Here is a 56,448-nt window from a genome sequence, read left to right as displayed (position 1 = left end):
GGCGGCGATCGCCGGCCCGCGTACCGAGGAACAGTGGGACAGCTATGCGAAGGCATTGGACTTCAGGCTGAGCGCCGAGGACGAGGCCTTTGTCGACCGCCTCGTCACTGCCGGTCATGCCTCAACGCATGGGTTCAATGATCCGAGCCATCCGGTCGAAGGCCGCGTGCCGCGTTCGGAGCCGGCCGCGCCGATCCCGCTGACACGGCCTCTGCGCGCCGCCTGACGGTCGCCGACGAAATGGCGGGGCCGGCGGCCCCGCCCGCGTTTCCAATTGCTTTGGACAGATGAGAGAGCCCATGAATTTCCACGTCGAACGGCTGCGCCAGAACATCGTCGTGCTTTCGGGCAACACCCACAGGCCGTCGAAGTCGCGGACGCTGGCGCATCATCTCGGCGAGGCGCTGCGCGAAAGATTGTCTGTCACAGTAAATTTCCTCGATCTTGTCGATGCCGGCCGTGGTCTGGGTGCTGCGTTTACGCGAAGGGAATTGACGCCGGAGGCGCTGAATGTGGTAAACGCGGTCGAACAGGCCGACGCGCTGATCGTCACGACGCCGGTCTACAACGGCTCCTATGCTGGCCTGTTCAAGCATCTGTTCGACCTCATCGATCCACTGGCGCTCGTCGACCGGCCGGTCCTGATCGGCGCGACGGGTGGTGGCCAGCGCCACGCGCTGGTAGTCGAACATCAGCTTCGCCCGCTGTTTGGCTTTTACTCCGCCCTGACGGTGCCGAGCGCCGTCTATGGCAGTGACAGCGACTTTGCCGACGGCAAGCTCGTAGATTCGCTGGTTCTGGCGCGGGCCGGGCAGGCCGTGGATCAATTCGTTGCCCTGCTTTCAGCGCGCCAGCCGAAGAGCCAACCGGTCCGGGCGGCTTCGGGCTGACGGATAAAGTGCCAAGGCAAGTGCCTGATAGGCGATATATGGCCAAGGCGCGGCCCGTAAGCACTCCGCATTTTGCGCCTGAATAATCCCGCGGGCGACAGGGTGCCGTCTAAATCCGAATTCTTTTTTAAGCGCGAGCTGATTTTAAGAATTCCATTGCTATCTAAGTCTATAATATCAGTGGACTTTAATCCAACGCTCTTTGAATAGGGCGGTCGAGGGGTTTGCCCTCTGTTCAAAAGGATTAAGGCTCCATGCGAAAACTTATTTCCGCCGCCCTTGTCGGGCTTGCCATAGCGGCCACATCCGCTGCAGCGCATGCCGACGACAAGAAAGTCGTCATCGCCTACCAGACCGGTGCCAATCCCTACAACCTCGGTATTGCCAACGGCGATCTTGCCAAGAAAACCGGCTGGAACATCGAATACCGCCGCTTCAATTCCGGTGCTGACATCTTTGCTGCCATCGCATCCGGCGACGTCCAGATCGGCGATGTCGGATCAAGCCCGTTCGCCGCAGCCGTCAGCAGGGGCATCGACGTGAAGGCCTTCTACATCTCCTCGGTCTCCCGTGACGGAGAAGCCCTGGTGGTGCGGCCCGATATCAAGTCGCCGGCCGACCTGCGGGGCAAGAAGCTCGCGGCCGCGCCAGTATCGACGGACCATTACCAGCTTCTCGCCGTCCTCAAGCAGGAAGGCATTTCGGAGAAAGAAACCCAGGTCATCGCCATTCCGCAGCCCGAAATCGTCGCTGCCTGGAAGCGCGGCGACATTGACGGGGCCTTCGTCTGGGATCCGGCACTCTCTGAACTCAAAAAGGACGGCAAGGTTCTGCTCACAGCCGGCCAGGTCGCCGACCGTGGCGCGCCGACCTTCAGCGCGCTGGTCGTGACCGGCGAGTTCGCCAAGGCCAATCCCGACTTCCTCGGCCAGTATGTCCGGCTGATCGACGGCTACAACACCGCCTACCTGAGCAACCCGGCCGCATGGGGACCGGACTCAGAGAGCGCCAAGCTGATCGCCAAATTGCAGGGCGGCACGGCGGCCGAGAATTCGGAGCAGTTGAAGACGACTGTGGTTCCGCCGCTCGACGAGCAGGTGTCCGACAAATGGCTGGGCGGTGGCGACAAGAGCGCCGTTGCGAAAATCCTCAAGGACACCGCAGGCTTCCTGAAGGACCAGCACAAGATCACCGCCATCAAGGACAGCTACGCCGCGTTCGCCGATCCGGAATACGCAGACGCTGCCAAGGCCTCGAACTAGAAATCACCTGACGAAATTCAGGTTCTGGCTGGCGGAATTCTCGCCAGCCAGACTGCTTGGAGGCCCACCATGCTTCGGATCCGCGATGCCAGCGTGACCTTTCCGGCCTCGGATGGCCAGGACGTACACGCGCTTGATCACGTCTCGCTCGATATCGCTCCAGATTCCATCGTTGTCGCGGTTGGTGCTTCCGGATGCGGCAAGTCGACATTGCTCAACGCGATCGCCGGCTTCCTGCCGCTCACCGAAGGCACGATCACACTGGACGGAAAAGAAATTGTCGCGCCCGGCGGCGATCGTGGCGTCGTCTTCCAGAAAGATACCTTGCTGCCCTGGGCCAATGTGCTGGACAATGTCGCTCTCGGCCTGAAATACCGAGGCGTGCGGCGCGGCGAACGCCATGAGCGATCGAGGCGTCTGCTGGAACTGGTCGGGCTCGCCGATTTCGCCGAAAAGCCGCCCTATGAACTGTCCGGCGGCATGCGCCAGCGAGTCGGCATCGCGCGGGCGCTGGCCACCGATCCGAAGATCCTGCTGATGGACGAGCCGTTCGGCGCCCTCGACAGCCTGACGCGCGAGACGATGCAGCAGCTTCTGGCCTCGGTCTGGGCCAAGACCGGCAAGCAGATCCTGTTCATTACCCATTCGATCGAGGAAGCCCTCACGCTCGGCACCACCATCGTTGTGATGTCGCCTCGACCAGGCCGCATCGTTGCCCGGTTCGACGCCGACTTCGTTCGCGACTTCGCTGAGAGCGGCGACATCGGGCCGATCCAGTCCCACCCGCGTTTCATCGAACTGCGGCAGGAAATCCGCTCGCTCATCCACCAGCCGGAAGGCGCCCGCACAGGAACCTTGCAATGACGCTCGCCGCCAATTCCGGAACCTCTTTTTCGTCTTCGATAGCTCAGCGCGCGCCGTCTCCCAAGACGCGCCGGTCCGCTTCGACAAGCACGCTCGGCATCAGCCTGGTCACCCTGGCGTCGCTCATCGCCTTGTGGTTTTTGGCCACGCGCTTCGGCTGGGCGTCGCCGCTGTTCCTGCCGTCGCCCGCCGAGGTACTGACCCAGTTCAGCGCCGTCTGGGCCGATGGCTATGCCAACGGTACGCTCCTCGAGCACACACTCGCCAGCCTCGGCCGCATCGCCGCGGCGCTCGGTGTCGGCATTTTCCTGGGCATTCCGCTCGGCCTGCTGATGGGACTCAATCGCTGGGTCAAGGGCATTTTCAGCGTTCCGATCGATCTCTACTGGGGTCTGCCGCCTCTGGCCTACCTGCCGCTGCTGATCATCTGGCTGGGCATCGGCGAAACGTCCAAGATCGTGCTCCTGTCGCTGTCGACCTTCGCCCCGATCTGTTTTGCCGCACAGGCCGGCGTCCGGTCGGTGCCGGCCGAACGCATCAATGCCGCGCTGTCGCTCGGTGCGAGCCGGCTGCAACTTTTCACCAGCATCATCCTGCCGTCCGCGTTGCCGGAAATCATGACCGGCCTGAAGATTGCCATCGGCGCCGGATTGTCCACGCTGGTAGCGGCCGAGCTGATCGCGGCCCAGTCGGGCCTCGGCTACATGATCATGTCGGCGGCCAATTTCCTCGCCACCGACGTCGTCTTCGTCGGCCTCATCGTCATCGCCATCCTTGCCTTCGCCTTTACCAGCGGCATGCGCTGGCTGGAGCATCGCCTCATCCCCTGGAAGGGCAAGATCTGACGCTTGCCTAGACATTCCGCAATCGCTGAAGGAAACAATCCGATGTCCAGCAACACCCGTCCGCTCGACCTCTACTGGTATCTGCCGACCCATGGCGATGGACCGTATCTCGGCACGGACGAGCGGCACCGCCCGGCAACCTTCGGCTATCTCAGGGAGATCGCCCAGGCTGCGGACCGGCTTGGCTTCAAGGGCGTGCTCCTGCCGACAGGAACGCGTTGCGAAGACGCCTGGATCGTGGCGGCCGGGCTGATCCCGCTCACCGAACGGCTGAGGTTCCTCGTGGCACTTCGGCCGGGCAGCGGAACACCGGCGCTGTTTGCGCGTCATGCGGCCACTCTGGACCGCATTTCCGGTGGTCGTGTCCTGCTCAATGTCGTCACTGGAGCCGACCCGGCCGATCTCGCCGGCGACGGCAACAAGCTCAGTCATGACGAGCGCTATGCACAGACCGACGAGTTCCTGACGATCTGGCGGCGGATCCTTTCGGGTGAGCCGGCGGATTTCGACGGCAAATATCTTTCCGCCCACGGCATCGACATTTCCTTCCCGCCGGTTCAGCGGCCGCATCCGCCACTCTGGTTCGGAGGCTCTTCGGATGCCGGCATCGCGATCGCCGCCAAGCACGTGGACACCTATCTGAGCTGGGGTGAACCGGTGGACCAGCTTGCCGAAAAGATCGGCCGCGTCAGACAGGCAGCAGCGGCGCAAGGCCGAACGATCCGCTTCGGCCTTCGCATTCACCTGATCGTACGCGAAACGGAGGATGAGGCGTGGGCGGCGGCCGACCGGCTGATCAGCCACGTCACCGACGACCTGATCGCCGAAGCCCAGAAGGGATTTGTCCATATTTCGGAATCCGTCGGCCAAAAGCGCATGTCGGCGCTGCATCAGGGCCGCCGCGACCGGCTGATCGTCGGCCCGAACCTGTGGGCGGGACCGGGGCTGGTGCGTGGCGGTGCGGGAACGGCCCTGGTCGGCAATCCCGACAATGTTGCCGCGCGCATTCGCGAGTATCAGGAGATCGGCATCGAAACCATCATCGCGTCCGGCTATCCGCATCTGGAAGAGGCGTTCAACGTCGCTGAATTGCTTTTCCCCAAACTCGGCCTGAATGGCGAAGCCGCACCCCAGGAGCGCAGCTGGGACGTCGAGTTCGGACGCCCCAAAGTCACCGCGTCCGCTTCGTGACGACCTGCCGACAGCGTTGGCCAGAGCGATGTCCTTTCGCTTCGCGACGGCGATCGGAGCGAGGCTGCGGCCAGGTCCAATGACATGGCTTTCGGGAATCGACCGAGAGCAACGAGCGTCCTGGCTAACCGCCGGATAAAGTTAGGATAGGCCATATCCGGCCGCTCAAGCGAGCTCGGCTGGCGTTATCCCAGGAGCCCTCCTGGGATAACTGCTATTGAGGCCGCGGCCGGTCCCTCCGACAGCCTCAGGCGGTAACGAGGTCGCTCACATCGGCCCCGGCACCATCTTGGTGGGCTGCTCCGGCATCGGGAACGCATAATTGTCGCATTTCACGTCCGGGTTCGTCGGGCTGAACATTCCGAGCGGGTTGTCCTTGAACAGCCAGGCGTGAAGGTCGTAGTGGTGGAACTCCTTCGGGATGAGCGGATAATGCCCCTCCATCGGCCCCTGGAATGTCTGGCCGAAGAGCTTCGGCGGCTCCTTGGTGTCGGGCGTCAAGGGCACGAGCCATTCCGCGCCGACCAGGCGCAATTCGCCGCCGACCGGCTCATAGATCAGCACATTGGGGCGCGTCGGATCCGCGGTCGGGCCGACAGTCGTGACGTTGACGAAATGGATGCCCATCGCGCCCTTCGGGTAGTCCATCGCCCCCTCTACCTTTTCACCGCTGTAGAAGACGCATCCTACCGTCGATAGATAAAGCTCGCGAATGGCAACCTTGTAGTCTTCATACCTGGACAGCGATTTACGCAGGGCATCGATCTCGGCTTTGTCGGGTTCGGCCGCCCGAGGCGTGGCGGCGTTCAGACACGCGCCAACGAGACCTGCCAAGGTGAGGATACCGACACGCCTGAGGTGAGTTGTTTTCATCATGCATTCCTCCCAGATTTTTTTCTTCTGGCCGTGCAGGACCGAGGCGGCAGTGATGCTGGACGCGCGGCCGTAATTGATCGCCTCATCCCGGTTGGGACTGCGTCGATGCTAATCCTTTCCGCTGATCGGGAGAATTAACCCTGACGACCTAGGCCCGAGAGAGCCGACGGTGCGGAGACGGACGGTCGGGCCCACTTTGGACCCCATGCACTAGCGCCGGCGCAGCAGGCTCCTCATCCGGTTGCGCAGCAGGCGCGCCATGTTGCGGGTTTCGCGGTAGAGGTGAAGCTGCGACGCCGCCTGGCGGGCGGGGCGGTCGGCGTCCGGCGTCAGCCCGATCACCAGCGTGCCCATCGGCTTGCGTTCGCTCCACAGCCGGCTCATCACCGGATGGTCGGGCACCGCGCAGGAATCGGTCATCATGATGTTGGGGTCGTCGAGATGCTGCCTGGTCACCTCGATCATCAGCAGCGTGCCCGGCGAATAGGCAGCGAGCGTCTCGTCATAGGCGGTCTTCCAGGTGTAGGCGACGCCGGCCTCGACGAAGACGACCAGGCAGGCGATGGTGCGGCCGTCGAGCGTCAGCGAATGGATGCGGCAAAGATCCTGTTCGGCCAGCCGGTGCACCGCTTCGCGGGCGAAGGCGGCGCGGTAGCGGTCGATGGCCATGGCGGTGCGCTCGCGGCCTTTCCAGCCGGCGGCCTCCAGTGTCAGGAAATTCTCGATGGCATGGCGGATCTCGTCCGGCCCGCGCGCCACGACATGCTCCAGCCGGCCGAGGTCGGCAAGGCGGCGCTTCAGGCGGCGGAACTCGCGATAATGGTGCGCGCGCAGCGAAGCTTTCAGATATTCCTCGCCATTGAGCTCGCTTTCGAGCACCGGGCGCTCGGCCTTGCCGGTGGTGACCAGCGTCAGGCCGCGCGTTTCGGCGACGCTGGCGAGCAGGCTCGCCACCGGGCCATCCAGCCTTATGTCGGGCAGCACGAAGACTTTCGGCAGTTTGAGATGCGGCCTGGACAGCATCGAGAAGAAATCCTCGATCACGCCGATCGGATCGTCGCGGTCGACCAGCGGCGTGCCGATCGGGCCGAACGGGCTCGACCAGGTGCGCATGACGGGAACTCCGAGCGGCACCGCCGGCCGCTCGACCGAGAACGGCACCAGCAGGCGCAGCCGGTTGCGATACTGGTCGCCGTCGCGGATGACGGCCAGCCGCACCTCACGGTCCTCGAGCCTGGGCATGGCCGGCGCCAGGAAGCGCGGATTGAAGAAGACGTTGGGCTCGATCGTGCGGGTACAGAGATAGTCGAGCTCCTCGACCAGGTCGAAGCCGGCGGAGGCCGGATAGATGGCAAGCTTGCGCTCGGGCCGGTTGTTGGCGAGGATCTCGACATGGGCGGGATCGGCTTCGCGGGCAAGCCCGGCAAGGCCGGACACCATGGCGCCGGCCGGGCCGCCGCTGGTTTCCTCGAGCAAGGGGACGGCAGCCATCAGGCGGCTCCTTTGGCGGGAACGAAAATGACCATGGCGATGCCGAGCTTGCGCCAGACCGTAAAGGACAGCGCGCCGGCCTCGAAGATCATGGCGAAGACGGTGGCCATCGCCGCGCCCCACAGGCCGAAGAGCGGGATCAGCACGACGCTAAGCGCGATGTTGAAGGCCAGCGTCATGGCATAGACGGCGGCACAGATATTCTGGTTGCCGCTCATGGTGAGCAGGCTTTCGCAAGGGCCGACGGCGGCCCGCGCGACGACGCCGAACACCAGCAGGAACAGCAGCGGATAACCGGCGGAAAATTCGGGGCCGAACAGGGTCAGCATCGGCTCGCCCAGGGCCAGCACCAGCAGCGCCATGACCAGCGACGGCCAGAAGGTCCACGACACGGTTTCGCGGGCAAAGGCGGCGAGCTTTTGCGGCTCGCCATGGGTGAACTGGGCATAGCGCTGGGCAACGCCGGCCTTGACGGCGAAATAGACGAAATGCACCAGTGCCAGCGTCTTGACCGTGGCGAAATAGACGGCGACGTCGTTGGGATCGAGATAGGCGCCGACCATCAGCACGTCGGCGTTGGTGAGCAGGAAGAAGAAGCTCTCGACCAGGAAGATCGGCAGCGAGACGATGAACCATTGGCCGAAATGCAATTTCATCGGTCCGGCCGGGATCCTTTTGTCGATGCGCGACGTCACGCCGATAAGCTGGCCGAGCGTGGTGGCATAGGTGGCGGTGATCGCGGCGAAGATCGCCGTTCTGGCGTCGGGCGCATAGCCCGCCAGGAGCATCAGCGCCATGAACGCCAGGATCAGCAGCGGCCGCACCAGGAATGTCGGCGACAGCGCAAACAGCGCCCAGGAATTGGCCCGCGCCAGCCCTTGCAGCAGGTCGGACATGGCGATCATCGGCAGGCAGATGATGCCGAGGATGAACGGCACGACATAGTAGTTTTCGATATAGGCCGACAGCAGCCAGACGCCGAGCGCGCCGAGGCCGGCGATCACGGTGGAGGCAATCAGCACGAACAGCCGGCTGGCCCGCACGATGCCGCGCAGTTCGGCCATCATGCCGCGCTCGCGATATTCGGGAATGAAGCGGATGATCGAGGTGTGGAAGCCGAGGCAGGCGAGATTGCCGACGATGACCATCGTCACCCACACGAGGACGAAAATGCCGTATTCGAACGAGCCCATCCAGCGCGCCATCAGGACCTGGCTGACGAAGGCGATGACGGCGCTGACGATGCGGACCGAAAAGGCGATCAGCGACATGCGGCCGGCCTCGCCGCGCGCGCCGGCGCTGAACAGGACGGCATCGATCAGGCCAAGCAGCGGCCTGATGCGCAGCGCAAGGCGCTGCGGCAGGAACCGCCCGGCTGTCGTCGCCGCGGAAAAGCGCACCCCGATCACACTCCGTTTTCCGCCAATTTACAGGGGTTGGGTGTAGCGGAGACACATTAAGAAACGGTTGGGTGGGGAGTTCCCTTCGCCCCGTCTCTATACGGGGAGAAGGTGCCGGCAGGCGGATGAGGGGCGGCGCTGGCTTTCGAAAATTTGCCTTGCCCTACCGTTGTTGCAGACGTTCTCAAAATAAAGCTTACTAACGAAGGTAGGGAGTCGCAAAGGTATAGACAAATTTTGCTTTAGGGGACAAAGTTCATTGCCCAATTTTGGATTGTGCGACGTTTTTCTGAAAAAATCAGTTGAGCTCATCCGCTTAGTTCACCCGACTGCCAGATGTCTAGATCGAACAACATTCGCGAAAAAATATTTGGCGGGGAAATGATTGAATTTACGCCGCAACTGCTCCACCTCCATACCCTAGAGTCTCTGTTGACAGATCTGGTTAGTGATCGGGCGGTTGCTATTGACGGTGACGTATTATTTGCGTTGGCCGATAACCGGGCACGCAGCGCTCTACAATGGTACCGGACGCGAGGCGCGGCAAATTGGATAGCCAACGTAAGTGCTGCGCACGCTGAACAATTGGTGGATGCAATTCTCGCTGAGCCGCCAGAAGTGGCGGCAATTCCGGCGCGCGCGGCTAATACCAACAATAGGCGTCTGACGTTGGTAAAGCTCGAAGCTCATAGGTTTGCGGGGCTTCACAAATTTGGAACTCCTGGCGCGCCTCCGCAAAACTATGTTCATGAATTTACAGCGCCGGTGACCCTGTTCGAGGGCCGCAACGGCTCCGGAAAGACCTCGCTAGCAAATGCCATTATTTGGGGTCTAACAGGTGAGATCCTTCGCCCACAGCGCGAGCCAGAAAGGGCGGATGTAGACTTCGATTGCTGGATAGCAAATGCAGATGGAGAGGACGGTGAAACGGCGCACCGGCTCTCCCCAGTTACCCCCATGCCAGATGTTTCTCAATTTCGGCCTGATCAGGGGTGGGTTCCAGCTGACACATGGGTTGAGTTGACCTTTGCTGACGAAGAAGGGGAAATATTGCCCCCTGTCCGCCGCATTCAGAGGCGAACCGCGCGAGGTGCCCTTGAGGAGATTCCGCCGGAGCTAGCTGGCCTCGCCATTGATCCGATAGCCGTGCGGATCGGGACAGTTATGCCAGGCCTTCTCCCACTCATCAAAGTTGGAAGTGAATCCGAACTAGGCCGGGCCGTCGCCGAGTTAACGGGCCTATCGGCGCTGGTAGACCTCGCCGGGCACGCTCTGCGCGCCAAGAACAAGATAAAGGAGTTTATTAAGGCCAAAACTAAGGAACTGGAGGGAATTGATCGGATTTACAGAACTGCGCGGGACGACTTTACTGCGGAGCTAAAGCCCTATCCGGCGCTCGTGCCGCCAAAGGCGATGCCGGAACCTTCTAGTGATGCGACTGCTGAAGAAACCCTTGACGAAATCACCGGGTATTTTGAAGCCACAAAGGCGACAGCCTATGAGTCCGTTCGCGATATCCTTGGTGAAGGGTTCGATCCCGTTGACCCCAAACGGAGCGCCGATCTTGAGACTTCGATTGCGCCCGCACTCAACGAAGTAGGTCAGCCCCAACGACTTCCCTCGATGGCAAGGTTGCGGGGTTTTCGCGAACTCTCGTCGGAGCAGCTAAGCACCGCCGAGACCAAAATTGCCGAGATAGTACGTGAGGCAAAGTTACTCGACGCTTTGGCGCGAGATCCATCGTCTGCGGCTCGTTCGCGCCTTTACGCTCATGTGGCTACTTGGATCGAAGAACATCCCGACGCTGTTCGCACTGAAGATCAGTGCGTTGTGTGTGGCGGCTCTCTGGTCGAAGCCCAGGACCCCGTCAGTGGCCGGCTTGTAAAGACGCATATTCACGAGGCTAGCCTGGACGCCTCGCTGATTGCCCAAACCCTAAATCGCTGGTCACAGATCGCTCTAGGTGAACTTAACAGCGTTCTACCCGAAGCATTGCAAGCTGAACTCAAACGCGATCTGCCGACTCATCCCATCGACCTCATACGCAAGGCTCTGGTCGATGAACTTTTCGCTCTTGACGCGTTCGGAGGCGAATTGGTCGCTCTCAAAAGTGAGACGGCCAAAGCCTTTGACGAAGTCGTCAAACAGAGCCCCGACCTCCCTGCCGCTACCCCGATCTCGCTTCCTGCGACTTGTGCGGCCCTCACGGAGGGATTGAAGCGTCTCGACTTGGCATTGCGTTTTGCCCGATGGCGACAAGAAAACGAGGTCTTCGCACGTCAAGTCTTTGAAAACGTCGTTGGTCGTAGGCGCAAAACGGGTGAGCTTCCAGAAAAGGTCACACTCATGGGCAAGCTCTTAGAGCTTGATGTCACTGTGAAAGGCGCGGAGCCAATTACCAAGGCCCTAGCAAAGTGCACTCGTTTGAAAGATGAAATCAAACTTCGGCGTGCTGCCGAAAAACGGATCGCCGAGTACGAAACCGCGGGCACCGCGCTCGTAAATCTTTCAAAGTTAGGCGAGTTGGCGGATCGGCAAGTCGATCAACTGCGTAAGACCCTCCGCACCGAAGCAGCGCTATGGCGGTCGCGAATTTATGTCAGCACGTTCCCCAGCACCGCACACGAGTTGGTCGACGCTTCTATGGGACGGAAGGGCAAACTCGATCTTGTTGTTCGTGCAGGTGGTGTGTCTGCGCCTGCACAGCACGTGACAAATGCGTCGGCGCTGCGGGCTAGTTTGGTTGGTTTCTTCTTTGCCTTTTGGGAGCATGTGCTGAAAACCCGTGGGGGTCTTAAGACCCTTTTGCTCGATGATCCGCAGGAATTGCTCGATGATGAAAATCGGCAACAGCTAGCCAACTCCTTTGGAACCCTTATCGAGCTAGGCGCACAGCTAATTGTTACGTCTTACGATAGGCGCTTTGCCGGCGTGGTTGCCCGGCTGCCGGTTCGTCCCGCTGTGGAACACCTTGCCGTTCATCCGGCTACGCTGAACCAACCTGTAGTTAGAACAACACCCCATCAGGCAGAGATCGAGGCTCGCAAGGAATTGTATGATAGAGACCGAAATGCTGAAGAGCCTGCTCGATCTTATGCGGACGGTTGCAGAGTTTTCTTTGAAGCAGCGTTGGGTGATGTGTTCGATGATCCCGCTCATTTGGTTTGGGCAAAAGCAAATCCCGATCCAACATTGAGAACCTTTGCAGATCGCCTGCGATCTTGCATAAAAGCCGGTCCGCAAGGGATGTTTGCGATGCAGGTGTTTTCAGACTTCATCTCGCACCCAGCGTTGGCCGAAGGCTCGCTCGTGCTGCAATTGATGAACAAAGCGCATCATGGGAATCGTCAGGAAATTCGTCCGGGGGAGGTTGCGCAATGTGCCGATGATCTTGGGCAACTCGTTGTGCTTACCGGGCGAATGTACGAGGAATGCGATCGATGGAAGCGCCGCGCGGCCATTTCACCAACCCCCACTGGGGCAGTTGACGTGCCGCCGGCCTTAGATCCGATGACGCCGCCGTCACTTAACCTGATAGTCTACCCTGATCTTGCGGCATTTACCCAACACTCTCCCGCCATGGGTTCGCAAGAGGCCACAGAACCGTTCGATCCTAAGCTATTGGTTGGAAAGGCTGTATTCTATCTACGTCGCCATAATTTTGGCTTTGCGGCTCCCCAAGGATCTCTAGCAATTGTCGAAGCGCAGCCCGGTCCGGTCCTCGACCGCCGTCTCGTCATCGCGCGTCACGGTCAGTCGATCTTCGCGCGCCGGTTCCTTCGCTCGAAGGGCTCGGACTTTATTGGGTTAACAGCGGAAGTTCCGGATCCTAGCGCAAGAAGTCCTTACACAGTATTTTTTCCTGAAGCAGAAGTTTCCGTCCATCAGGTTGCGGGTGTTTTGTTCGATCACGACATCAAAGTAGATCAAGGGCAGGATGAGGCCGTTCTCGTTGATGCATCTAAAGTTCTGGCTCGCGTTGAGGTCGGGTTTCGCGTTGTAGATGAGAGCGCTGTGCCGCTTGCTCTTCCAAAGCAGATAGTGCTCGGAGGGCCTTCAATCAGTCTTGCCGAAATTGGGCACCATGAGGGAACGTTGGTTGCGCTGGCTCTCGATAGCGGAGCCGGTATATTCAAGCGGATAGGGTCCGCTCTCCCCGGAAATCTCGCTCATCTGCGTCAATTCGAGAGCATAGGCGGTCTTGGTTCATCGGAAGTCCTATCTGTAGGAAAGGCGCAACCTGGCGTCCCACAAGTGCAACACGTGCGCCGAATAATCGGTGTGATCTATAACGGTTGAAGCTGGTGCGTGAGATCCGCTTGGCCAAAAAACCCTCCGGCCAGCCGCCCCCCTCAGGTGGGGAGATTGGCCAACGCCGGTGCTGCCCGTCATCCGCCCGTCGGGCACCTTCTCCCCGTAGAACGGGGAGAAGGAAGAGCCCCGCCTACGTCCCCTTCATCGCATCACATGAAACATTCGGGTTCATGTCGGCGAAGGCGCCGGTCGGGTTGCCCTTCCAGGCCCAGACATGCAGCTCGTAGAACGGACCGAGGCCATAGCGATTGGGCGCGCTGTTGAAGTTGAACAGATGTCCATCGAGCGAGGCCGGGCCTTTCGAGGTGATGTATTCGACCGCGATCAGTTTTAGCGTGCCGTCGGCCATCGGCTCGTACATCACCGCTTCCGGCTTGGCGACATCGACAGCGTCGTCCTTGAGGTAGCCGGGATTGACGTAATGGATGCCCATGGCGCCGCCGGTGATGCCGCTGGCGCAGGGGATTGGCGCGTAGCCCTCAGCGGTCGCCGCCGCCACATTCTCGAAGCGGCTGTTGGCGGCGCGTACCTTGTCGGCCAGCGGATTGCCGTCCTTTGCCTGGGCAGCGGTGGCGGCGATCGACAGGATGGCCAGGGCGGCAAGGCGCCCGGTGCAAAGATTGATGTTCATGTTCTCTCCGGTTGTTTGAGGACGCGCACCGATCGGGTCTGCTCAACGCTGCGGCGTCCGTTGGAACTTTGCGAAACAGGTCGCTCGTCCTGTTTTCATGTCGGCCGCAATGATGCGGCCGGTTGCACGGCTTGTCTCAGCCCGTCCAAACGGCGCGGCGTACTAATAGTCCCACCAATAATATTCCCAGTATTCGCGCCGCTGCTCGCGTTCGGGCAGTCCGATGTCCTGCCTCAGATAATCGTCTTGCGGGGGCAGCCGGCGCCGCCTGCCCAGCAGACGCGAAGGCAGCGCCGCCGCGATCCGCCATAGACGGCCAAGCAGGGAACCGCCGGGGTTTCCCACGACAGGCGCCGGTTCGCCGACCGGCATGCCATCAGGCATGTCGCAATTGCCGCGAATGGCAGTTTGATACTCATCCTTTTGTCCGCCACTTGGGGTTTGCCTGCCATCAACGGTAAAAGTAGGGGTCAAGAACCCGCACCTCCGTGATCTTGTCGACAGGCAGCGAATTCTTCTGGGCGGTGCTGCGGATCGCCTCGGGCGAGGGCGCGTCGTAGATGCAGAAGCTGCGCTTCTTGTCCGGCGACACGTAGGACTGCAGCCAGGTAACGCCCTTTTCGGCATTGCGCATGACGACACCGCCCAGCGCGTCGGCGCCGGCTTCGTTCATCGGCACGTTGAGGCCGTCCGGGAATGTGCGTTCAATCAGATAGCGAGGCATGGAAGCCTTCCTTTCTCCAGTGGGTCACGCCCGGTTTGAGCGCGGCTCGACATTGATCACGCCCGGCAAGAGCGCACATCGGAGCCTTTCCCCATTTTTGGCGGGACGATTCCCTATGTTGGCAGCGTTATGAGCGGGGGATATGTTGGCGGGTCCATCGCGGGTCCGCCTTTTCGGCGAACTCGATCTGCGTGAGCGAATGATGCTTCTGGAACGGCAGAAACAGCTGGAGCGACTCGACGGGCTGCTGGCCGATGCCGGGCGCGGCCGTGGCTGCGTCGCGGTGCTTGCTGGCGAGGCCGGGGCCGGCAAGACCGCGCTTGTCGAGGCCTTCATCGACCGGACTGCGCAAGCCACGCGCATATTCCGCAGCGCCTGCGAGGATCTGTCGATACCCGATCCGCTCGGGCCGCTTTACGATCTGGCGCGGGACGCGCAATGGGCGCTGCCGCAGGCGATCGATCATCGGCAGGGACAGAGGCTGCCGCTGTTTTCGGATGCGCTCGACATCTTCGAGACAAAGGCGCAGCCGACCCTGCTGGTGATCGAGGACTTGCACTGGGCCGATGATGCGACGCTCGATTTCGTCCGCTTTCTCGGCCGGCGCATTGCCAACAGGCATCTCTTGCTGCTGCTGACGGCGCGCACCGATCGCAGCGAGGGACAGATGCGGGTGCGCCGCGCGCTCGGCGAGATACCGGCAGGCAGCGTCGCGCGCATCGACGTGCCGCTGCTCAGCGAGTCGGCGGTGCTGTCGCTGGCCGAGGCGGCGGGGCGTGATGGCGACGCCATCTACCGGGCGACGGCGGGCAACGCCTTTTTCGTCACCGAACTGTTGTGCAGCGGATGCGAGGAAAAAACGGCGCTGCCGGCAAGCGTGCGCGACGCGGTTCTGGCGCGGGCCGAGCGCCTGTCGGCCGGCGCCCGCGCGATGCTCGACGCGGTGTCGGTGTTTCCACGGCGGGCCGATGCCTGGGCGTTGCAGGGCCTGTGCAGCGTCGCCAGCGCCGGCCAGCTTGCCGAATGCGTCGCCAACGGCTTGCTGGAGGATCTGGGCGATGGCTATGCGTTCCGGCACGAGATCGCCCGCCGCGCCATCGAGGCCATGTTGACGACGAGCCACCGGCGGCAGTTCAACCAGCGCGCCCTGGCCGCCCTTCTCGAAAACAGTGAGGTTTCCACCGGCCGCCTGGTGCATCACGCGGTGGAGGCGCACAATCTGCAGGCAGTGCGCGAACTGGCCCCGGTTGCGGCGCGCGAGGCCTCCCGCGTCGGCGCCCATCGCGATGCGGCCGGCTTCTATGAAGCCGTGTTGCGGCAGGCCGACAGCCTGCCGGTGGAGGAGCGCACGGCGCTCCATGAGAAATATGCCTTCGAGTGCCACCTCATCGGCAAGATCGACGAGGCCATCGCCGCGCAGAACCAGGCGCGCCGGCTGCATCAGGCCCAGGGGAATACGGCGAAGGAAGGGGATTGCCTCAGATGGCTGTCGCGCTTTGCCTACCTGCTTGGCGACCGCATGGCTGCCGATGCCCTTGGCGAGCAGGCGGTTCAGCTGCTTGAGACCGCGCCGGCCGGGCCGGAGCTCGCCATGGCCTATTCCAACCTCTCGCAACTGGCGATGCTGGCCGAAAGGCTCGACGACACGCTGCGGCTCGGCAACAAGGCGATTGCGCTCGCCGAACAACTGAACCGGCCCGACATCGTCTGCCACGCGCTCAACAATGTCGGCAGCGCCGAGCAGTGGCTGGATCTGGCAAACGGACGGCTGCACCTTGCCCGCAGCCTGGAGATCGCGCTGGAGCAGAATTTTCAGGAACATGCGGCGCGCGCCTTCACCAACAGCGCCTGCAGCGAGATGAACCAGCTCGGCTTCGCTGAGGCGCGGTCGTTCCTCGATCGCGGCATCAACTATTGCGTCGAAAACGATCTCGTCACCTGGCGCGACTATATGCGCGGCGTGCTGGCCCAGTTGCTGCTGCGCCAGGGGCAATGGGAAGAGGCTGCCGGCGAGGCGCTCGAGGTGATCGCCAACGATCAGGCGACGATGCTGGTCCGCTATCCCGCCGTGGTCGCCCTGGCAAAGCTGCGGATACGGCGCGGCGACCCGTCCGCCGAGCCGCTTTTTGCCGAAATGACGCAGTTCCTGGATAAGGGATTGGAATTGCAGCGCCTGGCGCCCTATGCGGCGCTGGTGGCCGAACGGGCGTGGCTCGGCCAGGCTGACAAGGATGAGGCGCTCGGCCTGATCGCACTGGCTGAGAGCTTGTCGACGACGCGGGCGGGTTTCGGCGAGCTGGCGACGTGGCGGCAGAAGCTGGCGCCGGACATGGATCCAGGCGACACCATCGGCATGGCCGCGCCCTACCGGCTGCTGCTCGCCGGCGACTGGCAGGCGGCGGCAGAACTATGGGCCGAGATGAACGCGCCCTACGAACGCGGGCTGGCGTTGGCAGAGGGCGACGAGACCGCGCAGCGCCTGGCGCTGGAGATTTTCGAAAGCCTCGGCGCCAGGCCGGTCGCCGTTTACCTGCGCGATATCATGCGCCGCAACGGCGTCAACGGCATTGCAAGGGGGCCGCGCCGAACCACGCGCGCCAATCGCGCGGGCCTGACCCAGCGCCAGATGGAGGTGCTGCAACTGATCGAGCGCGGCTTTTCCAACAAGCGGATCGCCGAGCACCTGACCATCTCGCCGAAGACGGTCGATCACCACGTCTCGGCGGTTCTGGGCAAGCTGGACGCGGTTTCGCGGGGTGAGGCGACGGCCGCGGCGCGCGATTCGGGGTTGATTTGAGCCTGTCTTCTTCGGGTCGCGATCCTTCGCGCCCCCCTCTGGCCTGCCGGCCATCTCCCCCTCAGGTGGGGAGATTGGCTAATCGCAAACGCTGGCTCTGCCCTTCGGGCACCTACTCCCCGTGAACGGGGCGAAGGAAAGCAGTGCCTTACGCAAACGCCCCATGACAATGCTTGTATTTTTTCCCTGACCCGCACGGGCAAGCCTCGTTGCGGCCGACCTTGCCCCAGGTGGCCGGGTTCTTCGGGTCGCGGTCTTCGGGGGCGACGACGGCGTTGGTCTCCTGGCGGACCAGCACGGCCGTCTCGCCACCTTCGAAATCGTCCTCGCCGGTGAAGCCGTCGATGTGGCTGCCGAACATGTCGGGGGCCTCGGGCGGCGGCGCTTCCGCCGCCTGGCGGACCAGCTCGACGCGCATCAATTGCGCGGTGACGGCCTGGCGCAGATTGCCCAGCATCGCCTGGAACAGCTCGAACGCTTCGCCCTTGTACTCCTGCAGCGGATCGCGCTGCGCATAGCCGCGGAAGCCGACGACCGAGCGCAGATGGTCGAGATTGACGATGTGCTCGCGCCACAGATGATCGAGCGTCTGCAGCACCACGGAGCGTTCGACATAGGTCATCACGTCGGGACCGAAGCGCTCGGCGCGTTCCTTGGCGGCGGCCTCGGCTGCCTGGCTGACGCGCTCGCGGATGTCGTCCTCGGCGATGCCTTCTTCCTTGACCCAGTCCTCGACCGGCAGATCGAGATTGAGGAATTCGGCGATCTCGGCCTTGAGGCCGGCGACGTTCCACTGCTCGGCATAGGCGTTTTCGGGAATGTTCTTGGCGACGATCTCCTCGATGACGCCTTCGCGCATCTCTGTGATGGTCTCGGACAGGCCCTCGCCGTCCATCAGCTCGATGCGCTGCTCGAACACCACCTTGCGCTGGTCGTTCGAGACGTCATCGTATTTCAAGAGGTTCTTGCGGATGTCGAAGTTGCGCGCCTCGACCTTCTTCTGCGCCTTTTCCAGCGCCTTGTTGATCCACGGATGGATGATCGCCTCGTCTTCCTTGAGGCCGAGCTTCTGCAGCATGCCGTCCATGCGCTCGGAACCGAAGATGCGCATCAGGTCGTCCTGCAGCGACAGGAAGAATTTCGACCGGCCGGGATCGCCCTGGCGGCCCGAGCGGCCGCGCAACTGGTTGTCGATGCGGCGCGATTCATGGCGTTCGGTGGCGAGCACGTAGAGGCCGCCGGCGGCGAGCGCCTTTTCCTTCAGCCGGGCGATGTCGTCGCGGATTTCCTTTTCCCTGGCTTCGCGCTCGGGGCCGGCCGGCATGTCGCCAAGCTCCTCGGCAATGCGCATGTCGGCATTGCCGCCGAGCTGGATGTCGGTGCCGCGGCCGGCCATGTTGGTGGCGATGGTGATCGCGCCGGGCTTGCCGGCCTGGGCGACGATCGCCGCCTCGCGCTCGTGGTGGCGGGCGTTCAGCACCTCGAAATCCTTAAAACCTTCCTTGCGCAGGCGTTCGGCCAGCTGCTCGGACTTCTCGATGGAAGTCGTGCCGACCAGCGTCGGCTGGCCCTTGGCGCGGGCTTCCTTGATCTCCTTGACGATCGCCTTGTATTTCTCCTCGACCGTCCGGTAGACCTCGTCGTCTTCGTCAATGCGGATGACCGGCAGGTTGGTCGGGATCTCGGTGACGTCGAGATTGTAGATGTTGGCGAATTCCTCGGCCTCGGTCAGCGCCGTGCCGGTCATGCCGGCGAGCTTCTTGTAGAGGCGGAAATAGTTCTGGAAGGTGACCGAGGCGAGCGTCTGGTTCTCCGGCTGGATCGCCACATGCTCCTTGGCTTCGAGCGCCTGGTGGAGGCCCTCCGAATAACGGCGGCCGGGCATCATGCGGCCGGTGAACTCGTCGATGATGACGATCTCGCCGTTGCGCACGATATAGTCCTTGTCCCGCTGGAACAGCCGGTGCGCCTTCAGCGCGTTGTTGACGTGGTGGACGATGGCGACGTTCTCGACGTCGTAGAGCGACTCGCCCTTGAGCAGACCCGCATCGCGCAGCATGTTCTCCAGCTTCTCGGTGCCTTCCTCGGTGAAGATCGAGGTCTTCTGCTTCTCGTCGATCTCGTAGTCCTGCGGCTGCAGCTGGATGATGAAGGTGTCGATGGTGTTGTACATTTCCGAACGGTCCTCGAGCGGACCGGAAATGATCAGCGGCGTGCGCGCTTCGTCGACCAGGATGGAATCGACCTCGTCGACGATGGCGTAGCTGTGGCCGCGCTGCACCATCTGGGCGCGCTCGTATTTCATGTTGTCGCGCAGATAGTCGAAGCCGAGCTCGTTGTTGGTGGCGTAGGTGACATCGGCGGCGTAGGCGACGCGGCGCTCCTCGTCGGACAGGCCGTGGACGATGACGCCGACCTTGAGGCCGAGGAATTTGTAGACGCGGCCCATCCATTCGGAGTCGCGCGTGGCCAGGTAATCGTTGACGGTGACGACATGGACGCCGTTGCCGGCGAGCGCGTTGAGGTAGACCGGCAACGTCGCCACCAGCGTCTTGCCTTCGCCGGTGCGCATCTCGGCGATGCCGCCATTGTGCAGCACCATGCCGCCGATCAGCTGCACGTCGAACGGCCGCATGCCGAGCACGCGGCGGGCGGCCTCACGCACGGTGGCGAAGGCCGGCACCAGGAGGTCGTCGAGACTGGCGCCGTTGGCGATGTCCTGGCGGAATTTGTCCGTGCGGGCCTGAAGCTCGGCGTCGGAAAGCGCCCGCATCTCGTTTTCCATGGCATTGATCGCCTCGACGCGCGGCCGGGTCGATTTGACCCGACGATCGTTGGAGGAGCCGAAAACCTTACGGGCGAGACCGCCGAGACTGACCATCCAATGGCCCTTTCGATAGCATTCCAAGTCGTTGCGACAGGCGCCGGCTGGCCCCATCAACTCCACGTGAACGCGGACAAACGCAAAAAGCGCCCGGAAAACGGTTCTGGACGCAAAGTCGTTGGACAGATAAGAGGGGGCTCATTCGATGTCAACGCCGCGCTCGCCCTGTCGACCGCGCCAAATTCCGCCACAATCTTGCTGGTCTGGAAGCCATTCCGCTCTAGCTACCCCGCTTTGGAGATAATCGTAATGTCAGTATTGTTCCGCCGCGCGTCGCTCGCCAGCCTTGGTCTGGCATTCGGGCTATCGGCCCTCTCGCTGTCGCCGCTGATGGCACAGGAGGCCGCCCCTGCCCAGCCGGCAGCACCCGCTCCGGCGGCCAAGCCGGTCGATCCGAACGCCGTGGTCGCCACCATCAACGGCCAGACGCTGACCGAGGCAGACCTTGGGCTTGCCGAGGGCGAGCTGTCGCAGCAATTCGCGCAGCTTCCGCCCGAGCAGCGCCGCGCCGCGGCGCTGTCGGCGGCGATCGAAATCCGCGTGATGGCGGCCCAGGCGGTGACCACCGGCCTCGACAAGGATCCCGACTTCCAGCGCCGCATGGCCTTCCTGCAGCAGCGCGCGCTGCATGGCGAAATGGTCGAGAAGGGCGTCGTCGACAAGGTTACCGATGCCGAGGTCCGCGCCCGCTACGACCAGGAAATCGCCAACACGCCGCCCACCAATGAGGTGCACGCCCGTCACATCCTCGTGAAGACGAAGGAAGAGGCAGACGCCATCATCAAGCAGCTCGACGGCGGCGCCGACTTCCAGAAGCTTGCCAACGAGCACACCAGCGATCCGAGCGGCAAGACCAGCGGCGGCGATCTCGGCTGGTTCGGACCTGGCCAGATGGTGCCGGAATTCGACAAGGCCGTGTTTGCGCTGGCGGTCGGCAAATATACCGACCAGCCGGTGCAGTCGCAGTTCGGCTGGCATGTCATCAAGGTCGAGGACAAGCGCACCAAGCAGCCGCCGGCGTTCGACCAGGTCAAGGACCAGGCGCGCCAGGCGGTCATCCGCGACAAGTATTTCGCGCTGGTCAAGTCGCTGCGCGCCAACGCCAAGGTCGACATCCCCGATGCGAACCTGAAGAAGACGGTCGACGCACTGGAAAGCGCCAAATAGGGCTAGACTAGATTGAGCTACGACAGGGCGCGCTGCCGCCCTGTCGCTTCTATTTGGTAGGGCGAGCGATGATGCGTCGACGCCGCCGCCGGACCGCCGTGGCGTCGCCGGCATCGTCAGCGACTATGCCTTTCAAGACATAGCCGACCGCCCTGCGCAGCGTTGCTTCGTCCTCGTCCAGGCGGTTCGTCAGAAGATGCGTCCAGGCGAACGAGGCAATCAGGTCGGCGACGACAGTGGCATCGACGTCGGCTGCCACCTCTCCCCTTGCCTTGGCGCGTTCGACCATCTGGCCGGTGTGGACACGACGCCCTCTTGCGTATTCGGCGAGGGCGGCGGCGGCTTTTTCGTCCGACTGCGCCTCGGCAATCAGCGATCTGAACACGCTACCCGACGACGTGTCGCGCCAATGCGCGAACAAGCTCTTCAGGAAGCCGACGAGATCCTCCGCAAGGTTCCCGGTGTCGGGATTGTCGACGCGCTTTTGCCGTTGATAAACGTCGAGCAGCAGGGCGGCCTTGCTTGGCCACCAGCGATAGATCGTCGGTTTTCCGGCGCGTGCGCGGCGCGCCACCGCCTCGATCGAGAAGCCGGAATAGCCAGCTTCGACCAGTACCGCCTCGGCGGCATCGAGAATGGCATCGGCGCTTTCCGGGCTGCGCCGTGCGCCAGCCGACTTGCGCCCGGGATCGGTGATTTCGCCCATCTTTTCTTCCTTACCCGCGATTTCAGCAGCCATCATATACAACTCTTGACGAAACGGAACGATCCGTTTTATATGTAACGGAACGTTCCGTAACGATAAGGAGAGTTTGATGAACTCGACCGCCGTGACCCGCTTTTCGCGCCTGCGCTTCGCCCTGCTTGTGCTGCTCGGCGTGTATCCGCTGATCACTGCCATTCTGTATGTGGTTTTTCCGCTGACGCAGGAATGGCAAATCTGGCAGCGTACGCTGGTCATCGCGCCGCTGATGGTCTCGATCATGATCTGGGGACTGATTCCGGGCGTGCAGCGGGCGTTTCGCGGGTTCATCAACCCAGCGGTCCGCTGATGTTCATTCCAGCGCTTGCGACGTTTCCGACGCAACGCGCCACGCGCCATCGGCCAGCACGAGTTCCAGCGTCACCCGCGCCTTGCCGGTCAGGCGCTGCGCCGATTTGTCCTTCGGCACATAGTCGTAGCGCATGGCGAAAACCGCATCGGCACGGTCCTTGCCGTGCGGCGTCACCTCAAGGCTGCCGGGCTCGAGACCGAACGACCATGACGCCCATTGCGCGAACCAGTCGGTCTTGACCTTGACGATCGCCTCGCTGTCGTAGCGCGTGCCGTAGATGGTGGCCGACGCACCGTAAAGCCGCTTGACGGTTTCGCGCATTCTCCTGGCATCAGGCGCCAGATAGTTTTCGCGCAAGAATTTTTCGATGGCACCCTCGTCGCCGACGGAGCGTTCGAGCGCAGCCACCTGCGACGCGGGAGCCGGGCTGACGGCCGGTTTCGGTTGCTGGGCAGTGTCTCCGCCCGGAACGAATTCGAAACGCTCGAGCAGCGAACCCTGCTCCCAGGGACGCTGCGCCTCGCGCGTTGCCGAAACGACGTCGCGGCGCACCGCAATCATCATGTCGTTGATGCTCTGTCCGGGTTCCGCCATATGCCGCAAAAGTGCCGCCGCAAACGGCGAGTTGCGTCCCGTCCCGTCCATTGCGACGGCGCCGGGCGCAGTCGAGAAGGCGATGAATGAGCCGCGTGTCGACTCGAACTGGGCAAGACCGGCGAGAGCCGTCGCCGAGCGCGTCGTGGCGCTGCGGCTGAGACTTCGGGCAAACGGGTTGTTGCGGCAGGCATCGAGGAAGACCAGGCTGACCTTGGTCTGCTGCTCCATGATGTCGAGAACCTCGTCGATCGGCACCGCCTCGAGCTGCAGCTTGACCGGCATGTCCAGCCGGGCGTCGACCGGCACGATGAAGTTGCGCCCGTCGACCTGCAGGCCGTGGCCGGCATAGTAGAACAGCCCGGCACCGGCACCCTGCAGCGCATCGGAGAATTCGCCGATCTTGCGTTCGAGCTCGCGCTTGCCGAGATCGTTGCCTTCGATCACCTCGAAACCGATGGCGCGCAGCTTGTCGGCGATGTCGAGCGCATCGTTGACGGGATTGGCCAGCGTGCCGGCTTCGGCGTAGCTGCCGTTGCCGACCACAAGCGCCACGCGCCGCGCCGTCTGCGCATCGGCGCGCAGCAGCAGAAAGCCCAGAAACGCCAGTGCCAAGACCACAAGCCTGCCCATGGGGCAGGATCATAGCGCTATCGGTCGCAGCGACGCCAACAAATTTGCAACAGCCTGCTTGCTGCATGAGGCGGTGTCAGGCTTCCGGCACCCGTAACGGCTGTGAAACGCCTTGCGCCAGCGCGTGCTATCGGGCAAACCGGCGTTCCTTTCGCGATTTTTCCCGCCCGGGGTCTTCCATGTCCACACAGGTTTCGCCGCTCGCGCCGAAGAAATATCCCAAGATGCCGGTGATCGAGGGCGTGCGCATCGCCACCGCCGAGGCCGGCATAAAATACAAGAACCGCACCGACTTGCTGGCCATGGTGTTCGACGCCGGCACCACCGTCGCCGGCGTGTTCACCAGGTCGAAATGCCCTTCGGCGCCGGTCGATTTCTGCCGGCAGAACCTCGTGGCTGGCAAGGCACGCGTGCTGGTGGTCAATTCCGGCAATGCCAATGCCTTTACCGGCCAGAAGGGCCGCGCCTCGACGGCACTCACGGGCGAGGTGGCGGCGAAAGCGGCCGATTGCACAGCGGGCGAGGTATTCCTGGCCTCGACCGGCGTGATCGGCGAACCGCTCGACGCCGGCAAGTTCAGCCATCTGCTGGCCGGTCTGGTCAAGGACGGCAAGCCGGAATTGTGGACCGAAGCCGCCAAGGCGATCATGACCACCGACACCTATCCCAAACTGGCGACCGCGACGGTCAAGCTCGGCGATGCCGACGTCACCATCAACGGTATCGCCAAGGGGGCCGGGATGATCGCGCCCGACATGGCGACGATGCTTTCCTTCATCGCCACCGATGCGCCGATCGCAGCACCGGTGCTGCAGGACCTCCTGTCGCGCGGCACGGCCAAGACCTTCAACGCGGTTACCGTCGACAGCGACACCTCGACCAGCGACACGCTGCTGATGTTCGCCACGGGTGCTGCCGCCAGGCGCGGCGCGCCGGCAATTTCCGACCCCAAGGATGCGCGCCTCGGCGCGTTCCGCCGTGCCCTCGGCAAGGTGCTGAAATCGCTGGCACTACAGGTGGTGCGCGACGGCGAGGGCGCCCGCAAGCAGGTCGAGGTCACCGTCACCGGAGCCAAATCGGCCCGCTCGGCCAAGCGCATCGCGCTGTCGATCGCCAATTCGCCGCTGGTCAAGACGGCAGTCGCCGGCGAGGACGCCAATTGGGGCCGCGTCGTCATGGCTGTCGGCAAGGCCGGCGAACCGGCCGACCGCGACCTTCTGTCGATCTGGTTCGGCGACAACCGCCTGGCCTATCAGGGCGAGCGCGACGCCGCCTATTCCGAGGAGGCGACTTCGGCGTATATGAAGCGCGACGAGATCCGCATCCGCGCCGACATCGGCATCGGCCGCGGCAAGGCGACGGTGTGGACCTGCGATCTCACCAAGGAATATGTCGCCATAAACGGCGATTATCGGAGCTGATGGCGTTGGCTTCCAGACATCCGGCAAGCGTGTTGGCGATCGTGCGCCGCTATGAGGCGGCCGGCTTTCGCGCCTGGCCGGCGGCCGCCGTCCATTATGACGGCACCTGGGTGGTTCGGCTGACGGCCGGCCACCCGGCCAAGCGGCTGAACTCGGTCAATCCGCTCGATCCGGGCGACATCCAGCACATTGCCGAGCGCATCGGTCGCGCCAGCCGCCGCTTCGACGCGTATGGCAGGCCGCTGACCTTTCGCATCTCACCGCTGTCGGGGCCTGATCTTTCGAAGTACCTCGACAGCGAAGGCTGGAGTACGTTCGCGGAGTCGCTGGTCATGCGGCTGCCGCTGGCGGACGCCGCGCTCGACGATGCCATGGACCAGATTCCGTTGAAGGACATCAGCCGTTTCATCGGCGCGGCGCTCAAGGTGAGCGGCTCGGATGTGTCGCTGCGTCCGGGCCTGTCGGAGATCATCGGCGCCATCCAGCCGGAGGCCGGGCTGTTTGCGCTGGAGGCCGGCAGCGAACCGCTGGCAACGTTGATCTGCGTGCATGACGGCGACCTTGCCGGCCTGTTCGAGATCGCCACTGACAGGTCGGTGCGCAACCAGGGCCATGGCCGCCATCTCATCCGGTCGGCGCTGAAATGGGCGCGGCTGCGCGGGGCGCGGGAAGCCTGGCTGCAGGTCGAGGCGGACAACACGCCGGCGCTGGCGCTCTACCGTTCGCTCGGATTCGACGAAGTCTATCGCTATCGCTATCGCCGGCCACCCGGCGCATGAGCGGCTTGGATACGATCGGCAAACGCCTGCTCCTGGTCGCGGCCTGCGCGCTGGTCGATGCCGACGGGCGCGTGCTTTTGGCGCAGCGGCCCGAAGGCAAGCAACTCGCCGGCCTGTGGGAGTTTCCGGGCGGCAAGGTCGAGCCCGGTGAGACGCCGGAACAATGCCTGATCCGCGAATTGTACGAGGAGATCGGCATCGAAACCGACATCCCTTGCCTGGCGCCACTCACCTTCGCCAGCCATTCCTACGATGATTTTCACCTGCTGATGCCGCTGTTCGTCTGCCGTCGGTTCCGCGGCATTGCCCAGCCGAAGGAAGGCCAGGTGCTGAAATGGGTGCGGCCGCGCCAGATGCGCGATTTTCCAATGCCGCCGGCCGATGCCCCGCTGATCCAGTTCCTCATCGATCTGCTGTAGCGGCCGACCTGCCGTAAATCGGGCAGCGCCGCAACGCGCCGGCAGCAGCGTTAATGAAAGATTTATCTGACCGTGAAAAATTGACGCTAGGCGGTTTCGCCGATTCCACCGCTGGGGAGCGATTTGCATGAGCCTTGAAAAGGACTGGGACTCGCCTTGGCCCGACCGCCTTCCTGGCGCCGCCAATGCCGGCATGGGAATATTGCGCATCGCTCTCTTGTTCGGCTCGGCCGCGGTGGCTCTGGCCTTGATCGCGACGCCCTACCTCGACAGCCGGACCCGCTCGCAGTTTGCCCGCGACGGGCTGGATACGATGAGCACCGGCTCGATCGGCCAGCGCGACAGCTATACGCTACGCAAGAGCGTGCTGCAGCCGCTGCCCAGTTCGGTCTGCGTTATACGGGCCGATGGCAGAAGCAGCGGCGACTGCTGATTCCTCAACAGATCTCCAGGATTCGGCTGTTTCCTAGGGCCAAAGCCCAATCAGCCCCTTGAAGGGAGGGCGCTTTCCTGATTCACCAGCGGGTGTGGATCAGGAGGAGCAGTATGGCTTTGTTTTGGCTATCGGACGAAGCATGGGCAACGATCGAGCCGCACTTGCCCAAGAACCAGCCTGGTGCGCGTCGCGTGGACGATTGTCGGGTGATTTCGGGTATCCTGCACGTGCTGAAGGTGGGTTGCCGCTGGTGTGATTGTCCTGCCGATTATGGTCCCTCGACCACGGTTTACAATCGCTTCAACCGCTGGTCGCGACGAGGCTTCTGGCTGAAGATGCTTGATGCGCTGGTTCAGGCCGGCGCAGTGACGAAAAGCACCGCGATCGACAGCACCTACGTCAAAGCCCAGCGGGCGGCATTCGGCGCAAAAGGGGGCGCCAAGCGCAGGCCATCAGCCGTTCGCGCGGCGGTTGGACAACTAAGGTCCATGCACTCACAGACGTCGTCGGCCGCCCCTACGCGTTGATGTTGACGGCAGGAAACGTCAGCGACGTGAAGGCAGCGCCAGCCCTACTCGAACGCGCTGGCCCGATGCGCTACCTATTGGGCGACAAGGGCCACGATGCGGATCGACTGCGCCGTTCACTGCGCGAGGGAAAGACTACGCCGGTAATCCCGGGACGGCGCAATCGAAAGAGAGCAATCCGTTACGACCAAGAGCGATACCGTGGACGACACTTGATCGAGAACGCCTTCTGCCGCCTAAAGGATTTCCGCCGCATCGCCACCCGCTACGACAAACTCGCCACCAACTTCCTGTCTGGGGTGGCATTGGCTACCATGATCTCGTTCTGGCTTTGAGAGGCGACGAAATGCTCAATCCGGCGATGAACAACACAAAATGGGATGAGCTTCGGCTAGAAATGTACGCGCTCACGCCGCCACCATCTTGGAGCACGCTTTCCACAAACGGCTACCACTCACAGCCCGACCGCGAGTGGTTCTACCACTTCAGCGAGGGCGGATACGAATCCATCCTTCACTTAGACATTCAGGTCGAAACGCCCGCCCAGCGAGAACTTGTCCGCTCGGCTCTCAAGAAGGTGCATGTGCCCGGCGAGGAAATGCCTGACGGCTTTCGCGTGTTCGGTTATCTTCAGGATGGTCAGGCCGCCGAGTTTATATGAGGTCTTCGTTGCTGACCTGATCGAGTCTGGACCCTAGAATGCAGCTGGTTCCTAGAATGCAGCTGGTTCACCGCGCGTTAAGCCTGTCGCATTAACCTTTCTTAACGGGTCGGCGCTAGGTTCGGGCAAGAGGGATAGGCGCCCATGAAAATGTTGCTGCAACGATTTTTAGAAGACGAGAGGGGTGCGACGGCTATCGAATATGGTTTGATCGTCGCCGTTCTGTCGCTTGCCATTGTCGCTGGTATTGGCCAGGCTGCCGGCGCCATCCAGTGGTTGTTCAGCGACAACAGCAGCAAGCTTGCCAACGCTTTTGCACAGTGACCTGCTTAGCTTTTGCGTGGGATACGCTTAGCTTTTGCGCAAGGATGCGCTCAGGGGCCGCCGGGGTTTTCCAGGATTGTCTTCAGCGATATTTTTGCGGAGCCCGGCTTCAGCGGCTTTTGCTGAGAGGCATCGGGCGCCCAGCCTGACATCCAGACCACCGAGAAACTCGCCCTGACGCGGCCATCGGCATCCGAAAACCGCTCCGCATAGATTTCGGCGGCGCGCGCGAACAGCGCTCGCGTGCCCGGCCGCCTGCTGCGGTCGACAAGCGCGCTGGTCTCGCCCATGGCGCGCAGATCGGCGACCAGGCCAAATAGCGAATCGTAGCGCACCGTGATCGTCTCGACGTCGGCAACTGGCAGTGCCAGGCCGGCGCGCTGCAGCAGCGCGCCGGCGTCGCGGACGTCGGTGAACGGGATCACACGCGGGCTGGCGCCGCCATAGAGTTCGGTCTCGGCGGCAAGCAGGCTTTCGCGCAGTTCGGAGAGCGTGCCTGTGCCGGCGAAGGCGCCAAGGAAAAGCCCGTCCGGCTTCAGCGCCCGGCGGACCTGCACCAGCATGCCGGGAATGTCGTTCATCGCCTGCAGCGACAGCAGCGAGACTGCGAGGTCGAGGCTTTCCGGCTCGAATGGCACGGTTTCCAACGGCGCCAACAGTCCTGGCTGGCCACCCAGGAAAGCGGCGTCGGCCTCGACGCGCACGTTTTCCGTCACCTTGCCGCTTTCGGCGAGCACCTCTGCTGCTGCCGGCGTCTGGCAAAACAATGAGGCCGCCTTGCCGAACCTGCGTTCGACGGCGCCGAGCCGGTCGGCAAGATCCTCGGCCGCACGCCGCATGAGGAAATCCGCGCTGGCGATGGGGCGGGCCAGTGCCCGGCGCTTGCGCGCCAGCCAGAGCGAGGTGTCAATTACAGGCTGCAATGGGCAGGTCCTTGTGCTTCGCTCTCTGATATAGTGATGCGGAGGACCAACCACGTGGCCGATCCCATGCCAGAGATCAAGCGTATTGCGATCAAGAGCATTGCCCGCAAGGCATTGGGCTGGCCAGCGCGCCTCTTGTTCCCGCCCGTCTGTGCCGGCTGCCGCCGCCATGTCTCGCAGCCCGGCGTGTTGTGCGGCGCCTGCTGGCCGAAACTCAGGCTGCTGGAACGGCCGTGGTGCCCGGTGATGGGCACGCCGTTCACCCACAATATGGGTGAGGGTTTCCTGTCGGCGGAGGCGATAGCCGACCCGCCGCCGTTCGAGCGCGCGCGGGCGGCGGTCGCCTATTCCGGCGTTGCCCGCCAGATGGTGCAAGGGCTGAAATACCAGGACCGCACCGATCTGGCGCCGTGGATGGCGCGCTGGATGCTTCGCGCCGGTGCCGAGCTCATCGCCGAGGCCGATGTGGTCGTGCCGGTGCCGCTGCACTGGCGGCGTTTCTTCAGGCGGCAGTTCAACCAGTCGGCGGAACTGGCGCGGGCGGTGGCGCAACTCGGCGAGCGGCCTTTCGCGCCATCAGCCATCAGGCGCGTCAAACTCACGCGCCAGCAGGTCGGGCTGGAGCGGCGGGAACGCGAGGAAAATGTTCGCGCCGCATTCAAAGTGCCTGATGAGGCGGAGATCGAAATCACCGGCCGCCGGGTGCTGCTGATCGACGACGTCTACACCACCGGCGCCACCGTCCGCGCGGTCGCCAAGGCGTTGAAGAAGGGCGGCGCCGGCGCGGTCGACGTACTGACCTTTGCGCGTGTGCTGCCGGGGGACTTTCGGGCCGACGAATCGGCGCCTATATAGCCTAGGAACGAGGCAGGATTGCTGACCGATGGTCGATGTGACGATCTACACGCGGATGATGTGCGGCTATTGCACCGCGGCCAAGCGGCTGCTCGATAGGAAGGGTGTGACCTACACCGAGCACGACGCCTCCTTCTCGCCGGAGCTGCGCCGGGAGATGATCTCCCGCGCTCACGGCCGTTCCACCTTTCCGCAGATATTCATCGGCGACACGCATGTCGGCGGCTCTGACGATCTCCACGAATTGGAGGCGGAAGGACGGCTGGACACATTGCTCGCCAACGGCTCGGCCAGATAAGGACATGACTATGGGTGGTTTCAAGGCGGCGGCGATCCAGATGCGTTCGGTAACCAGCCCGGAGCGCAATGCGGTCGATCTGGAACGGCTGGTGCGCGAGGCGGCAGGCCTTGGCGCGACCTATATCCAGACGCCGGAAATGACCGGCGCGCTGATCCGCGACAGCCAGGCACGGGCCGCTTCCTTCACCTCCGAGGACAAGGACATCGTCGTCTCGACGTCGCGGCGGCTGGCCAAGGAGCTCGGCATTTTCCTGCATATCGGCTCGACCGCCATTCTGCGCGCCGACGGCAAGCTTGCCAACCGCGCCCTTCTGTTCGGGCCGGACGGCGCCACGATTGCCACCTACGACAAGATCCACATGTTCGACGTCGATCTCGACAATGGCGAGAGCTGGCGCGAATCCGCCGCCTATGAGCCTGGCACCGAGGCCGTCGTCGCCGAAGTCAATGGCGCGAAGGTCGGCTTTGCCGTCTGCTACGATCTGCGCTTTCCGCAGCTGTTCCGTGCCGAGGCGCTGGCCGGCGCCGATCTGCTTTCGGTGCCCGCCGCCTTCACCCGCCAGACCGGCGAAGCGCATTGGCACGTGCTGCTCAGGGCGCGCGCCATCGAGAACGGCGCCTATGTGGTTGCCGCCGCGCAAGGCGGCGTGCACGAGGACGGCCGCGAAACCTATGGCCATTCGCTGATCGTCGATCCCTGGGGCCGCATCGTCGCCGAAGCTGCGCATGACGAGCCGGCGGTGATCGTCGCCGAGATCGACCCGGCGCAGTCAGTCGCTGCGCGCAAAAAGATACCGAATCTCAAAAACGCACGCGATTTTGCCGTAAACGCCGGTTCGGCGGAGGCAATTCCGCTCAGGGGTGCCGCCTCTTGATCCGCTTTTCCCTGATCTGCGAGCACGAGCACGAGTTCGAGGCCTGGTTCCGCAGCAACGACGATTTCGACACCCAGAAGAGGCGCGGTTTCGTCGATTGCCCGGCCTGCGGCTCGCACAAGGTCGACAAGGCGCTGATGGCGCCTGCCGTCTCGACCGGGCGCAAGCGCGAAAGCATCGCGCTGGCCATGGGCGAGGCGCAGAAGCAGGCGCTGGCGCAGCTCAAGGCCCTGGCCGACAAGGTGCGCGAGAATGCCGACTATGTCGGCGACAAATTTGCCGAGGAAGCGCGCAAGATCCATTTCGGCGAAAGCGATCCGCGCGGCATCTATGGCGAGGCGACGCTGGACGAGGCCAAGAGCCTCGCCGAAGACGGCGTCGAGTTCATGCCTATTCCAAGCTTCCCCGACGACCGCAACTGAGGAAAGTCTTGCCCCATCCGGAGAAGACTGAAAAGCGGCGTGGTTCAGAGGTAGTGATCCGTGTTTTCAGCTGGTTGGCTATAAAGTCGATCGATAAGAGGACGATCGATGGGTTGCCAGTTTTCTATAATGGCGAGAGCGGTGGGAAAGATGCAGATAAGGTTGCCGCCGCGCTGCGGTTGATTCAAGAATTTGACCCTATTCGATACAGCCGTCTGGTCCGCGATCTCAAACGGATCTGGATTACAATCAATCTAGGTGCCGCTGCGCAATTTGTGAAATCGACTTCGACTTGCGAGCTTGATCGGCGATTTGTTCTAGGCGAGCACACGCTGACCGACCAGATCGCCAGCGCGATAGTGCATGAGGCGACGCATGCGCGTCTCCATCAGCGAGGCATTGGCTATGAGGAGGAATTGCGCCACCGGGTGGAGTGGGTTTGCATGAGACGTGAACTGGCTTTTGCGGCGAAACTGCCGGACGGGGCGAGTATTCGTCAATGGGTCGAAGCTCGACAAACGGAACCCTCGGATTTTTCCAATGTAGCGATGAATGGTCGGCAAATTGATAGCGCGCGTGATGCCTTGCTCCATCTCAATGCTCCAGGTTGGCTGGCAGACTTGATCGTCTTTTTCGCCCGGCGGCGATATCAGAGGCGTATCAGGCGACAAGAAGCTGAAGCGCATTTCGACAAGCGAAAATGATGCTCCGTTTCGCTTGTGGGGATTCGCTTCCGCCCAGAGCGGCGATGCCGCCGCCCCTCGCACAAGCGTCCGCAGTTTCAGGCCGAGCAGCAAGGATGGGGCTCGCGGGCAATCGTTTCGCTGCTTCTTTCATGCCCACTGCCTGACGGGCTTGCTTCACTTGACGGAGTTGCTTCCGCATAGGCTGCAAACTGGCGTTCAAGCGCCTTGACTGCACTGCTGCGCCAGCCCTCCGCCAGGGATTCCGACATGGGATCGGGGAAGATTTCCTCTTCGCCGTTCTCCACGCCGTCCAGGATCGCCCGCGCGACAGACTCCGGAGAGGCTTTCGCGATGTCCAGGCCCCGTGTCATGTCCGTGTCCACCGGGCCGGGAAGGACCCTGTGGACGCTGACACCCCGTCCGGCCAAAAGGGTGCGCAACGACTGCGACAGCGAGAACGAGGCCGCCTTCGAGACCGAGTAGGCCGGACTGAACGGCACGGCGGCAATCGAGGCCAGCGACAGAATGTTGACGATGGCTCCCCGCGACCGGGCGAGCAACGGCAGCAGAGCCTGGGTAACGTCGTACGAGCCGAAGAGGTTTACGGCGAGCTGTTGTTCGAGCACACGACGGTCGCTGAGGTCATCGATGGGCGATACGCCGGCGTTGTTGATGAGGATATCGAGAGCATCGATCTTCTCGACGGCCTCCCGGATCTGCGCAGCGTTGGTCACATCCATGGTCAGGGACGTCACACGCCGGTCCGGATGAGCCATCGGTTGGCGGGTTGCGGCATAGACGCGCTTTACGCCTCTGCTCAGGGCTTCCTCGACCAGTGCCCGACCGATGCCCCGATTCGCTCCAGTCACCAGGATGGTTGTACCTTCGATCTTCATTGCGTCTCTCCTAATGCTTATCGTTGTGTTCGAGTGTTGGCGCGCCGCAACTCAGGTTGGCTACAGTCGCCGTTGTCGATACGACTGGTTGGTGAGATGGACTTAGCGCCGGGCATCGAAGCCATGGGAGTGACAAGTGTGACGGGATTCCGATGGACTCGCTGATCACGGCCGCGGCGCATGCGCTTGCGACGGGCGATCCGCTCGGCGCCTTGAAGCGGGTTGCGCTGCGCGACGATGCGCCGGCGCTGGCGTTGCGCGGTATCGCGATGGCGCAGCTTGGCGACCTGGTTCGGGCGAAGGTTCTTCTCAAGAGGGCGGCGCGCGCATTCAGCCCGAGGGAGGCCGTGGCCCGCGCGCGGTGTATCGTCGCCGAGGCCGAGATCGCGCTCGTCTCGCGCGACCTTACCTGGCCGGCCAAGGCACTCGACGCCGCACGGGCGACGCTCGAAAAGCATGGCGACCGCGTCAACGCCGCGCATGCGCGCAACCTCGACGTTCGGCGCCTGCTGCTGATCGGCCATCTCGACGAAGCCGAGCGCAGGCTGGACGGCTTCGATCCGTCGCCGCTGCCGCCGGCATCGCGGGCCGCCCACGAGCTGGCTGTCGCCGGCATCGCCATCCGCCGCTTGCGGACCGGTCCTGCGCGCGCCGCGCTCGGGCTGGCGGCGCGGGCGGCGCGGGCGGCGGGCATCCCCGCGCTGATCGCGGAGGTGGAGAGCGCATCGCTGGTGCTGGACACGCCGGCCGCGCGCCTTGTCGCGCGTGGCGGGGAACGGCCCCTCCTGCTCGATGAAGTCGAAGCGCTCCTGGCGTCGGGGGCGCTCGTGGTGGATGCATGCCGCAATGTCGTGCGTGTCGCAGACACCGTCGTCTCGCTGGCGACCCGCCCGGTGCTGTTCGCGCTGGCCCGCGCGCTGGCCGAAGCCTGGCCGGGGGACGTGGCAAGAGCGACGCTCATTGCGCGCGCTTTCCGCGGAAAGGACGCGGACGAATCACATCGCGCACGATTGCGCGTCGAAGTCGGGCGGCTTCGCGCGGAGCTTCGGAGCTTGGCGGATGTGAGCGCGACGAAGCGGGGCTTTGCGCTGGCCCCGCGCCGCGCAGGTGAGGTCGTCGTGCTGGCGCCACCCGTCGAAGAAGAGCATGCCGCCGTGCTCGCCTTCCTCGCGGACGGCGAGTCTTGGTCGAGTTCGGCCCTGGCGATTGCGCTTGGAGCCAGTTCGCGTACCGTGCAGCGAGCGCTCGAGCAGCTCGCCCAGGCCGGCAAGGTGCAGTCGTTCGGCCGCGGACGGGCGCGTCGCTGGATGACCCCGCCGCTGACGGGTTTCCCGACAATCTTGTTACTCCCCGGCCCACTGCCGGGCTACTAGGATGGAATTATGGAACGATCCGCAGCCGAAATCCTTCGAGAATATGGACCCTTTCCGGGTGTCGACCACGTGGACGGCGTTACCTTCGACGGTGAGCATGTCTGGTTTGCCTCAGGCGACAGATTGAACGCCTTCGATCCGGCGAGCGGCAAAGTGGTGCGCTCGATCGACGTCGCGGCACACGCCGGAACGGCCTTCGACGGCCAGCACCTCTATCAGATCGCCGAGGATCGCATCCAGAAGATCGATCCGAAGAATGGCCAGGTGCTGGCGACGATCCCGGCGCCCGGCAATGGCGGTGATTCCGGGCTCGCCTGGGCCGAAGGAACACTCTGGGTCGGGCAGCATCGGGGCCGAAAGATTCATCAGGTCGATCCCGAGACAGGGGCAATTCTTCGCACCATCGTTTCCAACCGCGTCGTCACCGGCGTCAGCTGGGTCGACGGCGAGCTGTGGCATGGCACCTGGGAGGGTGAGGAGAGCGATGTCAGACGGATCGATCCTGAAACGGGAAAGGTCCTTGAGAAGCTCGATATGCCGCCGGGAACAGGCGTGTCGGGGCTCGAATCCGATGGCGGCGACCAGTTTTTCTGTGGCGGCGGAAACAGCGGCAAGATCAGAGCTGTTCGCCGGCCCAAACGAGGCTCGGCGACCAGGATCTGAGTTTTTGCCGTCCGTAGCCGTTTGACCATTCGAGCTAACTGGTTTTTGCGGTTTTTAGCCCGGTGGTCCGAACCAGGTGTTCATCGCGTCTTGAAGACCATCCTGCGTCCTGTCGCCTACCCAAGCAACATATCCGTCGGGTCGGATTAAAACTGCGGTTGGAGCGGAGACCAAACCTAGCGCAGGCAACTCCCATGGATCGTCGCATTTGGCGTAAACCAACTTAATGCGGTCTGACCACGGCTTGATGTCGAGGCTGCCCGGCGCGTCGAGATTCAAGAGCACTGGCCGCGCATTTTGGAGGAGCGCAAATACGCGCATGGGACCATCAGGCGTGGCCAGGTCGAGGTCGGGCATGCGGCGGCCGACCAGCGGATGCGCCTGGCCGAGGTCGTAATGGATACCAAGTCCGGACATCTCGGCAGCGATCCGTTTGCGAGGCTCCTCCATCCTAAGGAGCTCTGATACGATTTCACGCAAGGCTTCAGTGCGATCATCAGTACGTTGCAATGCGACCTGTGCCATTGTCGTACGCAACACGCGGGCCGCAACCGGATGCCGCTCGATGTGATAAGTGTCGAGCAAGCGTTCAGGCGATGTTCCTTTCACCACTTGGGCCAACTTCCAACCGAGGTTCACCGCATCCTGCACACCGATATTGAGGCCTTGTCCGCCCACCGGGGAATGCACATGGGCGGCATCGCCCGCTAGGAGAACCCGGCCCTTGCGGTAAGCCGCCGCCTGCCGCGACATGTCCGTGAACCTGGAAATCCAGGTTGGGCTATGGATTCCGTAATCTGTTCCGCATGCGGCGACGAGCGCTTCGCGGAGATCGCGCAGCGTGGGTTCGGTCGTGGCGCCGACATTCTTTTCAGTGACCATGACGCCTATGGGACCTTTACCGGCAAAGACGACCTTGCCGTCACGAATTTCGTACTCTTCCCTGCCGAAGGCATGGATGCCAAGTGCGGTGCGATGAATGCCCAGTGGCGGCTCCTCCGCCATCTCGGCCTCGGCGAGGATGCTGCTGGTCGTCGCATCCCATCCTCGAAACTCAATGCCAGCAGCTTTGCGGACCAGACTGCGGCCTCCATCACACCCGACGAGATAGCTTGCCCGCAGCGACGCACCATCGGACAGTTCGATGGTGACGCCGGCGTCGTCCTGCACGAAACACATCAATTCACGGGCGCGATAGATCGGCACTGCCAGCTCGCTGACCCATCCAGCGAGAATGCGCTCAATGTGTTTCTGTCTCAGCGCCAGCCCGTAGTTGTGGCGGGTCGGAAAATCGCTGATGTCTAAACGCATCGCCGCGAATCCCGTGACTTGGGCTATTTGTCCTTCGGCGAGGAACCGGTCCGCGATGCCGCGCTGATCGAAAACTTCGAGAGTGCGTGAACTCAGACCTCCAGCACGCGAACCGGCAAGCTCCTGGTTCGGGCGGCGTTCGACAATGGCTACGTCGATGCCTGCCAACGCCAACTCGCCTGCCAGGGTCAGGCCCGTCGGACCTCCTCCGGCAATCACGACTGCATGTTCTGTCATCGGCAAACTCCCCTGGCAGTTACGACTCCCAATCAATGATCGCAGAGTCCCAGTGGTTGCCGTTTGGGTTAGTTCAGGCTCGCTATCAATTTTTCGAGCAGGCGTGCGAGCATGATCTGCTCCGGGCGTGCTAACCCAGAAAGTATCTGGTGCTCGTTGGCGACGTGAGCGGTAACCGCCTCGTCAATCAACGCCAGACCCTTTTTAGTCAGTTGCACGACAATGCCGCGGCGATCGTCGGGGTGCGGCCCGCGCTTGATCAGACCGGATTTCTCGAGCCGATCGAGGCGATTGGTCATCGCGCCCGACGTTACCATCGTCGCCTCGTAGAGAGCCGTCGGCGTCAGCGCGTATGGCGGCCCGGAACGACGCAGCGTCGCCAGCACATCGAATTCTCCGGATTGCAGCCCGTAACTTGCAAACAGCGGCGCCAGCCGCTCTCGTGCGATCAGCGAGGCGGCCTCGTTCAACCGTCCGAGCACGGCCATCGGCGAGACATCGAGATCCGGCCGTTCCTTTTTCCATTGCCCGATCGCTTTTGCTGCGCGATCCATGTCTCTCACCGTTATGTATCTTGACGTGAAGAATCTTTACCTTATCTTACCTCAGCTTGCGATATTGGCCAAGTGCCGCGAACGGGCGACGGGACGGTGCGATGAAATTTCTCTGGGACTCGGCGCTTGGCCTTCTGGTCGTCACCGGTGGACTGCTCGGCCTGACGCTGCCGTTCGGCAAGATCGCGACGGCGGCCGGCGTGGCCGCCATGGTCTGGGCCTTCGTCATCTCGCTTGGTGCCGGCGGCGTGCTTTTGTGCGCATTGCTGCTCAACGGGAAGCGCATGCGGCTTACGCCGCACAGGCTGCGCTATTTCTTCGTCACCGCGGCCGTCTCATATGCAATCCCCAATCTGCTGATGTTTTCAGCCATTCCGCATCTGGGCGCCGGCTACAGCGGCATCATGTTCACGCTGTCGCCGGTCGTCACGCTGGTGTTCTCGATGCTGCTCGGCGTCAGGCGCCCGACCATGCTGGGCATCGTCGGCATAGTCGTCGGTTTCGTCGGCGCAGTCATGGTGGCGGTGACGCGCGGCGAAGCGGGCCAGCCGGCCGAATTTTTCTGGGTTGCGATGGGCCTGCTCATCCCGGTCAGCCTCGCCGCCGGCAACATTTACCGCACCGTCGACTGGCCCGAAGGCACCGGCCCGATCGAGCTCGCCGTCGGCAGCCATCTGGCAGCAGCCTTGATGCTGGTTGCCGGCATTCTGGTCCTGCTTGGCGGCAATGCATTCGGCTCGCTCGGCGGCGTGCCGCTGGTCGCTGCGGCACAGGTGGCATCAGCCTCGGCGATGTTTGCCTTCTTCTTCCGCCTGCAAGCGGTCGGCGGCCCGGTCTATCTCAGCCAGATCGGCTATGTCGCGGCGGCGGTCGGGCTGTTTGCCGGGACCCTCTTCCTCGGCGAGCGCTATCAACTGCTGACCTGGGCCGGTGCCGTCATCATCACCGCCGGCGTGTTCATCACCACCAAAGCGCAAAGCCAGAGGCCATAGAGGCCAGAAGGCGTAAGCTTCAGACGGATGCCTTCTCCGCCAGCACCATGTAGTTGACGTCCATGTCCTTCGAGCGCTGCCAGCGGTCGGCGAGCGGGTTGTAGGTGACGCCGGTGCGGTCGATGACGGTCAGGCCGGCGCCGGCAAGCGCCTTTTCCAGTTCCTCGGGGCGCACCAGCTTGCCGAACTGGTGGGTGCCGCGTGGCAGCCAACGCAGCACATATTCGGCGCCGATGATGGCCAGCCCCAGGGCCTTCAGCGTGCGGTTGATGGTGGCGACGAACATGATGCCGCCGGGCTTTACCATCTCGCCGCATTTGGCCAGGAACAGATCGACATCGGCGACATGCTCGACCACTTCCATGTTGAGGATGACGTCGAATTTTTCGCCGGCATCGGCAAGGTCTTCCGCGGTCGTGGCGCGATAATCCACGCTCACGCCGACTTCCGCCGCATGCAGCTTGGCCACTTCGATGTTGGTGGCGGAGGCATCGGCGCCGACCACTTCGGCGCCAAGCCGCGCCATCGGCTCGCACAAGAGCCCGCCGCCGCAGCCGATGTCAAGGAAGCGCAGGCCTTCGAACGGCCGTGCCGCACGCGGATCGCGGCCGAAGCGGGCCGCCACCTGGTCGCGGATATAGGCAAGCCGGATCGGGTTGAACTTGTGCAACGGGCGGAACTTGCCGTTCGGGTTCCACCATTCGGCGGCAAGGGCGGAAAAGCGTTCCACCTCTCCGGCATCGATCGTCGATCGTCGGGGCTCAGGCATGGCGTGGTCTCCTCGGACGCTAGGAAGTCGGGCGCGAGGCTGCGAATGTCAAGGCGCGAAATTCACCGCCGGCGGTGCGATGCGCGCGATGCCTTCCGGCGCCGCCTTTTGCCGGCTGCATTTGTGTCAGCACGTGTCAGTTGATGGTGTGCCGGAAGGAAACGCCTAGGCTTTGGCGGACGAAGCAGAGACATCGGGTTCGGAGGAGTGCGCAATGATGCGAGCGGTTGCTTCCATTCTTTGGCGCCGGCTTGACCAGGAAGGCCACGACGCTTGCCTTCTGTCGGAAGCGAGTTCCGGGTGGAACCTCAGGGGACACGCGCTTTTCGTCCAGGACGGCGAGCCGTGCAGCATCGCCTACGAGGCGGACTGCGACGCCGATTGGCATACACGATCGGCGCGCGCCGACGGCTTTTTCGGCACGCAACAGCTGCATTACAGGATCGACCGGCTGACCGAGCGCCAATGGACGCTGAACGGCGAGCATCAAGCGGAAGTCGACGGTCTCATCGATGTCGATCTCGGCTTCACGCCCGCCACAAACCTTTTGGCGCTTCGCCGCTTTGCCCTCGATGTCGGTATGGCGACGCCCGCGCCGGCAGCCTATCTGACATTTCCCGAACTCAGGCTCGTTCGCCTCGAGCAAACCTATCAGCGCGTCGATGCTGCACATTACGCCTATGCCGCCCCGATGTTCGGCTACCACGAGACACTGGAGGTCTCGCCGCTCGGTTTCGTCCTCGACTATCCGCGCCTGTGGCAGGCCATCGTGCGGACGGGCTGAACCGCCCGCGTTGGGAGTGCAGCTGGCCGGTGTGGCTTAACGGCAAATTTACGATATTGGCGGTTTCTTAACGTTGGGTCAGTGTTTGGCATTTAGATTGCTGTCCGAGTAGGGGCAGCCCGGTGCGCATAAGAACCCAGATAGTCGCGACATTGTTCAGCGCCGTGGCCTTGATCGGCCTGGTCGGCGGCGTTGCGATCGTCTCGCAGATATCGCTGACCAAATCCGTGGCGCTGGCCGAGGCGACAAGCGTCGCACGGCAGCTGGCCGAAACTATTGCCTTCAGGGCGTCGGACGCGCCGCGTTCATTATTCGAGAGACCCGATGGGCTCCGCGAATTCGTGACTTTGCAGCACGGCCGCTCGAAACGCGATCTCGTCATCGTAGACAAAAACAAGGTTATTTTCGCCGACGTTCCGGGAGAAGAGCAAAATATCGGCACGACGTTCGACTACGATCCCGGCAATGAAATCGCCCGGACGATTGACGACGGCGTGCCGCGCAACTTCGTCGAGGCCAGTGCCGACGTGGCCGATCCGATTGACCTGGTTGCGGTGCCGATCGAGGATGCACCCGGCAAGATCGTCGGCGCCGTCCTGTTCGAGTATACGCCGCTGCTGCGTGCCGCGCAGCAGCGCACGAACGATATGCTGTGGCTTGTGGGCCTGTGTACCGCGGCAGCCGTGCTGATCGCGGCGGCCTCCGCCTTCCTGTTGTTGCGAGGCTTCAGTAAAGGCCTTGCTGGTCTCAACCGCGGCATCGAATCGCTGGCGCGCGGCGACGCCGGGGCCCGTATCGGCCGCACCTCCGATGACGAGTTCGGACAGTTGGCGCAAGGGTTCGACACTATGGCCTCCGAAATCGAAGCCTCGCGCGCTCAACTTGTCGATCAGAAGGCCTACATCGAAGACATCGTCCAGACCGTTGCCGAAGGCATCGCCGTCATCGACGGCAAGGGTCAGGTCGTGTCCGTCAATCCGGCGGCAGCCGAGATCATCGGGCGGCGCAGCGACAAGGTCGTGGGGCAGGACTGGCAGTCGGCCCTGGATATCAGGGGGCCGTCGGGAGACAAGCCCGCGTCGGGAACATCTCCGGTCGAACTGGCCATGACCACCGGCCGCCGCCACCAGAATGAGGTGAGGCTGGCAAAGCCGGATGGGACCTCCTTGCCCGTGGTCGTCAGCTGCAATCCGCTCAACCGCGCCGATGGCGGCATCGTGCTGACGCTCAGCGACATCAGCGACCTGCGCAGTGCCGAGCGGGCGGTGCACGATCGTGCCGAAGAACTGGCGAGGCTCAATCGTGAACTGAAAGAGACATCGGAGGCCACGACCCGCCTGGTCAAGCTCGGCGAACTGCTTCAGGCCTGCGTCACTTTTCACGAGGCATTTTCCGTCGTCGGCTCCGCCATGCCTGATTTCTTCGGCGGATTGAGCGGAACCGTTCATCTGACCAGTGCGTCGCGCAACCTGGTGGAGGAGATGGCGCATTGGGGCACCATCCGGTCGAGCGTCGGCCAGTTCGGACCGGAAGATTGTTGGGCGCTGCGGCGCGGCCAGGAGCACGTCGCCGGTCCAGGCATGCTGACGCCGCGCTGCAACCACATCACCGAAAATGGCGGCCGCGGTTATGTCTGTATGCCTCTAGCAGCGCAGGGAGAGACACTTGGCATCCTGCATCTGTGCGAGCCGAATGCCGTTGACAAGCCGGAGTGGCTTGCCGAACGGCAGCAGATACTGCGTGGCGTCGTCGATACGCTGGCGTTGGCGCTTGCCAATCTGCGCCTGCGCGAGACGTTGCGGCAGCAGTCGATCCGGGATCCCAACACCGGGCTCTACAATCGCCGCTACCTTGAGGAGACCAGCAGCCGCGAGCTCAGGCGCCTGGAACGTGCCGAGCAGCCGCTGACGTTGATCATGCTCGACGTCGATCATTTCAAGCAGTTCAACGATACGTTCGGCCATGAAGCTGGGGATCTCGTCCTCAAGCAGGTGGCCGCCACGCTGGTCGACCATGTCAGGGAAAGCGACGTGGTTTCGCGCTACGGCGGCGAGGAATTTGCCTTGATGATGCCCGGAACGTCACTGGCCGATGGCGCCGATCGCGCCGAAGCTCTGCGAAAGGCGATCAAGCAGCTGCATGTCACGCATCGCGGCCGCACGCTCGGCACCATCACCGCGTCGTTCGGGGTCGCCGCCTTCCCGGAGCTCGGCGCCTCATGGGCGGAGATCGTCAATGCCGCGGATCGCGCTTTGTATCAGGCAAAGGCTGAGGGCCGTGACCGCGTCATCGCCGGAGCGGGTCTCGCCCGTGTCGAGCAGCAAAAGCCAAAACTCACCAAGAGCGTGGCTTGAAATCTGGTTGATGGACGGGGCAAGGCGACGGAATCCTCACCGCCTTGCGAAACCGCTATCATTTGGCTAAGGAGGCCGCGCATTGAGCGCCCGGCCACAGCTTGGCGCATTTTTCCGCTTTTCGGCCTCCGGTCCGGCATCCAGTCAAAGGCATTTCGCTTCTATGGCGCGCATCGTGATGAAATTCGGCGGAACCTCCGTCGCCGACATCGCCCGCATCCGCAATGTGGCGCGTCATGTCAAACGCGAGGTCGACGCCGGCCATGAGGTCGCCGTCGTGGTCTCGGCGATGTCCGGCAAGACCAACGAGCTCGTGCAATGGACGCGCGAGGCCTCGCCGATGCACGATGCGCGTGAATATGACGCCGTGGTCGCGTCCGGCGAGCAGGTCACTGCCGGCTTGCTGGCGATCGCGCTGCAGAATATCGGCGTGCATGCCCGCTCCTGGCAAGGCTGGCAGATCCCGATCAAGACCGACAACGCGCATGGCGCGGCGCGCATTCTCGATATCGACGGCGGATTCCTGATCAAGCGCTTCGGCGAAGGCCAGGTGGCGGTGGTCGCCGGTTTCCAAGGCATCGGGCCGGACAACCGGATCGCAACGCTCGGCCGCGGCGGTTCCGATACCAGCGCTGTCGCCATCGCGGCAGCGGTCAAGGCCGACCGCTGCGATATCTACACCGATGTCGACGGGGTCTACACGACCGATCCGCGCATCGAGCCGAAGGCGCGGCGGCTGGCCAAGATTTCGTTCGAGGAAATGCTCGAAATGGCCTCGCTCGGCGCCAAGGTCCTGCAGGTGCGCTCGGTCGAGCTTGCCATGGTGCACAGGGTGCGTACTTTCGTGCGGTCGTCCTTCGACGATCCCGACGCACCAGGAATGGGGGATTTGCTTAATCCGCCGGGAACGCTTATTTGCGACGAGGAAGAGATCGTGGAACAGCAGGTCGTCACCGGAATTGCCTACGCCAAGGACGAGGCGCAGATTTCGTTGCGCCGCGTCGGCGATCGGCCGGGCGTCGCCGCCGGCATTTTCGGGCCGCTGGCCGAGGCCAACATCAATGTCGACATGATCGTCCAGAATATCTCTGAGGACGGCAAGTTCACTGACATGACCTTCACCGTGCCATCCGGCGACGTCGACAAGGCGCTCGCCGTGCTCGAGCGGCTGAAGGCGACGATCGGCTACGACGTGGTGCAGTCGGAAGCCGGCATGTCGAAGGTCTCGGTCATCGGCATCGGCATGCGCAGCCATGCCGGCGTCGCCGCTACCGCCTTCAAGGCGCTTGCCGACCGCGCGATTAACATCCGCGCCATCACGACGTCCGAAATCAAGATTTCGATCCTGATCGACGGTCCCTATACGGAACTAGCAGTTCGCACTTTGCATTCCGTGTACGGTCTGGATAAGCAGTAGCGGACTGCAACGGCCCGAAAATCGGAATCGATTTTCGGAAGGCAGGATGCAGCGGATCGAAAATCTTGGAGCGGTCTTTATGCGTCCAATTGGACGATGGCGCTCTAATTGAGTTGTTGCGTTTGTGCCGCTGTGCAGGGCAACCTGCACCGGTTGAAATGCTATTGGAGGAAGAAGCCGCGATGCGTGATTCGGCCAGTGGCCCGCGCGTTTTGCTGAAACGGCTCCGCGAGCTCATGCAAGAGCCGCTGGAGCCGCAGGAGCGGCTTGACCGAATCGTGCGCGACATCGCCTCCAACATGGTTGCCGAGGTCTGCTCGCTCTATGTGCTGCGCGCCGATTCGGTGCTCGAACTCTACGCCACCGAAGGCCTGAACCCGAACGCCGTCCACCTGGCGCAGCTCAGGCTGGGCCAAGGTCTGGTCGGCACGATCGCGGCCTCGGCGCGGCCGCTCAACCTCTCCAATGCGCAGGAGCATCCTGCCTTCGCCTACCTGCCGGAGACAGGGGAAGAGATATACAATTCCTTCCTCGGCGTGCCGGTGCTGCGGGCAGGGCGGACACTCGGCGTCCTGGTCGTGCAGAACAAGACCATGCGCCATTATCGCGACGACGAGGTCGAGGCGCTGGAAACAACGGCGATGGTGATCGCCGAGATGATCGCCACCGGCGATCTGGAGCGGCTGACAAGGCCCGGCCTCGAGCTCGATCTGCGCCGCCCGGTAAGCTTTACCGGCCTGTCCTTCAACGAAGGCGTCGGTCTCGGCCATGTGGTGCTGCACGAGCCGCGCATCGTCGTCACCAATCTTTTCAACGAGGACAGCGAGGAAGAGGTCAGGCGGCTCGACGCGTCGCTCGGCTCGCTCAGGCTCTCCATCGACGACATGCTGGAGCGCCGCGACGTCGCCTTCGAGGGCGAGCATCGCCAGGTGCTCGAAGCCTATCGCATGTTCGCCAACGATCGCGGCTGGGTGCGCCGGCTCGAGGAGGCGATCCGCAACGGCCTGACGGCCGAAGCGGCGGTCGAAAAGGTGCAGAGCGACATGCGTGCCCGCATGCTGCACATGACCGATCCGTATCTGCGCGAACGGATGAGCGATTTCGACGATCTCGCCAATCGGCTGCTGCGGCAGCTGATGGGGCGCGGACCGGAGGACGTCGCGGCCTCGCTGCCCAAGGACGCCATCATCGTCGCCCGCTCGATGGGTGCTGCGGAGCTGCTCGATTATCCCAGGGACAAGCTGCGCGGGCTGGTGCTGGAGGACGGCGCCGCGACCAGCCATGTCGTCATTGTGGCGCGGGCCATGGGCATACCGGTCGCCGGCCAGATGAAGGGCGCCGTTTCCATGGCGGAAAACGGCGATGCCATCATCGTTGACGGCGAGGAAGGCGCTATCCATCTGCGCCCGCAGCCCGACCTCGAGGCGGCCTATGCCGAGAAAGTGCGCTTCAGGGCGCGGCGGCAGGAGGTCTACCGCGAACTGCGCAAGAAGCCGTCGGTGACCAAGGACGGGGTCCAGGTCGATCTTCTGATGAATGCCGGGCTGGCGGTCGATCTGCCGCAACTGGCCGAAGCGGGTGCGGCCGGCATCGGCCTGTTCCGCACAGAGCTGCAATTCATGGTCGCTTCGACCTTTCCGCGCGCCGAAGCCCAAGAGCGGCTCTATCGTGACGTGCTCGAGGCGGCGCGCGACAAGCCGGTGACGTTCCGCACCATCGATATCGGCGGCGACAAGGTGCTGCCCTATTTCAAGGGCTCGATCCAGGAGGAAAATCCGGCGCTCGGCTGGCGGGCCATCCGCCTGACGCTCGACCGGCCTGGATTGCTGCGCACCCAGATCCGCGCGCTGCTCAAGGCGTGCGGCGGGCGCGAACTGAAGCTGATGCTGCCAATGGTGACGGAACTCGGCGAGATCGCGCAGGCGCGCGAGATCATCGATCGCGAGGTGCGGCATCTGTCGCGCTTTGCCCATCATTTGCCGACCAGCCTGAAGCTTGGGGCGATGCTGGAGGTGCCGTCGTTGCTGTTCCAGCTCGACGAACTGATGAAGGCGGTCGATTTCGTCTCGGTCGGCTCGAACGACCTGTTCCAGTTCGTCATGGCGGTGGATCGCGGCAACACCCAATTGTCCGACCGCTTCGACCCGCTCTCGACGCCGTTCCTGCGCGTCCTGAAGCAGATTGCCGACGCCGGGGCGCGCAACCAGACGCCGGTGACCTTGTGCGGCGAACTTGCCGGCAAGCCGATCTCGGCGATGGCGCTGATCGGCCTTGGCTATCGCTCGATCTCGATGTCTCCGGCATCGATCGGCCCGGTCAAGGCGATGCTGACGGAACTGCCGCTCAGCGAACTGGAAGCGTTCTTCGACGATAATCTGATGGCGCCGGCGCATGGCCTGCCGATGCGGGCGCTGCTGCAAGCCTTTGCCGACGACCGCTCTATACCGCTATAGACTTCGCCATGATCAACCTGCCCCGCGACCGTATGGATCAAGTCGTCAAGCGTTTCGACATGCTCGAAGCGCAGATGTCGGCCGGGCCAGCGCCGGACGCCTATGTCAGGATGGCCTCCGAATATGCCGATATCCAGGAGATGGTGGCAAAGATCAGGGCACTGCGCGCCGCGGAGCACGAACAGGGCGATCTGGAGGCGATGCTCGCCGACAAGGGCACCGACGCCGAGATGCGCGCCTTGGCCGAGGCCGACCTGCCGGAGGTCAAGCATCGCATCGAGGCGCTGCAGAAGGACATCCAGATACTGCTGTTGCCCAAGGATGCCGCCGACGACAAGAACGCCATCCTCGAGATCCGCGCCGGCACCGGCGGCGACGAGGCGGCGCTTTTCGCCGGCGACCTGTTTCGCATGTACGAGCGCTATGCCGCGGCGCATGGCTGGCGTTTCGAGACGGTGTCGGCCAGCGAGGGTGAGGTCGGCGGCTACAAGGAAATCATCGCCACCGTTTCGGGCAAGGGCGTCTTTGCCCATCTGAAGTTCGAATCCGGCGTGCACCGGGTGCAGCGCGTGCCGACGACCGAGGCGGGCGGACGCATTCATACCTCGGCGGCGACGGTCGCGGTGCTGCCGGAAGCCGAAGAAGTCGACATCGACATCAGGGCCGAAGACATCCGCATCGACACGATGCGCGCCTCGGGTTCCGGCGGCCAGCACGTCAACACCACCGATTCGGCCGTGCGCATCACCCATCTTCCGACCGGCATCATGGTGGTGCAGGCGGAAAAGTCGCAGCACCAGAACCGGGCGAAGGCCATGCAGATCCTGCGCGCCAGGCTCTACGACCTCGAGCGCAGCAAGGCGGACGAGGAACGTTCCGAATCGCGCAAGTCGCAGGTCGGCTCGGGCGACCGCTCGGAACGCATCCGCACCTATAATTTTCCGCAGGGTCGCGTCACCGATCATCGTATCAACCTGACGCTCTATAAGCTCGACCGGGTGATGATGGGCGAACTCGACGAGATCATCGACGCGCTGATCGCCGATCACCAGTCGAAGCTGCTCGCCGATATCGGCATCGATGGCTGACAGCCTGCCCGCCACGCTGGCGCCGCTGCTGCGGGAAGCGCGAAACCGGCTCACCGCAGCCGGGATCGCGGATCCGGCGCTCGATGCCAGGCTGATCGTCGAGCATTTTTCCGGCACCAGTCGCACGCAGGCCATCGCCGATCCCGGGCGCGCTGTCGATACGGACGTGACGGCGGTAATCGAAGCCGCCTTGCGGCGGCGCATCGCTGGCGAGCCGGTACACCGAATCCTTGGCTACCGCGAATTCTACGGCTTGCGCCTTTCGCTTTCGCCGCAAACGCTGGAGCCGCGGCCGGATACCGAAACGCTGGTCGAGGCTATACTGCCCTTCGTCAAGGCAGTGGCGGCACGCGAGGGCTGCTGCCGCATCCTCGATCTAGGGACCGGTACCGGTGCCATCGCGCTGGCGCTGCTCAGCGCCGTTCCGGCCGCGACCGCCACCGGCGTTGACATTTCGCAGGAGGCGCTGGCCACAGCCATGCGTAATGCCGGGGAATTGGGGCTCGCCGGCCGGTTCACGCCGCTCAAATCCGACTGGTTTGAAAAAGTTTCTGGCCGGTACCATGTAATTGTCGCAAACCCTCCCTATATACCCTCAGACGACATTGGAAATCTGCAGGACGAGGTCCGCGGTTTCGATCCACGCCAGGCCCTCGATGGCGGTGTGGACGGTCTGAGCCCCTACAGGAAGATCGCCGCGGGAGCGGCAGCGTATTTGGAAGTCCAAGGCAGGATTGCGGTCGAGATCGGCCATACGCAGCACCAACAGGTTACGGAGATATTCTCCGCGGCCGGGTACCGTTCGGTCGGGGTGTTTCGTGATCTCGGCGGAAACGACAGAGTTCTTGTGTTCGAACGGTGAAAGCCGTGATGCAGTGCGAAAAAAGCGCTTGGCAATACCGGGGAATGCGGCTAGGGTCGCCTTAACCGGATGAGACGAAGCAGGCAGTGCTCTTAGCGATTCGGTTTTCCTTGGAAATAGCTGCCTTCTTGCGCAAACGACGCCCAAGCTTCGTGCGGGAATCGTCCGGCAAGTGAAGTAACCGGAACAGGATGGCACGTGGCGCCAACGCAATTGATGCGGGCGAACGCCGGTGAAGGAACGAAACGGCTGGCCGCATGAGCGCCTCCGTTCGTGAAGAGTTTTTCGAAAATTTCAAAGTGAAGAGAGTCTAATGAGGCCACAACAGCAAAACAGGCGCATGCGCGGTCGCAACAACAATGGCGGCGGCGGCAACAACAATAACAACAACAACCGTAAGGGGCCTAATCCCCTGACGCGCAACTACGAGAGCAACGGCCCGGACGTGAAGATCCGCGGATCGGCTCAGCAGATTGCCGAGAAGTACGCAACCCTTGCCCGTGACGCGCAAAGCTCCGGCGACCGGGTGATGGCGGAAAACTATCTCCAGCATGCAGAGCACTATAACCGCATCATCGCAGCCGCTCAGGCGCAGATGCCGATCCAGAACGCGCAGCAGAATCGCGATGATTTCGACGATGACGGCGACGAGGATCGCGACGAGTTCGACAATGCCGGCAACAACAATGCCAACGAGACGTCGGGTTCGGCGGCCAATCACGGTGCCGGCCCGCAGCCGGTCATCGATGGCACGCCGGCCGAGCTGGCTCTGAACCAGGAAAACAGCCGCGACAATCGGGGCGGCCGCGACAACCGTGAAGGCCGCGACAACAATGGCGGACGCCACCGCGACCGTCGCCCCAATGGCGGTTACGGCCAGAACGGCCAGCGCGGCGAGTATGGCGCGCGCGGCGAGCAGGGTGGCCAGCGCGCCGAACAGCCACGGCGCGACGAGACGCCGGCGCAGGCGGAGCCCGTGCCGGCCGCTGGGCCGGTCTTTGTGAGCGAGCCCGCACCGCAATTCGACAACCTTTCGCCGGCGGGTCTCGCCGCCCAGGCCGAGCTCAACGAAGCCGCGGCCGAAAACAGCCCGGCCCGCCGCCCCAGGCGTCCGCGTCGCCCGCGCCTCGATGTCGAACAGGCAAATGGCGGCAACGACAACGCCGGCCCTGACAGTGCCGAGACTGGCAGTGCCGAGACAAGCAGTGCCGAGACAAGCAATGCCGAGACTGGCAATACCGACGCTGGCAATGTCGATGCAGCGCCGGCTGAAGGCCCCGACGGTCAAGCTGTGATCGCAGACGTCGAGAATTGATCGGAAAAACGTTCAGTCGATCTTAGCGCATCCTTTACCCCAGGCGGCGGAGAGAAATCTCCGCCGTTTTTGCTTTGCGCGCTCGGAATATTATGCATTCGCCAGTGTCGAGGCGTCTTGAGGGTCCGTGGTTTGCGTCCCATATCTTGCGTGAACAGGATCCGGCTCGAACGGGCGGGTCCGTCACCGCAATCTGATCCGGTGCCGCGAAGCGGGCCGGTGACGGAAGGAGACAGGCATGAATCTTGAAAAATATTCCGAGCGCGTGCGCGGCTTTATCCAGTCCGCACAAACCATGGCGCTTTCCCGCAATCACCAGCAATTCACCCCCGAGCATATCCTCAAGGTCCTTGTCGATGACGACGAGGGCCTGGCTGCGTCGCTGATCGAGCGCGCCGGCGGCAATGTCCGTGACGTCAAGCTCGGCGTCGAAACGGCACTGGAGGCAATGCCCAAGGTCGAGGGCGGCAATGGCCAGCTCTATCTGGCGCAGCCGCTGGCAAAGGTGTTTTCGACCGCCGAGGAACTGGCCAAGAAGGCCAGTGACAGCTTCGTTACCGTCGAACGGCTATTGCAGGCGCTGGCCATGGAAAAATCGGCCAAGACCGCCGACATCCTGTCCAAGGCGGGTGTCACGCCGCAGGCGCTGAACCAGGTCATCAACGACGTACGCAAAGGTCGCACTGCCGATTCGGCGAGCGCCGAGCAGGGCTACGACGCGCTGAAGAAATACGCGCGCGACCTGACGGCGGACGCCCGCGCGGGCAAGCTCGATCCGGTCATCGGCCGCGACGACGAAATCCGCCGCACCATCCAGGTGCTGTCGCGCCGCACCAAGAACAACCCAGTGCTGATCGGCGAACCCGGCGTCGGCAAGACGGCGATCGCCGAAGGGCTGGCGCTGCGCATCGTCAATGGCGATGTGCCGGAATCGCTCAAGGACAAGCAGCTGATGGCCCTCGACATGGGGTCGCTGATCGCCGGCGCCAAATACCGCGGCGAGTTCGAGGAGCGGCTGAAGGCGGTGCTTTCCGAAGTCACGTCTGCCGCCGGCGGCATCATTCTGTTCATCGACGAGATGCACACGCTTGTCGGTGCCGGCAAGGCGGATGGCGCCATGGACGCGTCGAATCTGCTGAAGCCGGCGCTCGCCCGCGGCGAACTGCATTGTGTCGGCGCAACCACGCTCGACGAATACCGCAAGCATGTCGAGAAGGATGCGGCCCTTGCCCGCCGCTTCCAGCCGGTCTTCGTCAATGAGCCGACGGTCGAAGACACTGTCTCGATCCTGCGCGGCCTGAAAGAGAAATACGAGCAGCACCACAAGGTGCGCATCTCGGATTCGGCACTGGTCGCGGCCGCAACCCTGTCCAACCGCTACATCGCTGACCGCTTCCTGCCGGACAAAGCGATCGACCTGGTCGACGAGGCCGCGTCGCGGCTCCGCATGCAGGTCGATTCGAAGCCCGAGGCGCTGGACGAGATCGACCGCCGCATCATGCAGCTCAAGATCGAGCGCGAGGCGCTGAAGGTCGAGAAGGACGATGCCTCGAAGGACCGGCTCGCGCGGCTCGAGAAGGAACTCTCGAACCTCGAGGAGGAATCGACCGAGCTGACCTCGAAATGGCAGGCCGAGAAGCAGAAGCTCGGGCTTGCCGCCGACCTCAAGAAACAGCTCGACGAGGCGCGCAACGAACTTGCCATCGCCCAGCGCCAAGGTGAATTCCAGCGCGCCGGCGAACTTGCTTACGGCAAGATCCCGGAACTCGAAAAGCAGCTGAAGCAGGCCGAAGCCAGGGATGGCAAGGCCGGCATGGTCGAAGAAGTGGTCGGCCCCGATCACGTCGCCCATATCGTCTCGCGCTGGACGGGGATCCCGGTCGACAAGATGCTGGAAGGCGAGCGCGACAAGCTGTTGCGCATGGAAGACGAGGTCGGCAAGCGCGTCGTCGGCCAAGGCGAGGCGGTGCAGGCAGTGTCGAAAGCGGTGCGCCGGGCCCGCGCGGGTCTGCAGGACCCGAACCGGCCGCTCGGCTCGTTCATGTTCCTCGGGCCGACGGGCGTCGGCAAGACCGAATTGACCAAGGCGCTGGCCAGCTTCCTGTTCGACGACGAGAGCGCCATGGTGCGCATCGACATGTCGGAGTTCATGGAGAAGCACTCGGTCGCCCGGCTGATCGGCGCGCCTCCCGGCTATGTCGGCTATGAGGAAGGCGGCGCGCTGACCGAAGCGGTGCGGCGCCGGCCCTATCAGGTCGTGTTGTTCGACGAGATCGAGAAGGCGCATCCTGATGTCTTCAACGTGCTGCTGCAGGTGCTCGACGACGGCCGGCTGACCGACGGGCAGGGCCGCACGGTCGACTTCCGCAACACGCTGATCATCATGACGTCCAATCTCGGCGGCGAATATCTGGTCAATCTCGGCGAGGACCAGGATGTCGACGTCGTGCGCGACGAGGTGATGAATGTCGTCAGGGCTTCGTTCCGGCCGGAATTCCTCAACCGCATCGACGAGGTGATCCTGTTCCACCGGCTGCGCCGCCAGGATATGGGCCAGATCGTCCAAATCCAGCTCAAGCGGCTGGAAAACCTGCTTGTTGACCGCAAGATATCGCTTTCGCTAGATCAGGAGGCGATCGACTGGCTGGCGGCCAAGGGTTACGACCCGGCCTATGGCGCGCGGCCGCTGAAGCGGGTGATGCAGAAGGAATTGCAGGACCCCCTGGCGGAAAAGATCCTGCTCGGCGAGATCCTCGACGGCTCAACTGTCAAGGTCACCGCCGGCTCCGACCGCTTGAACTTCCGCTCGAAGCCCGCGGTCGTGGCAACCGAGGCAGCCGCCTGAGCTCAAGCCAAAAGCCTGTTCCATCCCGATCGAATCGGGATGGAATTCCTATCTTCAATCTCGACCATGATCCTTTCCGAAAAACCGGCATACCCTTTTGTTACGCCGGCCTTCGGTTCATGGTCCAACATCACTGGCGGGGCGCAGATGACGCTGGACGACTATAACAGCTTCTGCGCCTCGCTGCCTTCGGCGACCCATGTCGTGCAGTGGGGCGGCGCCCATGTCTGGAAGGTCGGCGGCAAGGTCTTCGCGATCGGCGGCTGGAGTGAGGGCAAGGAGCCGTTCGTTACCTTCAAATGCTCCGACATCGCCTATGACGTGCTGAGGGAGCAGCCGGGCCTTCGGCCCGCGCCCTATCTTGCCTCACGCGGCATGAAATGGATCCAGCGCCAGACCGGCGAAAGCATGGATGATGGCGCGCTGAAGGATTACCTGCGCGAAAGCCACCGTCTTGTCGTGCTGAAGCTGACGAAGCAGGCGCGCAAGGAATTGGGACTCGCTGCCGGTTAATCGGTCAGAAATCCGCCATCTTCATGCCCGGTTCATATTGGAACCTTATCGTTGGCAACTGATTTGCTGGCGAAGGGGTTCGCCTACCACATCGGCCCGAAATCGAGTTTTGATTTTCGCAAAGCACGATGCGGAGATTTAAAGCGTTAGAGCGTCCTTTGCGCGTCGAAAAAGACGCGCGGCGCTTTGAAGAGACAATGCCGGCGGCGGCAATTACGGACCGGAGAATTTGGCCATCATGTTGCGCACCATCTTCACCCTTTCAGCGCTTGCTGCCGGGCTGCTGGCGTCGAATGCGATGGCCTCGCCAATAGTGGATACCGCGCCACGGGTGGTTCGTGCCGCCAATGGCGGCGGCATTCTTGTCGCCCAGAACGGCAATCTCGACATCTATTACGACGCCAGGGGAAACCGCGTCATCGTCGATGCGGAGACCGGCAAGGTTATCGCCATCCAGCCGCCGCAGACCAGGCTCGACCGCCGTGCCTTGCGCCGCGAGCGCTTGCGCAATCTCGGACCGGTCGAGGACGACCGCTATTATCTCGACGACCCGCAGGACATGGCGCGCTACCGCCGCAGGCAGTTGGAAGACGAGGGCAGGATCATCGTGCCGCCGGCCGACGACTACGATCTTAATGGCGACAATTCGGTGGAAGCCTTCCCCGAAGCGCCACGGGATGACGGCTACGGCAATGGTTATCCGGAGGCAAAGCCGCGCACCATCGAGCGCCAGCCGCCGCTCAACGAGGCCTCGATCGAGCCGGTCGAGCCGACGGTGCCGAACGAGCAGGCGGCCTTACCGCCAGACACAGCCCCGCCGCCAAGCACTGGCGGCAAGACGGCGGTCGACCCGTCGCTTGCGCTCGGCGCCCGCGAGGACGTGGCGGCACTGCAGGTGCTGCTCGACCGTGCCGGTGCATCGCCCGGCGTCATCGACGGACGCTTCGGCTCGAATGTCGACAAGGCGCTCGCCGCCTATAATGAGATCACCGGCAGCAATCTGAAATCGACCGACGCAATCGGCATCCAGGCGGCCCTGGCGCAATCCGGCGGCGATGCCTTCGCCTCATATACGATCACGCCCGAGGATGCGGCCGGTCCCTATGTCGCCTCGATACCGGAGGACTACAGCCAAAAGGCCCAGCTCGATCGGATGGGCTACACGTCGGTACCCGAAGCGCTGGCCGAGCGCTTCCATATGGATGAAACCTATCTGAACAAGCTCAATCCGGACGCCAATTTCAATCGTCCGGGCACCATCATCAAGGTCGCCAATTTCGGCAGGCTGGTGGCGACGCCGGTGGCGCGCATCATCGCCGACAAGTCCAATAAGCAGGTCCGCGCCTATGATGCGGCGGGCAAGCTGGTCGCAGCCTATCCGGCGACTATCGGCTCGTCCGACACGCCGTCGCCGTCCGGCACGCATGCGGTGTCGCGTGTCGCATTGGACCCGAACTACACCTACAACCCGAACATCAATTTCAAGCAGGGCGAAAACGACAGGATCCTGACCATCCCGCCGGGGCCGAACGGCCCGGTCGGCTCGGTCTGGATTGCGCTGGACAAGCCGACCTACGGCATCCACGGCACGCCGGATCCGTCCAAGATCGGCAAGACCGAAAGCCATGGCTGCGTGCGGCTGACCAATTGGGACGCGCGCGAGCTTGCCAAGATCGTGACGCCCGGCGTTATCGTGGAGTTCGTCGACTAAAGCGCAACGCCCGCGCCCGGATCACCCGATGACCTTGCGCAGCAGTGGCGCGCGCGGCGCTGCGGCATAGATCAGCTGCACCACCAGGATGAAGCCGACGCTGAGCAACGGGCTGATCAGGCAGAGAGCAGCGCCGACGGCCCACAGGATCTGTGCCTTGACGATGCGCAGATAGACCGTTCGGGTGGTCTCCGCGTCGACACCTTCGGCCAGAAATCCGTTTTTGTCCGCGTAGCGCCAACTGGCGAGCAGCGTCAGTCCGAGCATCAAAAGATTGAACCAGTAGGCGAGCACCGCAGTCCTGAATTCGAGGAAGTCGGCGAGAAGGTCGGTCGAGAACGGCAGCAAGGCGATGAAGCCGAGGAAGCAGAGGTTCAGCGTGGCAAGCCGCCGGTCGGATTTTGCAATCAGCCCGTGTTGCGCCTGCTGGCCGAACCAGAAGATGGTCAGCGTCAGGAAGCTGAGCGCATAGGTCAGGAAGCGCGGCGCCAGTGCTGTGATCGCTGTGATCAACTCGCGTTCGGAATGCACCGTTTCATGCGCCGGCACCCTGATCTCGAGAACGATCAGGGTGAGCGCGATGGCGAACACGCCGTCGGTGATGCCGACGACGCGCCCGCGTCCTTCCGCCGAGGGTTCGAGCGGCCGTTTCATACGGTATTTCCCCCTTGTCTGTAGCGCTGCGAGAAGCTTAGCACGGCACTTGCCGTTTGCACCCTGAGCGGCGTGATCCTGCCTGTGTGGCCGGTTGGGCCTGGTTTCAACGAGAACAGTCTGCTGGCCGGTTGTCGCCGGCGCGCCGGCGATCTAGGTAAGGCGGCATGCACACGCCAACCAAAGTCGGTACCGGCGCCGTTCCCCTGACCGGCTCACTTCCCGCCGATACGTTCTGTCCGCAGGCGCAGCGGCGGTTCGTGCTGATCGCCGCGATCCTGGCTTCTGCGCTCGGCTTCATCGACGGGTCGGTCCTGGCCATTGCGACGCCGGCGATCCGCGTCGACCTCGGCGCCAGCCTCGCCGAGGCACAATGGATTTCCAATGCCTACGCATTGACGCTCTCAGCCCTCATTCTCGTCGGCGGCGCCGCCGGCGATCGCTTCGGCCTGCGCCACTCCTTCGTCGCCGGCATCGTCCTGTTCATTGCCGCCTCGCTTGCCTGCGCGCTGGCGCCTAACCCGGCGGTGCTTATTGCGTTTCGGGCTATCCAGGGTGTCGGAGCGGCCATCATGGTGCCGGGCAGCCTGGCCATTATCGCCAAAGCCTATCCGAAAAAGGAACGCGGCCGGGCGATCGGCATCTGGGCCGCAGCATCAGCACTGACGACGGCGCTCGGCCCGGTGCTGGGCGGCTTCGTGCTGTCGGCGTTCGGCGACGGCATCTGGCGGGCGATCTTCGCCATCAATCTGCCGCTCGGCCTTATCTCGGTCTATCTTCTGCTGGCCAAGGTCCCTGCCGACGCGCCGGTGGAAAAGCGCAGCCTCGATCTCGGCGGCGCTGCACTCGCCATATTGGCGTTCGGAGCTCTCGCTTACGGTCTGACCTCGATCAGTGGCGACGGGGAGGGGCTGATGTCCGGCCCGAGTATTGCCGCCGGTGCGGTTTTGCTCGTCGTGTTCATCGTCTTCGAGCGCCGGCGGCGCGAGCCGATGATCGATCTGTCGTTGTTTCGGATCGGCGCGTTCGCGGGCGCCAATGTGGCTACCTTCTTCCTTTATTTTGCGCTGTCGGCCAATCTGTTCTATCTGCCGATGCTCATGATCGCCGGATGGGGGCTGAGCGCGGCCGAGGTCGGTTTCATCTTCTTGCCGCTTTCGGCATTGATCGCAGTGTTGTCCGGACCGGTCGGCCAGTGGTCCGACCGCATCGGGCCTCGCTTTCCGATCTCCAGCGGCAGTCTGGTTGTGGCTCTTGCCTTTGCCGGACTTGCCTTGCTGGCCTATTGGGGCATCCACAATTTCTGGATCGGGGTATTCCCGCTGATGGCATTGATGGGGCTCGGCATGGCGCTGGTGGTATCGCCGCTGTCGGGGGGCGGGGGGGGGGGGGGGGGGGGGGCGGGGGCGGG

Annotated in this window: 50 protein-coding genes and 1 pseudogene; 36 read left to right on the top strand and 15 right to left on the bottom strand. The window is 63.1% G+C overall.

The annotated features are described in order from the left end of the window. The 6 genes and pseudogenes from NKH04_RS25895 to ssuD all read left to right on the top strand — a co-directional run. Window positions 1-226, top strand: a pseudogene (locus tag NKH04_RS25895) (aldo/keto reductase); the annotation flags it as partial. 73 nt (window positions 227-299) lie between these two features. Continuing rightward, window positions 300-890, top strand: a complete 591-nt coding sequence (msuE, locus tag NKH04_RS25890; RefSeq protein ID WP_352471353.1) for an FMN reductase — start codon at window positions 300-302, stop codon at window positions 888-890. Window positions 891-1,144: 254 nt separating this feature from the next. Continuing rightward, complete coding sequence (tauA, locus tag NKH04_RS25885; protein ID WP_352471352.1) at window positions 1,145-2,152, top strand: taurine ABC transporter substrate-binding protein; 1,008 nt, start codon at window positions 1,145-1,147, stop codon at window positions 2,150-2,152. Between the two features lie 69 nt (window positions 2,153-2,221). Continuing rightward, complete coding sequence (locus tag NKH04_RS25880) at window positions 2,222-3,016, top strand: taurine ABC transporter ATP-binding protein (protein ID WP_352471351.1); 795 nt, start codon at window positions 2,222-2,224, stop codon at window positions 3,014-3,016. Next, complete coding sequence (locus NKH04_RS25875) at window positions 3,013-3,861, top strand: ABC transporter permease subunit (protein ID WP_352542466.1); 849 nt, start codon at window positions 3,013-3,015, stop codon at window positions 3,859-3,861. Before NKH04_RS25880 ends, NKH04_RS25875 begins: the two co-directional genes overlap by 4 nt. Window positions 3,862-3,903: 42 nt before the next feature. Further along, window positions 3,904-5,052 carry an FMNH2-dependent alkanesulfonate monooxygenase gene (gene ssuD / locus NKH04_RS25870; RefSeq protein WP_352831693.1) on the top strand — a complete coding sequence of 383 codons (1,149 nt, stop codon included), beginning with the start codon at window positions 3,904-3,906 and terminating at the stop codon, window positions 5,050-5,052. A 267-nt stretch (window positions 5,053-5,319) separates the two neighbouring features. On the opposite strand, the gene NKH04_RS25865 is transcribed toward ssuD, so the two are convergent. The 3 genes from NKH04_RS25865 to NKH04_RS25855 form a co-directional block, all read right to left on the bottom strand. Beyond that, entirely contained in the window at window positions 5,320-5,928 is a 609-nt protein-coding gene (locus NKH04_RS25865; protein WP_352831695.1) for a hypothetical protein, read from the bottom strand. A 210-nt stretch (window positions 5,929-6,138) separates the two neighbouring features. After that, the gene (locus NKH04_RS25860) at window positions 6,139-7,419 is read right to left on the bottom strand and encodes a GNAT family N-acetyltransferase (protein WP_352831697.1); all 1,281 of its coding nucleotides are present in this window, start codon (window positions 7,417-7,419) and stop codon (window positions 6,139-6,141) included. After that, the gene (locus NKH04_RS25855) at window positions 7,419-8,819 is read right to left on the bottom strand and encodes a lipopolysaccharide biosynthesis protein (protein ID WP_352872568.1); all 1,401 of its coding nucleotides are present in this window, start codon (window positions 8,817-8,819) and stop codon (window positions 7,419-7,421) included. The genes NKH04_RS25860 and NKH04_RS25855 overlap by 1 nt, the downstream gene beginning before the upstream one ends. Window positions 8,820-9,200: 381 nt before the next feature. On the opposite strand from NKH04_RS25855, the gene NKH04_RS25850 reads away from it, so the two are divergent. Beyond that, on the top strand, window positions 9,201-13,118 hold the full coding sequence (locus NKH04_RS25850) for an ATP-binding protein (RefSeq protein WP_353045170.1): 3,918 nt from the start codon (window positions 9,201-9,203) through the stop codon (window positions 13,116-13,118). 145 nt (window positions 13,119-13,263) lie between these two features. Here NKH04_RS25850 and NKH04_RS25845 read toward each other — a convergent pair whose 3' ends face one another. The 3 genes from NKH04_RS25845 to NKH04_RS25835 form a co-directional block, all read right to left on the bottom strand. Beyond that, window positions 13,264-13,764 (bottom strand): hypothetical protein, encoded by a 501-nt coding sequence (locus tag NKH04_RS25845; protein WP_352831704.1) that lies wholly within the window; start codon window positions 13,762-13,764, stop codon window positions 13,264-13,266. A gap of 162 nt (window positions 13,765-13,926) precedes the next feature. After that, a complete protein-coding gene (locus NKH04_RS25840) occupies window positions 13,927-14,148 on the bottom strand; it encodes a hypothetical protein (RefSeq protein ID WP_352683007.1) in 222 nt (73 codons plus the stop codon). Window positions 14,149-14,215: 67 nt separating this feature from the next. Further along, the gene (locus NKH04_RS25835) at window positions 14,216-14,488 is read right to left on the bottom strand and encodes a DUF4242 domain-containing protein (protein ID WP_023677971.1); all 273 of its coding nucleotides are present in this window, start codon (window positions 14,486-14,488) and stop codon (window positions 14,216-14,218) included. 199 nt (window positions 14,489-14,687) lie between these two features. Here NKH04_RS25835 and NKH04_RS25830 point away from each other — a divergent pair, with 199 nt between their 5' ends. Continuing rightward, window positions 14,688-17,285 (top strand): helix-turn-helix transcriptional regulator, encoded by a 2,598-nt coding sequence (locus NKH04_RS25830; RefSeq protein ID WP_353045169.1) that lies wholly within the window; start codon window positions 14,688-14,690, stop codon window positions 17,283-17,285. A gap of 148 nt (window positions 17,286-17,433) precedes the next feature. Here the strand turns inward: NKH04_RS25830 and secA are convergent, their stop codons facing one another. Then, window positions 17,434-20,166: a preprotein translocase subunit SecA gene (gene secA / locus NKH04_RS25825; protein WP_352821644.1), complete on the bottom strand. Its 2,733-nt coding sequence runs from the start codon at window positions 20,164-20,166 to the stop codon at window positions 17,434-17,436. 252 nt (window positions 20,167-20,418) lie between these two features. Here secA and NKH04_RS25820 point away from each other — a divergent pair, with 252 nt between their 5' ends. Continuing rightward, window positions 20,419-21,336 carry a peptidylprolyl isomerase gene (locus tag NKH04_RS25820; RefSeq protein ID WP_352456658.1) on the top strand — a complete coding sequence of 306 codons (918 nt, stop codon included), beginning with the start codon at window positions 20,419-20,421 and terminating at the stop codon, window positions 21,334-21,336. A 49-nt stretch (window positions 21,337-21,385) separates the two neighbouring features. Here NKH04_RS25820 and NKH04_RS25815 read toward each other — a convergent pair whose 3' ends face one another. After that, the gene (locus NKH04_RS25815) at window positions 21,386-22,042 is read right to left on the bottom strand and encodes a TetR/AcrR family transcriptional regulator (protein ID WP_352821662.1); all 657 of its coding nucleotides are present in this window, start codon (window positions 22,040-22,042) and stop codon (window positions 21,386-21,388) included. 109 nt (window positions 22,043-22,151) lie between these two features. Here NKH04_RS25815 and NKH04_RS25810 point away from each other — a divergent pair, with 109 nt between their 5' ends. Then, window positions 22,152-22,388 (top strand): putative antibiotic biosynthesis monooxygenase, encoded by a 237-nt coding sequence (locus NKH04_RS25810; RefSeq protein WP_352471336.1) that lies wholly within the window; start codon window positions 22,152-22,154, stop codon window positions 22,386-22,388. Window positions 22,389-22,391: 3 nt separating this feature from the next. Here NKH04_RS25810 and NKH04_RS25805 read toward each other — a convergent pair whose 3' ends face one another. After that, window positions 22,392-23,618 carry a caspase family protein gene (locus NKH04_RS25805; RefSeq protein ID WP_352471335.1) on the bottom strand — a complete coding sequence of 409 codons (1,227 nt, stop codon included), beginning with the start codon at window positions 23,616-23,618 and terminating at the stop codon, window positions 22,392-22,394. A 179-nt stretch (window positions 23,619-23,797) separates the two neighbouring features. On the opposite strand from NKH04_RS25805, the gene argJ reads away from it, so the two are divergent. The 7 genes from argJ (at window position 23,798) to NKH04_RS25770 (ending at window position 28,185) form a co-directional block, all read left to right on the top strand. Further along, window positions 23,798-25,039: a bifunctional glutamate N-acetyltransferase/amino-acid acetyltransferase ArgJ gene (gene argJ, locus NKH04_RS25800; RefSeq protein ID WP_352471333.1), complete on the top strand. Its 1,242-nt coding sequence runs from the start codon at window positions 23,798-23,800 to the stop codon at window positions 25,037-25,039. Next, a complete protein-coding gene (locus NKH04_RS25795) occupies window positions 25,039-25,818 on the top strand; it encodes a GNAT family N-acetyltransferase (protein ID WP_353045168.1) in 780 nt (259 codons plus the stop codon). The genes argJ and NKH04_RS25795 overlap by 1 nt, the downstream gene beginning before the upstream one ends. Beyond that, entirely contained in the window at window positions 25,815-26,237 is a 423-nt protein-coding gene (locus tag NKH04_RS25790) for a (deoxy)nucleoside triphosphate pyrophosphohydrolase (protein ID WP_023677979.1), read from the top strand. The genes NKH04_RS25795 and NKH04_RS25790 overlap by 4 nt, the downstream gene beginning before the upstream one ends. A 127-nt stretch (window positions 26,238-26,364) precedes the next feature. Beyond that, window positions 26,365-26,670 carry a hypothetical protein gene (locus NKH04_RS25785; RefSeq protein WP_023677980.1) on the top strand — a complete coding sequence of 102 codons (306 nt, stop codon included), beginning with the start codon at window positions 26,365-26,367 and terminating at the stop codon, window positions 26,668-26,670. A 113-nt stretch (window positions 26,671-26,783) separates the two neighbouring features. Then, a protein-coding gene (locus tag NKH04_RS25780) for an IS5 family transposase (protein ID WP_502904841.1) occupies window positions 26,784-27,535 on the top strand; the annotation gives its coding sequence in 2 pieces (ribosomal slippage) (window positions 26,784-27,134 and window positions 27,137-27,535; 750 coding nt in all). Between the two features lie 11 nt (window positions 27,536-27,546). Next, on the top strand, window positions 27,547-27,861 hold the full coding sequence (locus NKH04_RS25775) for a DUF6678 family protein (RefSeq protein WP_352471331.1): 315 nt from the start codon (window positions 27,547-27,549) through the stop codon (window positions 27,859-27,861). Window positions 27,862-28,005: 144 nt separating this feature from the next. After that, complete coding sequence (locus NKH04_RS25770) at window positions 28,006-28,185, top strand: Flp family type IVb pilin (RefSeq protein ID WP_023677981.1); 180 nt, start codon at window positions 28,006-28,008, stop codon at window positions 28,183-28,185. 50 nt (window positions 28,186-28,235) lie between these two features. On the opposite strand, the gene NKH04_RS25765 is transcribed toward NKH04_RS25770, so the two are convergent. Next, window positions 28,236-29,108, bottom strand: a complete 873-nt coding sequence (locus tag NKH04_RS25765; protein WP_352471330.1) for a methyltransferase domain-containing protein — start codon at window positions 29,106-29,108, stop codon at window positions 28,236-28,238. A 54-nt stretch (window positions 29,109-29,162) separates the two neighbouring features. Between NKH04_RS25765 and NKH04_RS25760 the strand changes: the two genes are divergently transcribed. From NKH04_RS25760 to NKH04_RS25740, 5 genes are read left to right on the top strand one after another with little or no spacing between them, the layout of a single operon-like run. Then, window positions 29,163-29,963, top strand: coding sequence for a ComF family protein (locus NKH04_RS25760; RefSeq protein ID WP_352471329.1), 801 nt, complete (start codon window positions 29,163-29,165; stop codon window positions 29,961-29,963). Window positions 29,964-29,991: 28 nt separating this feature from the next. Beyond that, window positions 29,992-30,261, top strand: coding sequence for a glutaredoxin 3 (grxC, locus tag NKH04_RS25755; RefSeq protein WP_352617227.1), 270 nt, complete (start codon window positions 29,992-29,994; stop codon window positions 30,259-30,261). Window positions 30,262-30,271: 10 nt separating this feature from the next. Further along, the gene (locus NKH04_RS25750) at window positions 30,272-31,138 is read left to right on the top strand and encodes a carbon-nitrogen hydrolase family protein (protein WP_352471326.1); all 867 of its coding nucleotides are present in this window, start codon (window positions 30,272-30,274) and stop codon (window positions 31,136-31,138) included. Next, entirely contained in the window at window positions 31,135-31,560 is a 426-nt protein-coding gene (locus NKH04_RS25745) for a DUF1178 family protein (RefSeq protein ID WP_352471325.1), read from the top strand. Before NKH04_RS25750 ends, NKH04_RS25745 begins: the two co-directional genes overlap by 4 nt. A gap of 8 nt (window positions 31,561-31,568) precedes the next feature. Beyond that, window positions 31,569-32,264 carry a hypothetical protein gene (locus NKH04_RS25740; protein ID WP_352471324.1) on the top strand — a complete coding sequence of 232 codons (696 nt, stop codon included), beginning with the start codon at window positions 31,569-31,571 and terminating at the stop codon, window positions 32,262-32,264. Between the two features lie 77 nt (window positions 32,265-32,341). On the opposite strand, the gene NKH04_RS25735 is transcribed toward NKH04_RS25740, so the two are convergent. Then, window positions 32,342-33,142, bottom strand: a complete 801-nt coding sequence (locus NKH04_RS25735; RefSeq protein ID WP_352471323.1) for an SDR family NAD(P)-dependent oxidoreductase — start codon at window positions 33,140-33,142, stop codon at window positions 32,342-32,344. A gap of 152 nt (window positions 33,143-33,294) precedes the next feature. On the opposite strand from NKH04_RS25735, the gene NKH04_RS25730 reads away from it, so the two are divergent. Beyond that, window positions 33,295-34,515, top strand: coding sequence for a helix-turn-helix domain-containing protein (locus NKH04_RS25730; protein ID WP_352471322.1), 1,221 nt, complete (start codon window positions 33,295-33,297; stop codon window positions 34,513-34,515). A 9-nt stretch (window positions 34,516-34,524) separates the two neighbouring features. After that, window positions 34,525-35,178: a Vgb family protein gene (locus NKH04_RS25725; protein WP_352471321.1), complete on the top strand. Its 654-nt coding sequence runs from the start codon at window positions 34,525-34,527 to the stop codon at window positions 35,176-35,178. Window positions 35,179-35,232: 54 nt separating this feature from the next. On the opposite strand, the gene NKH04_RS25720 is transcribed toward NKH04_RS25725, so the two are convergent. Continuing rightward, window positions 35,233-36,726 (bottom strand): FAD-dependent monooxygenase, encoded by a 1,494-nt coding sequence (locus NKH04_RS25720; protein ID WP_352471320.1) that lies wholly within the window; start codon window positions 36,724-36,726, stop codon window positions 35,233-35,235. A 68-nt stretch (window positions 36,727-36,794) separates the two neighbouring features. Beyond that, window positions 36,795-37,280, bottom strand: a complete 486-nt coding sequence (locus NKH04_RS25715; RefSeq protein ID WP_352471319.1) for a MarR family winged helix-turn-helix transcriptional regulator — start codon at window positions 37,278-37,280, stop codon at window positions 36,795-36,797. 101 nt (window positions 37,281-37,381) lie between these two features. On the opposite strand from NKH04_RS25715, the gene NKH04_RS25710 reads away from it, so the two are divergent. Further along, window positions 37,382-38,272 (top strand): DMT family transporter, encoded by an 891-nt coding sequence (locus NKH04_RS25710; RefSeq protein WP_352471318.1) that lies wholly within the window; start codon window positions 37,382-37,384, stop codon window positions 38,270-38,272. Between the two features lie 19 nt (window positions 38,273-38,291). Here NKH04_RS25710 and ubiG read toward each other — a convergent pair whose 3' ends face one another. After that, window positions 38,292-39,041 carry a bifunctional 2-polyprenyl-6-hydroxyphenol methylase/3-demethylubiquinol 3-O-methyltransferase UbiG gene (gene ubiG / locus NKH04_RS25705; RefSeq protein ID WP_254816707.1) on the bottom strand — a complete coding sequence of 250 codons (750 nt, stop codon included), beginning with the start codon at window positions 39,039-39,041 and terminating at the stop codon, window positions 38,292-38,294. A gap of 214 nt (window positions 39,042-39,255) precedes the next feature. Between ubiG and NKH04_RS25700 the strand changes: the two genes are divergently transcribed. The 10 genes from NKH04_RS25700 to NKH04_RS25655 all read left to right on the top strand — a co-directional run bounded on the left by NKH04_RS25700 (window position 39,256) and on the right by NKH04_RS25655 (window position 54,383). Next, window positions 39,256-39,825: a putative glycolipid-binding domain-containing protein gene (locus NKH04_RS25700; RefSeq protein ID WP_352542483.1), complete on the top strand. Its 570-nt coding sequence runs from the start codon at window positions 39,256-39,258 to the stop codon at window positions 39,823-39,825. A gap of 122 nt (window positions 39,826-39,947) precedes the next feature. After that, window positions 39,948-42,179 carry a sensor domain-containing diguanylate cyclase gene (locus NKH04_RS25695; RefSeq protein WP_352471316.1) on the top strand — a complete coding sequence of 744 codons (2,232 nt, stop codon included), beginning with the start codon at window positions 39,948-39,950 and terminating at the stop codon, window positions 42,177-42,179. A 163-nt stretch (window positions 42,180-42,342) separates the two neighbouring features. After that, the gene (locus NKH04_RS25690; protein WP_352471486.1) at window positions 42,343-43,596 is read left to right on the top strand and encodes an aspartate kinase; all 1,254 of its coding nucleotides are present in this window, start codon (window positions 42,343-42,345) and stop codon (window positions 43,594-43,596) included. 182 nt (window positions 43,597-43,778) lie between these two features. Continuing rightward, the gene (ptsP, locus tag NKH04_RS25685; RefSeq protein WP_352471315.1) at window positions 43,779-46,049 is read left to right on the top strand and encodes a phosphoenolpyruvate--protein phosphotransferase; all 2,271 of its coding nucleotides are present in this window, start codon (window positions 43,779-43,781) and stop codon (window positions 46,047-46,049) included. An 8-nt stretch (window positions 46,050-46,057) separates the two neighbouring features. Next, window positions 46,058-47,137, top strand: a complete 1,080-nt coding sequence (gene prfA, locus NKH04_RS25680; protein WP_352471314.1) for a peptide chain release factor 1 — start codon at window positions 46,058-46,060, stop codon at window positions 47,135-47,137. Continuing rightward, on the top strand, window positions 47,130-47,999 hold the full coding sequence (gene prmC, locus NKH04_RS25675; protein WP_352471313.1) for a peptide chain release factor N(5)-glutamine methyltransferase: 870 nt from the start codon (window positions 47,130-47,132) through the stop codon (window positions 47,997-47,999). Before prfA ends, prmC begins: the two co-directional genes overlap by 8 nt. A gap of 340 nt (window positions 48,000-48,339) precedes the next feature. Next, complete coding sequence (locus tag NKH04_RS25670) at window positions 48,340-49,314, top strand: DUF4167 domain-containing protein (protein WP_352922418.1); 975 nt, start codon at window positions 48,340-48,342, stop codon at window positions 49,312-49,314. Window positions 49,315-49,552: 238 nt separating this feature from the next. Beyond that, window positions 49,553-52,159 (top strand): ATP-dependent chaperone ClpB, encoded by a 2,607-nt coding sequence (gene clpB, locus NKH04_RS25665; RefSeq protein ID WP_352471310.1) that lies wholly within the window; start codon window positions 49,553-49,555, stop codon window positions 52,157-52,159. A 147-nt stretch (window positions 52,160-52,306) separates the two neighbouring features. Beyond that, window positions 52,307-52,672: an MmcQ/YjbR family DNA-binding protein gene (locus NKH04_RS25660; protein ID WP_352456638.1), complete on the top strand. Its 366-nt coding sequence runs from the start codon at window positions 52,307-52,309 to the stop codon at window positions 52,670-52,672. Window positions 52,673-52,910: 238 nt separating this feature from the next. Further along, complete coding sequence (locus NKH04_RS25655; RefSeq protein ID WP_352471309.1) at window positions 52,911-54,383, top strand: L,D-transpeptidase family protein; 1,473 nt, start codon at window positions 52,911-52,913, stop codon at window positions 54,381-54,383. Between the two features lie 21 nt (window positions 54,384-54,404). On the opposite strand, the gene NKH04_RS25650 is transcribed toward NKH04_RS25655, so the two are convergent. Further along, window positions 54,405-55,037, bottom strand: a complete 633-nt coding sequence (locus NKH04_RS25650) for a TMEM175 family protein (protein ID WP_352471308.1) — start codon at window positions 55,035-55,037, stop codon at window positions 54,405-54,407. Between the two features lie 167 nt (window positions 55,038-55,204). Here NKH04_RS25650 and NKH04_RS25645 point away from each other — a divergent pair. Continuing rightward, window positions 55,205-56,448: MFS transporter (locus NKH04_RS25645; protein WP_353045167.1), on the top strand; the 1,244-nt coding region annotated here is incomplete at its 3' end.

This window comes from Mesorhizobium sp. M1365, from assembly GCF_040317865.1.
Lineage (GTDB): Bacteria > Pseudomonadota > Alphaproteobacteria > Rhizobiales > Rhizobiaceae > Mesorhizobium.
Note: the sequence above shows the minus strand (reverse complement) of the source record. Positions and strands in the feature narration are given on the sequence as shown.

Coding starts and splice junctions, on each gene's coding strand:
- msuE (WP_352471353.1), top strand. CDS start 300: ATGAATTTCCACGTCGAACGGCTGCGCCAGAACATCGTCGTGCTTTCG.
- tauA (WP_352471352.1), top strand. CDS start 1,145: ATGCGAAAACTTATTTCCGCCGCCCTTGTCGGGCTTGCCATAGCGGCC.
- NKH04_RS25880 (WP_352471351.1), top strand. CDS start 2,222: ATGCTTCGGATCCGCGATGCCAGCGTGACCTTTCCGGCCTCGGATGGC.
- NKH04_RS25875 (WP_352542466.1), top strand. CDS start 3,013: ATGACGCTCGCCGCCAATTCCGGAACCTCTTTTTCGTCTTCGATAGCT.
- ssuD (WP_352831693.1), top strand. CDS start 3,904: ATGTCCAGCAACACCCGTCCGCTCGACCTCTACTGGTATCTGCCGACC.
- NKH04_RS25865 (WP_352831695.1), bottom strand. CDS start 5,928: ATGATGAAAACAACTCACCTCAGGCGTGTCGGTATCCTCACCTTGGCA.
- NKH04_RS25860 (WP_352831697.1), bottom strand. CDS start 7,419: ATGGCTGCCGTCCCCTTGCTCGAGGAAACCAGCGGCGGCCCGGCCGGC.
- NKH04_RS25850 (WP_353045170.1), top strand. CDS start 9,201: ATGATTGAATTTACGCCGCAACTGCTCCACCTCCATACCCTAGAGTCT.
- NKH04_RS25845 (WP_352831704.1), bottom strand. CDS start 13,764: ATGAACATCAATCTTTGCACCGGGCGCCTTGCCGCCCTGGCCATCCTG.
- NKH04_RS25840 (WP_352683007.1), bottom strand. CDS start 14,148: ATGCCTGATGGCATGCCGGTCGGCGAACCGGCGCCTGTCGTGGGAAAC.
- NKH04_RS25835 (WP_023677971.1), bottom strand. CDS start 14,488: ATGCCTCGCTATCTGATTGAACGCACATTCCCGGACGGCCTCAACGTG.
- NKH04_RS25830 (WP_353045169.1), top strand. CDS start 14,688: ATGATGCTTCTGGAACGGCAGAAACAGCTGGAGCGACTCGACGGGCTG.
- secA (WP_352821644.1), bottom strand. CDS start 20,166: ATGGTCAGTCTCGGCGGTCTCGCCCGTAAGGTTTTCGGCTCCTCCAAC.
- NKH04_RS25820 (WP_352456658.1), top strand. CDS start 20,419: ATGTCAGTATTGTTCCGCCGCGCGTCGCTCGCCAGCCTTGGTCTGGCA.
- NKH04_RS25815 (WP_352821662.1), bottom strand. CDS start 22,042: ATGGGCGAAATCACCGATCCCGGGCGCAAGTCGGCTGGCGCACGGCGC.
- NKH04_RS25810 (WP_352471336.1), top strand. CDS start 22,152: ATGAACTCGACCGCCGTGACCCGCTTTTCGCGCCTGCGCTTCGCCCTG.
- NKH04_RS25805 (WP_352471335.1), bottom strand. CDS start 23,618: ATGGGCAGGCTTGTGGTCTTGGCACTGGCGTTTCTGGGCTTTCTGCTG.
- argJ (WP_352471333.1), top strand. CDS start 23,798: ATGTCCACACAGGTTTCGCCGCTCGCGCCGAAGAAATATCCCAAGATG.
- NKH04_RS25795 (WP_353045168.1), top strand. CDS start 25,039: ATGGCGTTGGCTTCCAGACATCCGGCAAGCGTGTTGGCGATCGTGCGC.
- NKH04_RS25790 (WP_023677979.1), top strand. CDS start 25,815: ATGAGCGGCTTGGATACGATCGGCAAACGCCTGCTCCTGGTCGCGGCC.
- NKH04_RS25785 (WP_023677980.1), top strand. CDS start 26,365: ATGAGCCTTGAAAAGGACTGGGACTCGCCTTGGCCCGACCGCCTTCCT.
- NKH04_RS25775 (WP_352471331.1), top strand. CDS start 27,547: ATGCTCAATCCGGCGATGAACAACACAAAATGGGATGAGCTTCGGCTA.
- NKH04_RS25770 (WP_023677981.1), top strand. CDS start 28,006: ATGAAAATGTTGCTGCAACGATTTTTAGAAGACGAGAGGGGTGCGACG.
- grxC (WP_352617227.1), top strand. CDS start 29,992: ATGGTCGATGTGACGATCTACACGCGGATGATGTGCGGCTATTGCACC.
- NKH04_RS25750 (WP_352471326.1), top strand. CDS start 30,272: ATGGGTGGTTTCAAGGCGGCGGCGATCCAGATGCGTTCGGTAACCAGC.
- NKH04_RS25735 (WP_352471323.1), bottom strand. CDS start 33,142: ATGAAGATCGAAGGTACAACCATCCTGGTGACTGGAGCGAATCGGGGC.
- NKH04_RS25730 (WP_352471322.1), top strand. CDS start 33,295: ATGGACTCGCTGATCACGGCCGCGGCGCATGCGCTTGCGACGGGCGAT.
- NKH04_RS25725 (WP_352471321.1), top strand. CDS start 34,525: ATGGAACGATCCGCAGCCGAAATCCTTCGAGAATATGGACCCTTTCCG.
- NKH04_RS25720 (WP_352471320.1), bottom strand. CDS start 36,726: ATGACAGAACATGCAGTCGTGATTGCCGGAGGAGGTCCGACGGGCCTG.
- NKH04_RS25715 (WP_352471319.1), bottom strand. CDS start 37,280: ATGGATCGCGCAGCAAAAGCGATCGGGCAATGGAAAAAGGAACGGCCG.
- NKH04_RS25710 (WP_352471318.1), top strand. CDS start 37,382: ATGAAATTTCTCTGGGACTCGGCGCTTGGCCTTCTGGTCGTCACCGGT.
- ubiG (WP_254816707.1), bottom strand. CDS start 39,041: ATGCCTGAGCCCCGACGATCGACGATCGATGCCGGAGAGGTGGAACGC.
- NKH04_RS25700 (WP_352542483.1), top strand. CDS start 39,256: ATGATGCGAGCGGTTGCTTCCATTCTTTGGCGCCGGCTTGACCAGGAA.
- NKH04_RS25690 (WP_352471486.1), top strand. CDS start 42,343: ATGGCGCGCATCGTGATGAAATTCGGCGGAACCTCCGTCGCCGACATC.
- ptsP (WP_352471315.1), top strand. CDS start 43,779: ATGCGTGATTCGGCCAGTGGCCCGCGCGTTTTGCTGAAACGGCTCCGC.
- prfA (WP_352471314.1), top strand. CDS start 46,058: ATGATCAACCTGCCCCGCGACCGTATGGATCAAGTCGTCAAGCGTTTC.
- prmC (WP_352471313.1), top strand. CDS start 47,130: ATGGCTGACAGCCTGCCCGCCACGCTGGCGCCGCTGCTGCGGGAAGCG.
- NKH04_RS25670 (WP_352922418.1), top strand. CDS start 48,340: ATGCGCGGTCGCAACAACAATGGCGGCGGCGGCAACAACAATAACAAC.
- clpB (WP_352471310.1), top strand. CDS start 49,553: ATGAATCTTGAAAAATATTCCGAGCGCGTGCGCGGCTTTATCCAGTCC.
- NKH04_RS25660 (WP_352456638.1), top strand. CDS start 52,307: ATGACGCTGGACGACTATAACAGCTTCTGCGCCTCGCTGCCTTCGGCG.
- NKH04_RS25655 (WP_352471309.1), top strand. CDS start 52,911: ATGTTGCGCACCATCTTCACCCTTTCAGCGCTTGCTGCCGGGCTGCTG.
- NKH04_RS25650 (WP_352471308.1), bottom strand. CDS start 55,037: ATGAAACGGCCGCTCGAACCCTCGGCGGAAGGACGCGGGCGCGTCGTC.